This window comes from Mycobacterium sp. Soil_C_30, assembly GCF_057656995.1.
This window is the reverse complement of the sequence record NZ_JBDGJH010000016.1, coordinates 113,424-158,837: the sequence shown is the minus strand read 5'-3', so window position 1 is coordinate 158,837 and position 45,414 is coordinate 113,424. Positions and strand designations below refer to the sequence as shown.

The 45,414-nt window shown below is 67.7% G+C and carries 45 protein-coding genes and 1 tRNA gene (1 of these 46 cut by a window edge); 29 read left to right on the top strand and 17 right to left on the bottom strand.

Going from position 1 to position 45,414, the window contains the following annotated elements; genetic code table 11:
* Positions 1 to 217: 217 nt before the first annotated feature.
* Positions 218 to 1,300, top strand: coding sequence for a spore photoproduct lyase family protein (locus AC3A6P_RS25540; RefSeq protein ID WP_487694769.1), 1,083 nt, complete (start codon positions 218 to 220; stop codon positions 1,298 to 1,300).
* Here AC3A6P_RS25540 and AC3A6P_RS25535 read toward each other — a convergent pair.
* Positions 1,284 to 1,958, bottom strand: coding sequence for a dienelactone hydrolase family protein (locus AC3A6P_RS25535; protein WP_487694767.1), 675 nt, complete (start codon positions 1,956 to 1,958; stop codon positions 1,284 to 1,286). The two genes, AC3A6P_RS25540 and AC3A6P_RS25535, sit on opposite strands and share 17 nt — an antisense overlap.
* 126 nt (positions 1,959 to 2,084) lie before the next feature.
* Between AC3A6P_RS25535 and AC3A6P_RS25530 the strand changes: the two genes are divergently transcribed.
* Positions 2,085 to 2,978, top strand: a complete 894-nt coding sequence (locus AC3A6P_RS25530) for a DMT family transporter (RefSeq protein WP_487694766.1) — start codon at positions 2,085 to 2,087, stop codon at positions 2,976 to 2,978.
* A gap of 2 nt (positions 2,979 to 2,980) precedes the next feature.
* Here AC3A6P_RS25530 and AC3A6P_RS25525 read toward each other — a convergent pair whose 3' ends face one another.
* Both AC3A6P_RS25525 and AC3A6P_RS25520 read right to left on the bottom strand, forming a co-directional pair.
* Positions 2,981 to 3,403 carry a PPOX class F420-dependent oxidoreductase gene (locus tag AC3A6P_RS25525; RefSeq protein WP_487694765.1) on the bottom strand — a complete coding sequence of 141 codons (423 nt, stop codon included), beginning with the start codon at positions 3,401 to 3,403 and terminating at the stop codon, positions 2,981 to 2,983.
* A gap of 54 nt (positions 3,404 to 3,457) precedes the next feature.
* Positions 3,458 to 4,108, bottom strand: coding sequence for a L,D-transpeptidase family protein (locus AC3A6P_RS25520; RefSeq protein ID WP_487694763.1), 651 nt, complete (start codon positions 4,106 to 4,108; stop codon positions 3,458 to 3,460).
* 360 nt (positions 4,109 to 4,468) lie between these two features.
* On the opposite strand from AC3A6P_RS25520, the gene AC3A6P_RS25515 reads away from it, so the two are divergent.
* Positions 4,469 to 5,095, top strand: coding sequence for a maleylpyruvate isomerase family mycothiol-dependent enzyme (locus AC3A6P_RS25515; protein WP_487694762.1), 627 nt, complete (start codon positions 4,469 to 4,471; stop codon positions 5,093 to 5,095).
* Here AC3A6P_RS25515 and aceA read toward each other — a convergent pair.
* Positions 5,092 to 7,377 (bottom strand): isocitrate lyase ICL2, encoded by a 2,286-nt coding sequence (aceA, locus tag AC3A6P_RS25510; protein WP_487694761.1) that lies wholly within the window; start codon positions 7,375 to 7,377, stop codon positions 5,092 to 5,094. The genes AC3A6P_RS25515 and aceA overlap by 4 nt on opposite strands.
* Positions 7,378 to 7,613: 236 nt before the next feature.
* Between aceA and AC3A6P_RS25505 the strand changes: the two genes are divergently transcribed.
* From AC3A6P_RS25505 to AC3A6P_RS25465, 9 genes are all read left to right on the top strand, one after another.
* A complete protein-coding gene (locus tag AC3A6P_RS25505) occupies positions 7,614 to 8,375 on the top strand; it encodes an MlaE family ABC transporter permease (protein WP_487694777.1) in 762 nt (253 codons plus the stop codon).
* Positions 8,372 to 9,178, top strand: a complete 807-nt coding sequence (locus tag AC3A6P_RS25500; RefSeq protein WP_487694759.1) for an ABC transporter permease — start codon at positions 8,372 to 8,374, stop codon at positions 9,176 to 9,178. Before AC3A6P_RS25505 ends, AC3A6P_RS25500 begins: the two co-directional genes overlap by 4 nt.
* 3 nt (positions 9,179 to 9,181) lie before the next feature.
* Positions 9,182 to 10,408, top strand: a complete 1,227-nt coding sequence (locus AC3A6P_RS25495; RefSeq protein ID WP_487694758.1) for an MCE family protein — start codon at positions 9,182 to 9,184, stop codon at positions 10,406 to 10,408.
* A 2-nt stretch (positions 10,409 to 10,410) separates the two neighbouring features.
* Positions 10,411 to 11,439, top strand: coding sequence for an MCE family protein (locus AC3A6P_RS25490; protein ID WP_487694756.1), 1,029 nt, complete (start codon positions 10,411 to 10,413; stop codon positions 11,437 to 11,439).
* Entirely contained in the window at positions 11,436 to 12,482 is a 1,047-nt protein-coding gene (locus AC3A6P_RS25485; RefSeq protein ID WP_487694755.1) for an MCE family protein, read from the top strand. Before AC3A6P_RS25490 ends, AC3A6P_RS25485 begins: the two co-directional genes overlap by 4 nt.
* Positions 12,479 to 13,672, top strand: a complete 1,194-nt coding sequence (locus tag AC3A6P_RS25480; protein ID WP_487694753.1) for an MCE family protein — start codon at positions 12,479 to 12,481, stop codon at positions 13,670 to 13,672. The genes AC3A6P_RS25485 and AC3A6P_RS25480 overlap by 4 nt, the downstream gene beginning before the upstream one ends.
* Positions 13,669 to 14,787 (top strand): MCE family protein, encoded by a 1,119-nt coding sequence (locus AC3A6P_RS25475; RefSeq protein WP_487694752.1) that lies wholly within the window; start codon positions 13,669 to 13,671, stop codon positions 14,785 to 14,787. The genes AC3A6P_RS25480 and AC3A6P_RS25475 overlap by 4 nt, the downstream gene beginning before the upstream one ends.
* A 1-nt stretch (position 14,788) precedes the next feature.
* Positions 14,789 to 16,183, top strand: coding sequence for an MCE family protein (locus tag AC3A6P_RS25470; RefSeq protein ID WP_487694751.1), 1,395 nt, complete (start codon positions 14,789 to 14,791; stop codon positions 16,181 to 16,183).
* 88 nt (positions 16,184 to 16,271) lie between these two features.
* Positions 16,272 to 16,760 carry a hypothetical protein gene (locus tag AC3A6P_RS25465; RefSeq protein ID WP_487694750.1) on the top strand — a complete coding sequence of 163 codons (489 nt, stop codon included), beginning with the start codon at positions 16,272 to 16,274 and terminating at the stop codon, positions 16,758 to 16,760.
* Here AC3A6P_RS25465 and AC3A6P_RS25460 read toward each other — a convergent pair.
* Positions 16,728 to 17,846 (bottom strand): LLM class flavin-dependent oxidoreductase, encoded by a 1,119-nt coding sequence (locus tag AC3A6P_RS25460; RefSeq protein WP_487694748.1) that lies wholly within the window; start codon positions 17,844 to 17,846, stop codon positions 16,728 to 16,730. The genes AC3A6P_RS25465 and AC3A6P_RS25460 overlap by 33 nt on opposite strands.
* Entirely contained in the window at positions 17,843 to 18,217 is a 375-nt protein-coding gene (locus tag AC3A6P_RS25455; protein WP_487694747.1) for a hypothetical protein, read from the bottom strand. The genes AC3A6P_RS25460 and AC3A6P_RS25455 overlap by 4 nt, the downstream gene beginning before the upstream one ends.
* Positions 18,218 to 18,757: 540 nt before the next feature.
* Here AC3A6P_RS25455 and AC3A6P_RS25450 point away from each other — a divergent pair.
* The 6 genes from AC3A6P_RS25450 (at position 18,758) to AC3A6P_RS25425 (ending at position 24,991) form a co-directional block, all read left to right on the top strand.
* Entirely contained in the window at positions 18,758 to 19,759 is a 1,002-nt protein-coding gene (locus tag AC3A6P_RS25450) for a methionine ABC transporter ATP-binding protein (RefSeq protein ID WP_487694745.1), read from the top strand.
* Positions 19,756 to 20,442: a methionine ABC transporter permease gene (locus AC3A6P_RS25445; RefSeq protein WP_487694744.1), complete on the top strand. Its 687-nt coding sequence runs from the start codon at positions 19,756 to 19,758 to the stop codon at positions 20,440 to 20,442. Before AC3A6P_RS25450 ends, AC3A6P_RS25445 begins: the two co-directional genes overlap by 4 nt.
* Positions 20,443 to 20,449: 7 nt before the next feature.
* Entirely contained in the window at positions 20,450 to 21,355 is a 906-nt protein-coding gene (locus tag AC3A6P_RS25440) for a MetQ/NlpA family ABC transporter substrate-binding protein (RefSeq protein ID WP_487694742.1), read from the top strand.
* Positions 21,356 to 21,393: 38 nt separating this feature from the next.
* Positions 21,394 to 22,749, top strand: coding sequence for an NtaA/DmoA family FMN-dependent monooxygenase (locus AC3A6P_RS25435; protein WP_487694776.1), 1,356 nt, complete (start codon positions 21,394 to 21,396; stop codon positions 22,747 to 22,749).
* A gap of 38 nt (positions 22,750 to 22,787) precedes the next feature.
* Positions 22,788 to 23,522, top strand: coding sequence for a DUF899 family protein (locus tag AC3A6P_RS25430; protein WP_487694741.1), 735 nt, complete (start codon positions 22,788 to 22,790; stop codon positions 23,520 to 23,522).
* Positions 23,523 to 23,755: 233 nt separating this feature from the next.
* Positions 23,756 to 24,991: an acyltransferase family protein gene (locus AC3A6P_RS25425; protein WP_487694740.1), complete on the top strand. Its 1,236-nt coding sequence runs from the start codon at positions 23,756 to 23,758 to the stop codon at positions 24,989 to 24,991.
* Positions 24,992 to 25,028: 37 nt separating this feature from the next.
* Here AC3A6P_RS25425 and AC3A6P_RS25420 read toward each other — a convergent pair whose 3' ends face one another.
* On the bottom strand, positions 25,029 to 25,163 hold the full coding sequence (locus AC3A6P_RS25420) for a hypothetical protein (RefSeq protein ID WP_487694738.1): 135 nt from the start codon (positions 25,161 to 25,163) through the stop codon (positions 25,029 to 25,031).
* 38 nt (positions 25,164 to 25,201) lie between these two features.
* Positions 25,202 to 25,534, bottom strand: a complete 333-nt coding sequence (locus AC3A6P_RS25415) for a DUF3253 domain-containing protein (RefSeq protein ID WP_487694736.1) — start codon at positions 25,532 to 25,534, stop codon at positions 25,202 to 25,204.
* 119 nt (positions 25,535 to 25,653) lie between these two features.
* Between AC3A6P_RS25415 and fdh the strand changes: the two genes are divergently transcribed.
* From fdh to nrfD, 3 genes are read left to right on the top strand one after another with little or no spacing between them, the layout of a single operon-like run.
* A complete protein-coding gene (fdh, locus tag AC3A6P_RS25410; RefSeq protein ID WP_487694735.1) occupies positions 25,654 to 28,974 on the top strand; it encodes a formate dehydrogenase in 3,321 nt (1,106 codons plus the stop codon).
* Positions 28,974 to 29,954: a 4Fe-4S dicluster domain-containing protein gene (locus AC3A6P_RS25405; protein ID WP_487694734.1), complete on the top strand. Its 981-nt coding sequence runs from the start codon at positions 28,974 to 28,976 to the stop codon at positions 29,952 to 29,954. The genes fdh and AC3A6P_RS25405 overlap by 1 nt, the downstream gene beginning before the upstream one ends.
* Complete coding sequence (gene nrfD / locus AC3A6P_RS25400) at positions 29,951 to 31,024, top strand: NrfD/PsrC family molybdoenzyme membrane anchor subunit (protein WP_487694733.1); 1,074 nt, start codon at positions 29,951 to 29,953, stop codon at positions 31,022 to 31,024. The genes AC3A6P_RS25405 and nrfD overlap by 4 nt, the downstream gene beginning before the upstream one ends.
* Positions 31,025 to 31,235: 211 nt before the next feature.
* Here nrfD and selD read toward each other — a convergent pair whose 3' ends face one another.
* Positions 31,236 to 32,207 carry a selenide, water dikinase SelD gene (gene selD, locus AC3A6P_RS25395; protein WP_487694731.1) on the bottom strand — a complete coding sequence of 324 codons (972 nt, stop codon included), beginning with the start codon at positions 32,205 to 32,207 and terminating at the stop codon, positions 31,236 to 31,238.
* A 39-nt stretch (positions 32,208 to 32,246) separates the two neighbouring features.
* On the opposite strand from selD, the gene AC3A6P_RS25390 reads away from it, so the two are divergent.
* The 4 genes from AC3A6P_RS25390 (at position 32,247) to AC3A6P_RS25375 (ending at position 35,825) form a co-directional block, all read left to right on the top strand.
* A tRNA-Sec gene (locus tag AC3A6P_RS25390) sits at positions 32,247 to 32,342 on the top strand.
* Positions 32,343 to 32,371: 29 nt separating this feature from the next.
* Complete coding sequence (gene selA / locus AC3A6P_RS25385) at positions 32,372 to 33,673, top strand: L-seryl-tRNA(Sec) selenium transferase (protein ID WP_487694729.1); 1,302 nt, start codon at positions 32,372 to 32,374, stop codon at positions 33,671 to 33,673.
* On the top strand, positions 33,670 to 35,466 hold the full coding sequence (selB, locus tag AC3A6P_RS25380; protein WP_487694728.1) for a selenocysteine-specific translation elongation factor: 1,797 nt from the start codon (positions 33,670 to 33,672) through the stop codon (positions 35,464 to 35,466). Before selA ends, selB begins: the two co-directional genes overlap by 4 nt.
* Positions 35,467 to 35,537: 71 nt before the next feature.
* Positions 35,538 to 35,825, top strand: a complete 288-nt coding sequence (locus AC3A6P_RS25375; RefSeq protein WP_487694727.1) for a hypothetical protein — start codon at positions 35,538 to 35,540, stop codon at positions 35,823 to 35,825.
* On the opposite strand, the gene AC3A6P_RS25370 is transcribed toward AC3A6P_RS25375, so the two are convergent.
* Positions 35,817 to 36,728: a LysR family transcriptional regulator gene (locus tag AC3A6P_RS25370; RefSeq protein WP_487694726.1), complete on the bottom strand. Its 912-nt coding sequence runs from the start codon at positions 36,726 to 36,728 to the stop codon at positions 35,817 to 35,819. The two genes, AC3A6P_RS25375 and AC3A6P_RS25370, sit on opposite strands and share 9 nt — an antisense overlap.
* Before the next feature lie 120 nt (positions 36,729 to 36,848).
* Here AC3A6P_RS25370 and AC3A6P_RS25365 point away from each other — a divergent pair, with 120 nt between their 5' ends.
* Positions 36,849 to 37,670 (top strand): SDR family oxidoreductase, encoded by an 822-nt coding sequence (locus tag AC3A6P_RS25365; protein WP_487694724.1) that lies wholly within the window; start codon positions 36,849 to 36,851, stop codon positions 37,668 to 37,670.
* Here AC3A6P_RS25365 and AC3A6P_RS25360 read toward each other — a convergent pair.
* Both AC3A6P_RS25360 and AC3A6P_RS25355 read right to left on the bottom strand, forming a co-directional pair.
* Positions 37,667 to 38,443: a DUF6498-containing protein gene (locus AC3A6P_RS25360; RefSeq protein ID WP_487694723.1), complete on the bottom strand. Its 777-nt coding sequence runs from the start codon at positions 38,441 to 38,443 to the stop codon at positions 37,667 to 37,669. The genes AC3A6P_RS25365 and AC3A6P_RS25360 overlap by 4 nt on opposite strands.
* A 16-nt stretch (positions 38,444 to 38,459) precedes the next feature.
* Positions 38,460 to 38,825: an RNA-binding S4 domain-containing protein gene (locus tag AC3A6P_RS25355; RefSeq protein WP_487694722.1), complete on the bottom strand. Its 366-nt coding sequence runs from the start codon at positions 38,823 to 38,825 to the stop codon at positions 38,460 to 38,462.
* Between the two features lie 106 nt (positions 38,826 to 38,931).
* On the opposite strand from AC3A6P_RS25355, the gene AC3A6P_RS25350 reads away from it, so the two are divergent.
* Positions 38,932 to 39,201 carry a hypothetical protein gene (locus AC3A6P_RS25350; protein ID WP_487694721.1) on the top strand — a complete coding sequence of 90 codons (270 nt, stop codon included), beginning with the start codon at positions 38,932 to 38,934 and terminating at the stop codon, positions 39,199 to 39,201.
* 53 nt (positions 39,202 to 39,254) lie between these two features.
* On the opposite strand, the gene AC3A6P_RS25345 is transcribed toward AC3A6P_RS25350, so the two are convergent.
* The gene (locus AC3A6P_RS25345) at positions 39,255 to 40,616 is read right to left on the bottom strand and encodes an NAD(P)/FAD-dependent oxidoreductase (protein WP_487694719.1); all 1,362 of its coding nucleotides are present in this window, start codon (positions 40,614 to 40,616) and stop codon (positions 39,255 to 39,257) included.
* 41 nt (positions 40,617 to 40,657) lie between these two features.
* Entirely contained in the window at positions 40,658 to 41,530 is an 873-nt protein-coding gene (locus AC3A6P_RS25340) for an EamA family transporter (RefSeq protein WP_487694718.1), read from the bottom strand.
* Between the two features lie 383 nt (positions 41,531 to 41,913).
* Between AC3A6P_RS25340 and AC3A6P_RS25335 the strand changes: the two genes are divergently transcribed.
* On the top strand, positions 41,914 to 42,507 hold the full coding sequence (locus AC3A6P_RS25335) for a hypothetical protein (protein ID WP_487694716.1): 594 nt from the start codon (positions 41,914 to 41,916) through the stop codon (positions 42,505 to 42,507).
* An 85-nt stretch (positions 42,508 to 42,592) separates the two neighbouring features.
* Here AC3A6P_RS25335 and AC3A6P_RS25330 read toward each other — a convergent pair whose 3' ends face one another.
* On the bottom strand, positions 42,593 to 43,279 hold the full coding sequence (locus AC3A6P_RS25330) for a haloacid dehalogenase type II (RefSeq protein ID WP_487694715.1): 687 nt from the start codon (positions 43,277 to 43,279) through the stop codon (positions 42,593 to 42,595).
* Between the two features lie 3 nt (positions 43,280 to 43,282).
* On the bottom strand, positions 43,283 to 43,909 hold the full coding sequence (locus tag AC3A6P_RS25325) for an FKBP-type peptidyl-prolyl cis-trans isomerase (protein WP_487694714.1): 627 nt from the start codon (positions 43,907 to 43,909) through the stop codon (positions 43,283 to 43,285).
* 137 nt (positions 43,910 to 44,046) lie between these two features.
* Between AC3A6P_RS25325 and AC3A6P_RS25320 the strand changes: the two genes are divergently transcribed.
* Positions 44,047 to 44,883, top strand: a complete 837-nt coding sequence (locus AC3A6P_RS25320; protein WP_487694713.1) for an alpha/beta fold hydrolase — start codon at positions 44,047 to 44,049, stop codon at positions 44,881 to 44,883.
* Here AC3A6P_RS25320 and AC3A6P_RS25315 read toward each other — a convergent pair.
* Positions 44,880 to 45,414: the 3' portion of a cellulase family glycosylhydrolase gene (locus AC3A6P_RS25315; protein ID WP_487694712.1), read on the bottom strand. 1,991 nt of this gene lie beyond the right edge of the window; 535 of the gene's 2,526 nt are visible here — the last part of the coding sequence; the start codon falls outside the window, past its right edge; it ends in the stop codon at positions 44,880 to 44,882. The genes AC3A6P_RS25320 and AC3A6P_RS25315 overlap by 4 nt on opposite strands.

Below are 45,414 nucleotides of genomic sequence, written 5' to 3'. Positions count from 1 at the left end.
CACATCAAAACCGAACGCGCCTACAACGCCACCCAACGCGCCCTCGAACAAGAACACGGACGAAGCAGACCACCGCCCGCGGGCTGGTGAAAGCCTCTGTCGAGCAATCTCGTTGCCAGACATGGGTTCTTCAAGCATGCGTCAAGGGACGATGTGTGAAAGTTCACCGCACCCTTGTTCGGGGAACGCCAAGCGGGATCCGGCCGTTGAACAGGTCATGGCCCGCACCCCAATCGATCTGGCGGACCGGTTGCTCGACATCAAGCGCATCTACCACGAGCCGGATATCGCGAGGTTCCCCCGCGCTCGGCAGGTACTCGATCGCTTTCCGGATGCGGAACTCATCGAGGTGCCGTCACACCAGTCGATCCCCGGCCTCTACGGCAACGAAGGCAATGTCGAAGACTGGGTGCGAATCAAACGCGAAGTGCTGGTGCTCGGTGAAAAGAAGAGCCTGTCGGCCCGGCGCAATGAACGCTCCAGCGACTGGATCGCGCCGTCGACGGCCAACGGGTGCGCGATGGCGTGCTCGTACTGCTACGTCCCGCGGCGCAAGGGGTACGCCAATCCCATCACCGTTTTCGCCAACATCGAGCAGATCACCGGCTACCTCGAGCGGCACGCCAAGAGGCAGGGCGACAAACCGCAACCCAACCAGTGTGACCCGCGGGACTGGGTGTACGACATCGGCGAGAACAGTGACTGCTCGGTCGACGCGATGGTGTCCGACAACGTGCGTGACCTCGTCGAGCTCTTTGCGAAGCTGCCGAATGCCAAGGCCAGTTTTGCCACCAAGCTGGTGAATCGGAACCTGCTCGACTACGAGCCCCGCGGCGGCACCCGCATCCGGTTCAGCCTGATGCCGGGTGACACCTCACGGCTCGTCGACATCCGTACCTCGAAGATCGCCGATCGGATCGCCGCCCTCGATGACTTCGTCGACGCGGGTTTCGAAGTGCACCTCAATTTCAGCCCGGTCATCGTCCACGAGAACTGGCGCGCGGACTGGGCGGTGCTGCTGGACCAGATCGCCGACGGCACCAATGACCGCACCAAACAACAGCTCGCGGCCGAGGTCATCTTCTTGACTCACAACCAGGGCCTGCACGACGTGAACCTCGGCTGGCACCCCACGGGTGAGGATTTGCTGTGGCGCCCTGATCTGCAGCAACTGAAGCGAAGCCAGAACGGTCAGTGGAATGTCCGCTACAAGACCTCATGGAAGGGCCGGTGGGTCCAGGAGCTCACCGACCTGATCGCCGAGAAGCTGCCGTCGTGCCGGATCAGATATGCGTTCTGACCACTCCGGCGATCCGGGCCGCTACATCGGCGGCGACCGCCAGCGCCTTCGGATCGGCGGCGGGCAGGTAGCGATCACCGGTGGGGTCGTACCGGGCACCGGCAATCGCGGCGTGGTCGGTGTCGAGTTCCACCATTTCGACCGGCCACCCGGCTTCTGTGAGCACGGCGGCGAATCCCTGACTGGCCGCGGCGGGGATCACGTCGTCCCCGGATCCATGCAGGAGGAGGAACGCGCCGTCGTCGTGGGCGGGAAGGTCGCGGTCCAGCACCCGCCCCGAGATCGGGTCGGCGGCGGTGAAGGCGCCACCCAGGCACACCGTGTGCGAGACGGCCATCCCGTGACGGGCGGCCTCGAGGGTCAAGCCGGCCGCGGCGGCGCCACCGAGAGACCAGCCGACAAGAGTGAACGCCCCGCCGACGCTGCGCTCACGCGCGAACGCCGCCGAGGCCAGCAAGTCGTTGCGGCCGCCGTCGGCGGCGTGGGAATTCCAATCCGGCACCACTACGGCGACCCCGTGGCCCGCGAGCAGGTCAGCCAGCGGAGCGACCGCGGCGCGGGCGTCGGTCTGCATGCCGTGCCAGAGCAAGGTGGTCGGGTCGGAGGCAGTGCCGTACAGGTCGGCGGAACGGCCGGGGGCGTACTCGGTGGTTTCCACGCCGACAGGATGCCCATGACGGCCCGCGCTACGCGTGTGCGTCGAAGGTTGAGCGGGTACCGATTACGGTTGAGCCTCCGGCACTAACCCGCCCTGCCGGTCAGTGCCGGAAAGGATGACAACACGTTGGTCACGCACAGTCTGACCGTGGTGGCGGCGCTCCTGGCCGCGGTGTTCATGGCGATCGGCATCGTCGTGCGCCAGCGGGCCACCATCGACGTTCCGCCCGAGGCGGGCGTCAGCCCGGTGATGTTGCAGACGCTGGTGCGCCGACCGCTGTGGTGGGCCGGAACCGGCGCCGCCGTGATCGGCTACGGATTCCAGGCGGCCGCGCTGACGCACGGCTCGCTCATCCTGGTGCAGCCGCTACTGGTCTCCGCGTTGCTGTTCGCACTGCCGCTCAGCGCCCGCCTCGCGCAGCGCAGCGTGTCGGCCAGTGAGTGGCTGTGGGCGATCCTGCTCACCATCGCGCTGACGATCTTCGTGCTGCTCGCCCGCACCGAGCCGGGCGAATACGCGGTCCCGACCAAGACCCTGCTGATGCTCTGTGTCAGCACGACGGTGTTCGTGGTGGCGCTGGTGGCGCTGGCGGTGCGTGTGTCGGGTACCCCGCGAGCGGTGCTGCTGGCGGTGGTCGTCGGAGTCCTGTTCGGTGTCATGGCAGTCCTGACCAAGATCGTCATGCACGCCGCCACCCATGCCGGGGTCGTCGCGATTCTCACCTCACCCGAGCTCTATCTGCTCATCGCGGTGGCGGTCATCGGGACGGTGCTGCAACAGTCGGCGTTTCACGCCGGTGCCCTGCAGACGTCCGTGCCCACCATGCTGGTACTCGAACCCGTCGTCGCCGTGGCGCTCGGCGCCGTCATGCTTTCCGAGGACATGTCGGTGAGCACGCTGGAAGCGGTGGCGCTGGTGTTCACGGCCCTGGCCATGCTGGCCGCGACCATCGCACTCGGCCGCGACGAAGGGGCCTACGAAGAGCGGTTGGAGGCGGCCGCGGGGGAGCGCAAAACTTGACGTCAGTGCGCGACGTTGAAGCTCTTGACGACTTTGGTCGGTGTCACGCGCACGATCAGTTCACCCGGCACACCATTGCGTTTCCCGAACTCCGCGGCGCGGTCTTCACCCATGTACCGTCCGCCGATCCGGGTGGCGACGGTCAGCAGCGCACCCGGGTCCTCGTCGAGTTCGGCAGTTCCCTGAACCTGCACGAACGAGAACGGCGGGTGTGGATCGTCTGCTGTCAACACCACCCTCGGGTCGCGCTGCAGCGCTTTGCCTTTGGCCGAGGATTTGGCGGTGTTGAACACCAGCTGGTCGCCGTCGACCACGAACCAGACGGGCGCCACCAGCGGGCGCCCGTCGGAGGCCAGGTAGCCCAGCATGCCGGTCCGAGTGCCGGCGGACAGGAACTCGACCACCTCCGGTGAGAGTTGCGACATCCTGCGAACTCTACGTCGGCGCCGCGGCGTTGGCACCACGGCGATCGGTGGTGTTCAGGCCGGCGCACCGGCTCCGACGTCGATGGTGATCCGCGGCGATGCGGCCGGATCGAGCCAGGTCATCAGCCTGGTCATCTCGGCGCGGCCGATCGCCACACAACCCCAGGTGGGGTGGCCGTTGGTGATGTGCAGGAAGATCCCCGCCTGCCGGCCCGGCACCCGTTGCGGATTGTGTTCGATCACCACCGCGTAGTCGTAGATGGGCCCGGACTTGTACAGGTTCTCGGCGTCGTTGGACGGGCGCTTCGTCGAACGCACGTGGGTGTTGTAGGTCGGTGATCCCGGTTGCTCGTCCCACCAGTCGGAGTCATCGGTCTGGAAATACGACAGCCGGGTGCCGGGATTCGGCAGACGGCCAAAGGCCTGGCCCAGTGGGAATGTGCCGGCGGGGGTGCGGAAGACGCTGTCGGCCGGGGTGCCGACGCCGAGCTCGCCGACATCAGCGTGGGTAGGGCCGAGCACGACGCTCCACCGGTCACCGATGCGCTCGTACGCGGTGAGGGTTCCTGTCGTCGAACGAGCTTCGGGCACGCTCACGACGATGCGCTGCGCCGCCGGACCTGGCTCAGCCCCCGCCACACCGTGCGGCGTCAAACCCCCAAGGATCCACACCAGCAGACACAGAATGGCGAACAGTCTTCGCACGGCTCGAAGTCTAGGACCATCAGGACGTCCATCCGGCCTTTTGCGGCCAAGATTCCACAATCTGACCGCCGGAGCGCAGGAGGACGCGCGAATAGTGTTGTTCTGCCGCCACGGCGACGGTGTCTGAGTACACTCGGCGAGCTTCGGGCTCGGGTCCTTGTACGAGGACATCCTCCTCTGCGCCATCGGAAGCGTCGCCGGGGTTGTACTCCCGCCCCACCACGACTTCCCAACCCGATGATCCTTCTGGCCCGCTCATGGGCACTCCTTTCTCGAGTCGCTCGTGCAGCGAGTACCCGAATCATCGCCACTCAGCCCCGGGGCCGATGAGTTGTGTTGGTAGCCATGGTCTGTCTCACCATGGGCTCCGAATCCTGGCCGGTGGTGCATGCCGAGCGCGCGCGACTGGTCGCCGATCTGATGGACCTGCCCGCCCACCGATGGTCGACGCCGTCGCTGTGCCCGGGCTGGACGGTCCACGACGTCCTGGCCCACATCGTGGACACCGCGAAGACGTCACGGTCGAGATTCGTCCTCCGGATGATCTCGGCGCGTTTCGACTTCGACCGTGACAACGCCAAAGGTGTTGCACGGGAACGCCGGAGCAACCCGGCGGACACAGTGGCGACGCTGCGTGCGGTCGCCCATCTCACTCTGACTCCGCCGGCGCCGTGGGCCACCCGGCTGGTGGAGGCGATCGTCCACGGCGAGGACATCCGCCGTCCCCTCGGGCTCACCGGGGTCTACCCGGACACCGCGATCGTCGCAGCGCTGCAGTACCAAGCCAAGACGGCCGTCGGCTTCGGCGGCGGACGCGAGCGGGTCGAATCCCTTCGCCTGGTCGCCACCGACGCCGACGTCGAGATCGGAAACGGTGCCGCAGTCGAGGGACGGGCGATCGATCTGCTGCTCGCTGTGTCGGGCCGCCCGGTGGAACCCGGTCGTTTCACCGGCGACGGAGCGGCCCGGTTCGTGAGCCGCGTCTAGTCGTCCTTGCGAATCAACCGCGACAGCGCTTCACGATCCGGAGCCAGCAACTCATCGATACGCGGCTGGTTCACGTCGGCGACGATGATCTCGCCGACCTCCTGGTAGACGTCGCTGAAGATCCCGTGCGACTTCATCTTCTCGGTCTGATAGATGTTGTCCTCGGTCGGGGTGACGTAGTAGACGATCTCCGGCTTGAAGCGGTGGATCAGCCACAGGTGGATCAGGTCCATCAGCCGCTTCTTGCGCAGCTTCTCGGCGAAGGTGTTCTGGTCACGCACCGTGAGGATGCTGCGGCCGTGCCGGTCCTTGATGGGATCGACCACCACATTGGCCAGCGGGTCTTCGCCCTCGCCGTAGATGCCGAGGTCGAGCACATCGGACCCGGCCCGGCGCGGCCGCAGCTGCACCGTCAGCTTCTCGCCCAGCTGGTAATGCTCGCTCCACATCGCCAGCCATTCCTCGAGTAGCTTCTTCGGCACCTCGGTCTGGACCAGATGCTGATGCTGGGTCGAACCCTTACCCATTGCCTTGGTGGTCGCGGTGCGCCCGGACGACGCCGCCAGCGCGGCATCGCTGCGCGGGCCTCCGACCAAGGTCTGCGGGGTGCGGTACGGCGATTCGACCAGACGCATCTTGCGTTGCAGGCGCGCCAGCGCCAGCATGCCTTCCTGCCGCAACGACGTGGCGAACTCCTCACATGCCACGCCGTCCACTTGGTGGCCGCCGTAGGTGATGAAGTTGAATACGAAGCCCATCTTGCCGAGTTCTTCTGGGAAGTCTCGCATTTCGTCGTCGGTCATGCCGGTGGTGTCCCAGTTGAACGACGGTGAGAGGTTATAGGCCAGCATCTGCTCCGGGTACACCGCGTGGATGGCCTCGGCGAACTCCCGGGCATCGGCCAGGTCGGCGGTCTTGGTCTCCATCCAGAGGATGTCGGCGAAGGGCGCGGCGGCCAGCGACTTGGCGATGGCGTACGGGATGCCGCCGCGCACCTGGAAGTACCCCTCGGGCGTCTTGGCGCGCTCGCAGTCCCAGGCGACGTCGGCGCCGAGCTCCTTGGCCTTCTCCCGGGCGGTGTACAGCGGCGCGTGAACGGCGAACTTCCGCCACTCCGCCGCCTTCATCTCGGTCGATTCGCCTTCCCGTTCCCGGAATTCGAGCAGTTCGGCCACCGCCTCCCCGTAGGTCTGCAGCCCCGAATCCACCTGCCAAGCGTCGATGAACTTGGACTCCACGTCGTCGTACACCGCATCGATCGAGGACGCTCGGCCGTCCAGCCAGGCCGCAGCCGCCTCGTCGATCACGCCGAGCAGACCTTGGCGGTCCAGCCAGGCCTCGGCGGCGTCGTACTCGCCGTCGGGCAGCGCGTAGAGCAGGTGCCCGTTGAGGTCGGAGACCCCGCGCTGGTGGAAGCGGCGCATCATCGCCAGGAAGCACGACTTGTAGGACGGGATCTTCAGATTCGTCGCCCCGAGCAGGAACGGCTGATCGCGCTCGTCGGCCCGGCTGTCGATCAGGTTCGCGGCCTCGGCGTCGGTGCGCGCGACGATGATGCCGGGCACCCCCATGACGTCGAGCTGGAAGCGGGCCGTGTTGAGCCGCTTGAGCTGTTCATCCGAGGGGACCAGGACCTTGCCGCCCTGGTGGCCGCATTTCTTGGTTCCCGGCCGCTGGTCCTCGATGTGGTACCCGGGCACCCCGGATTCGACGAAACGCCGAATCAGGTTGCGGACGTGGGGATCACCGCCATGGCCGGTGTCGGCGTCGGCGATGATGAACGGCCGGTAGTCGTAGGCCGGGGTGGCGGCCCTCTGCTCCTCGGTCATCTGCAGGCGCAGGTACTGCTGGTTGCGGTCGGCGGTCAGCAACGCGCGCACCAGTCCGGCCGCCTCGTCGGGGACCTGGCTCAGCGGGTAGCTGGCCAGATCGGGGCCGGGATCCTCGCTGATCGAGCCCTTGGCCGACGTCGCCCAGCCACCGAGGTAGATGCCCTCGATACCCATCCGCTTCATCACCACGGCCTGGCCGGGGGAGTACGGCCCGAAGCTGGTGATGCTCTTCTTCTGCGCGAACAATTCCCGCAGCCGGGTGTAGAAGGCGGCGGCGGCCTCACGGGCCACCGGGTAGTCGGTGACGATGGTGCCGCGCTGCTCCACCACCTGACGCGCGCTGTACAGCCGGATGATGCCCTCGAACCGCGGATCGTCGAAGTAGCGCTGGGTGGCGGCCACTTCCTGATCGAACGGGGTCTGAGATGTTGCGTCGGCATCGATTGCCATGGGGCTCACGCTCCTCGTCGAGCTCGCTTGTGCCTGTTCGCCGGAGCCGAGTGTAGTCCTGGTCACCACCCGGCCACCCGGCATTTCACCGCATCGCCCCACGGTGACCGGCGCCACGTTGTCCGGCGCGAGCGACCACCGTCACCCGAGGATCGCGAAACCTGCACGGGCCCCGTGCATTTGGGAAGGACGTAGCCCCCCGCGGGCGCCGGCGAGGCGCTACTGTCTCGCGGGTGATGCCGCCGAGTCTCGCCACACCCGCCACCGCGGTGGGGGGCTTCTTCGCGATGTCACTGGACACCGTCGTGACGATGTTCCGTGCGCCGTTCGCCTGGCGGGAGTTCGTGCTGCAGACCCACTTCGTGGCCCGGGTGTCCATCGTGCCGACGATCATGCTGGCCATCCCGTTCACCGTCCTGGCGGTTTTCATCCTCAACATCCTGCTCATCGAGTTCGGTGCCGCCGACTATTCCGGCACCGGCGCCGCACTGGGTGCCATCACCCAGATCGGGCCGGTGGTAACGGTTCTCGTGGTCGCGGGCGCCGGTGCCACCGCCATGTGCGCTGACCTGGGGGCACGGACCATCCGCGAGGAACTGGACGCCATGCGGGTGCTGGGCATCGATCCGATCCAGGCGCTGGTGGTCCCGCGGGTACTGGCCGCGACGCTGGTGTCGGTCCTGCTGAACTCGATCGTCGCCGTCGTCGGCATCACCGGCGGGTTCATCTTCTCGGTGTTCGTCCAGAACGTCACCCCCGGGGCGTTCGTCGCGGGCATGATGCTGCTGACCGGGTTACCCGAGATCGTCATCTCCTTGATCAAGGCCGCACTGTTCGGCGTCACCGCCGGGCTGATCGCCTGCTACAAGGGGATCTCCGTCGGGGGCGGGCCGGCCGGAGTCGGCAACGCCGTCAACGAGACCGTCGTCTTCGCGTTCATGGCGCTCTACCTCATCAACGTCGTGGTGACCGCCGTCGGCGTCAAGGCCACCCTGTGAGCGCTGTACTGCGGGGCCTCGATCAACTCGGCGAACAGACCGCCTTCTACGCCCGCTCGATGCGTTCCACCGGCGAGGCGCTGGCCCACTACCGCGGCGAGATCCTGCGCCTGGTCGCCCAGATGAGCCTGGGCACCGGCGCCCTGGCCATGATCGGCGGCACCATCGTCATCGTCGGCTTTCTCGCATTGTCGGCCGGCGCCCTGATCGCGGTGCAGGGCTACAGCCTGCTGACCGGCATCGGTGTCGAAGCCCTCACCGGGTTCACCTCCGCCTACCTCAACGTCCGGCTGATCGCCCCACTGACGGCGGGTATCGGCCTGGCCGCCACCATCGGCGCCGGCGCCACCGCGCAACTGGGAGCGATGCGGATCTCCGAGGAGATCGACGCCCTGGAAGTCATGGGAATCCGGTCCATCTCGTACCTGGTGTCGACCCGACTCGTCGCCGGCGTGCTCGTGGTCGTCCCGCTGTACTGCATCGGTGTGCTGATGTCCTTCATCGCCGCCAGGGTGGGCACCACCCTGGTCTACGGCCAGTCCACCGGCGTGTATGACCACTACTTCGACACCTTCCTCAACCCGACCGACCTGCTGTGGTCACTGGGCATGGCGGTGATGATGGCGGTGGTGGTCATGGTGATCCACACCTTCTACGGCTACACCGCCACCGGTGGGCCCGCCGGAGTCGGTGAGGCCGTGGGCCGCGCGGTGCGTGCCTCGTTGATCGGCGTCGTCTTCATCACCCTGGTGGTGTCACTGTCGGTGTACGGGCAGTCCGGCAACTTCCACCTGTCCGGATAGCGGATGCATCCTCGTCTGTGGGCGTCGGCCCTCATCACCAGTTTCGTCGTGCTCATCGCGCTCACCGCCGCGATGTTCAGCGGTTCCCTGCGCCCCAGCGTGCCCGTCACACTGACCAGTGACCGGTCCGGGCTGGTGATGGAACCCGGTGGCAAGGTCCGGTTGCGCGGCGTCGAGGTCGGCCGGGTGGTGGACGTGGACGGTAGCCGGTCGTCGGCCACGCTGGCACTGGAGCTCGATCCGGAGCAGATCGAGTACATCCCCGCCAACGTCGAAGCCGAGATCAAGGCCACCACCGCCTTCGGCGGCAAGTTCGTCGATCTGGTGATACCGAACGACCCGAGTGCCACGGCTATCGCCGCGGGTGCGGTGCTGCGCTCACGCAACGTGACCACCGAAGCCAACACGGTCTTCGACAACCTCGTCCAACTGCTCCACCAGGTCGATCCCGCCAAGCTCAACGCCATCATATCCGCGCTCTCAGACGGGTTCCGCGGTCACGGAGAGCCCATCGGCGAGGCCATCACCGCCTCCAATCAGGTTCTCGCCGAGCTCAATCCACGAGCGGAGGTGGTCCGCCGGGATCTGATGGCCCTGGGCCGGGCGAGTGACGCGTACGGCGCGGCCGCCCCGGACATCCTGCGGACGCTGGAGGCCTTCAGTGTCACCAGCACCACCATCACCGCCAACGCCACCGCCCTCGACGCCCTGCTGGTCGGGGTCACCGGGCTGTCGCGGGCCGGGATCGACCTCCTCGCGCCCAACCAGGAAAACCTGGTTCGGTCCATCACGGTGCTGGAGCCCACCACCGACCTGCTGCACAAGTACGACCCGATCTACACGTGCACCCTGCTCGGGGCGGTCGAACAGCTCAGCGGTATCGGCGACGGCTACCGCGTGACGGGCGGCAACGGCCGCACCGCGATGCTCGACGCCGGCCTGCTCCTCGGTGACGACCAGTATCGCTATCCCGACCACCTACCGATCGTCGCCGCCAAGGGGGGCCCCGACGGCAGACCGGGCTGCGGATCGCTGCCCTTGGTCACCGAGCAGTACCCCGTCCGCCAACTCGTCACCAACACCGGGTGGGGGACCGGCCAGGACATCCGGACCAACCCGGGTATCGGATTCCCCGGCTGGGCCAACTACTTCCCTGTGACGCGTCCGGTGCCGGAACCGCCCGTGGTGCGTGACCCCGCGCCGGCCGGACCCGCGCCAGGACCGCGGTAGAGATGAACAACAACCTCGGTAAAGCGGCGCGGTGGCTCGCCGTCTTCGTATCCGTTTGTCTGGCAGGCCTGTTCGCCCTCATCGCGGCGTTCGGCGAGCTGCGCTTCGACCCGTCACACTCCTACAACGCCGAATTCCACAACGTCTCCGGGCTGGAGGACGGCAACTTCGTGCGCATCGCCGGCGTCGAGGTCGGCAAGGTCACCGGCATCAGCCTGCGTCGCGACGGGACGGCGGTGGTGACCTTCACCGCCGACGACACCGTGGTGTTGACCCACGGAACACGCGCTGTCGTGCGGTATTCCGATCTGGTCGGCGGCCGCTATCTGGCACTGGAAGAGGGCGCGGGCGACACCGGTCGGCTGCACCCGGGCCAGACCATCCCCGTCGCCCAGACCGCACCTGCGCTGGACCTGGACGCGCTGATCGGCGGCTTCCGACCGCTGTTCCGGGCGCTGGACCCCGATCAGGTCAATGCCCTGACCGGCGAACTGATCCAGGCGTTCCAGGGCCACGGTGCCACGGTGTCCTCCCTGCTGCGGCATACCGCCGAGTTCTCGCACCGACTCGCCGACCGCGACGCGCTGATCGGACAGGTGATCACCAATCTCGACACCGTGCTGGGCAGCCTGACCGCGCAGAGCACACAGTTCGACAAGGCGGTCACCACCCTGTCACATCTGGTCGCCGGACTGGCCGGGCGCAGCACCGACATCGCCGATTCGATCGCGAACACCGACGCCGCCGCGGCCACCGTGACCGACCTGCTGGCGCGCGCCCGAGAGCCGTTGCAGCGCAACATCACCGAGACCGACCGAGTCGCGGGCATCGCCGTCGCCGACCACGAGTATCTGGAGAATTTCCTGGACACGCTGCCCGACGCCTACCGCATGCTCGGCCGGCAGGGTCTCTACGGCGATTTCTTCACCTTCTACCTCTGTGATCTGTCACTGAAGGTCAACGGCCAAGGCGGCCAACCGACCTACATCAAACTGGCGGGCCAGGACACCGGGCGGTGCGCACCCAAATGACACCCTTCTCCGAACGCAACCCGGTCCTGGTCGGCGCCGCCGGTGTCGCCGTCACCGCGGCCGTCGCGCTCACCGCACTGAACTACGACCGGATCCCGCTGCTCTCCGGGTCCGAGACGTATTCGGCGTACTTCGGTGAGATCGGCGGCCTGGTGGTCGACGCGCCGGTGCAGGTGTCCGGGCTCGAGGTCGGCAAAGTCTCCGCGATGCGTCTCGATCACGGAAAAGTGCTGGTGCACTTCGACATCGACGATTCCGTATTCGTCGGTGACCGTTCCGAGGCTGCGATCAAGACCAACACCGTGCTCGGTGCCAGGGTTCTCGACATCACCACCCGGGGTGAACAGCCGCTGGCTGAGACCATTCCGCAGGACCGCACCACCTCACCGTATGACTTGCCCGACGCGCTGGCCGAACTCACCGACACCGTCGACGGGATCGACACCGCGTCGGTGTCCGACTCGCTGGACACGCTGGCGCAGACCTTCCAGAACACCCCGGCCGAACTGAGATTCGCACTCGATGGGGTGTCCCGGCTCTCCGAGAGCCTGGCCCGGCGCGACGACCGCCTGCGAACGCTGCTGGCCAATGCGAACCACGCCACCAGCGTCCTGGCGAAGCGGACCGACGATGTGGTGCGGCTGATCGGGGACTCCCAGTCGCTGCTGCTCGCGTTGCGGGCCCAGAGCGACGCGCTGGACACCATCGCGGGAAACATCACCACCCTGGCGGCCCAACTGAAGGCGTTCATCGCCGAGAACCGGGAGCAGTTCCACCCGGCGCTGGAGAAACTGAACGGCGTGCTGGCGATCGTCGACAGCAGGCGCGACAAAGTGCAGGATTCCATCAGGCGGCTCAACAGCTACACGATGTCGCTCACCGAGTCGGTGTCCTCGGGCCCGTTCTTCAAGTCCTATGTCGCCAATCTGCTTCCGGGACAGTTCGTCCAACCGTTCATCGATGCCGCGTTCGCCGAACGTGGGCTCGACCCGAATGTGCTGCTGCCGAGCCAGTCTTCCGAGCCGCAGGTTGGTCCCCGATGACGAAGCGAGCCACACTGGCGGCGCTGCTGGTGGCCTGTCTGGTCGCCGGCATCGTGGTGGTGTCCGGACCCGGAGCCGCCGACCGGACCGAGGTCGTCGCCTACTTCCCGTCCAGCACCGGGCTCTATGAAGGTGATGAGGTGCGGATCCTCGGAATGCCGGTGGGACGGATCGAGCGCATCGAACCGGAGTCGCAGCGCGTCAAGGTGACGTTCTGGGTGGGCCGGCAGTACCCGGTCCCCGCCGATGTCAACGCAGTGATCATCTCGCCGGCCCTGGTGAGCGCCAGGGCAATTCAACTGACCCCGGCCTATCTGGACGGGCCGCAACTGGCGACCGGCAGTGTCATCCCGGAGAACCGCACCGCGGTCCCCGTCGAATGGGATGACCTGCGAGCCCAGTTGCAGAAGCTCACCGAATCGCTGCAACCCACCCAGCCCGGCGGTGTCAGCACGCTGGGGGCGTTCGTCAGCACCACCGCGGAGAATCTGCGCGGCCAGGGTCATATCGCCAGGGACGCCCTGATCAAGTTGTCGGAAACCCTGTCGGCGCTGGGTGACCACAGCGGCGACATCTTCGCCACGGTGCGCAACCTCGCGGCTCTGGTTTCGGCGTTGCAGGGCAGCACCGATCTCATGGCACACCTCAACGAGAACCTGGCGGCCGTCACCGCCACCCTGGCCGACGATCCCGACGAAATCGGGGCCGCCACCCGCGCCATCGACGACGTGGTCGGCGACGTTCGGTCTTTCGTCGCCCAGAACCGGGAAAACCTGGGTGTCACCGCGGATTCGCTGACCTCGGTGACCTCGGCGCTGACCGCCAGCCTCGGCGATATCAAGCAGACGTTGCACATCGCCCCCACCGCACTGTCGAATTTCATCAATATCTACCAGCCCGCCCAGGGTTCACTCAGCGGCGCGTTGGTGGTCAACAACTTCGCCAACCCGGTGTCGTTCATCTGCGGGGCCATCCAGGCCGCGTCCCGCAAAGGGGCCGAAGAATCGGCGAAGCTGTGCGCCCAGTACCTGGCGCCGATCATCAAGAACCGCCAGTACAACTTCCCGCCCATCGGGGTGAACCCGTTCGTCGGAACCCAGGCCCGGCCCAACGAGATCACCTACAGCGAGGACTGGCTGCGGCCGGAGCAGGGTCTGCCCGAAGTGATGATGCCGGGAGCCGGATCGTGAGACGGATACTCTGTGCCGCAGTGTTTCTGGCGGTGCTCACCGGCTGCGGCTCGTGGCGCGGGGTGAACTCGCTGCCGTTGCCGGGCACCGAGGGCCGCGGCGCGGGCACCTTCGAGATCCAGGTCGAACTGCCTGACGTGTCCAACATCCAGCCCAACTCGCGGGTGCGCGTCGGTGATGTCAACGTCGGCAACGTGACCGGGATCGAGCGGCGGGGCTGGCACGCACTGGTCACCATCGAGCTCAACGGCGACGTGGAACTGCCCGCCAACAGCATCGCGACGGTGGGGCAGACGAGCCTGCTCGGGTCACTGCACGTCGAACTCGCGCCGCCGGACGGCGTTGCCGCGACCGGCCGGCTCCGCGACGGGTCGCTGATCCCGCTGTCGTCCAGTGGCACCTATCCATCCACCGAGCAGACCCTGGCGGCCATCTCGACGCTGCTGAACAACGGCGGAGTAGGCAGGCTGCAGGATCTCACCGAGGCCCTGGGCACGGCGTTGGCCGGCCGAGGCGGCGAGTTGCACACGCTCATCACACAATTGGACACCTTCCTCGGTCATCTCGACGCGCAGAGCGAGGACATCACCGCTGCGATGGGAAGTCTCGACGGTCTGGTGGGGCAGGTTGCGGCCCAGCAGCCGGTGGTGGACCGCGCCTTGAGCACCATCCCCGACGCGTTGGCGGTGCTCGGCCGACAACGCGACCACCTCGCCGAAGCCCTGGACGAGTTCGGCCGGTTCAGCGCGGTCACCGCAGACTCGGTGAACCTGACCAAAGAAGCGCTGATCCGTGAGCTCGAGGATCTGGCTCCGGTGCTCAAATCACTGGCCGATGCGGGCCCGGCGATGACGCGCTCACTGAGTCATCTGGGCACCTTCCCGTGGCCCAAGGAGACCATCGGGAACTGGATCCGCGGCGACTACGGAAACCTCTCCCTGGCCATCGATCTCACGCTGAGCAGGTTGGACGCGTCACTGTTCACCGGCACCCGCTGGGAAGGGGACCTGACCGAGTTGGAACTGCAGTGGGGCCGCACGCTGGGGCAGAAGCCCAGCCCGTACACCGCGGGCAATCCGCTGACAGCGCCCTACCAAGCTGTGCAGGGTCCCTGAGATGCGACTGACCCGACGCACCCGGATACAGCTCGCGGTGCTGCTGGTGGTGGGGCTGACCGCCGCCGTGGTGATGGCCGTCAACTACGTCAAAGTGCCCGCGATGGTGGGCATCGGGCAATACGAGGTGGTGGTGCAACTGCCCGAAACCGCCGGGCTGTACCCGAGTGGGAACGTCACCTACCGCGGCGTGGGTGTCGGCCGCGTCGAGCAGGTCCGGCTGAACGCCACCGGTGTCGAAGCGGTGTTGGCGTTGCGCTCGGATGTCGACATTCCGTCGGATCTCGACGCCGAGGTGCACAGCCAGTCCGCGGTCGGCGAACAGTACGTGGCCCTGTTACCGCGCTCCGAAAGCGCGCCACCGCTGCGCGACGGTGACGTGATCCCGTTGGCCCGCACCACGATCCCCGCCGATCTCAACGAACTGCTGGAAGCCACCAACGCCGGTCTGCTGGCCATCCCCGGTGACGATCTGCGCACAGCCATCGACGAATCCGCCACTGCTGTAGGCGGATTGGGTCCGGAACTGAACCGACTGATCAGAGGTGCCACCACGCTGGCCGTCGACGCCCGCGACAACCTCGGCCCCCTGACCGCGCTGTTCGACCAGTCGGCTCCGGTACTGGACTCCCAGGGCGACACCGCTGCCGCGATCCAGGCCTGGTCGGCGCATGTCGCTGACGTCACGGCGCAGTTGCGGGGCAGTGATGCCGCCGTGGCCGGTGTGCTGCGGGGCGGCGGCCCGGCCGCTGAAGAGACACGGGCACTGCTGGATCGGGTGCGACCGACCGTGCCGATCCTGTTGGCCAACCTGGTGAGTGTCGGAGAGGTCGCCCTGGCCTATCAGGCGAGTCTCGAGCAGATCCTGGTGCTGTTCCCACAGGGCACCGCGATCTTCCAGCAACTCGGGGTGCCCTCCCACGGCACCGGCCTTCCTCCCGGCGGGTACCTCGATTTCAACCTGAACTTCAATCTGCCGCCGCCGTGCACCACCGGGTTCCTGCCGGCCCAGCAGCGCCGTGCACCCGCACTCGAGGATGCTCCCGACCGGCCTGCGGGTGACCTGTACTGCCGCATCCCACAGGACTCGATGTTCAATGTGCGTGGGGTGCGCAACATTCCGTGCCAGACGGTGCCGGGGAAACGGGCGCCGACGGTGGCGATGTGCGAAAGCGCCGAGACCTATGTTCCGTTGAACGACGGCATGAACTGGAAAGGTGATCCCAACGCCACGCTGCCCGGGCAGCCGGTACCGCAACTGCCCATCGCTGAATACGACCCCGGCACCGGTACCTACCTGGCGCCGGACGGCACGGTGCAGAGGCGCCCTGACCTGGCCGCGGGCGCATCCGCCGAGAAGTCCTGGGAGTCACTGCTGACACCGCCGGGCCGATAACCCCCGTGTTGCGATCGGCTAACGATCGGGTCGGGGTGCCGGGGTGCCACCTGGCGTGGGGAATGCCCGTGTGATGTCTTGGACAGCGATGGCTACCTCCCGCGTGTTACCGACAACCCTGGCGACCGCCGCGTGTTCGGCTGCCCTATGGGCTGGTGCCGGCCCGGCGCATGCGGCACCGCCGTTCGACGGCCAGGGCTACCTCGAGTCGACGGCTCGGTGCGCCTCGGTAGCCGACACGGTGGTGTTCGGGAGTACCGCGGGGTCGCGGGTGGCAATCTGCGAAACGGCAGACGGGCTGCAGTACCGCGGGGTTCGGGTCCGCGACGGTGCCCGGCTGATCCTGCCCGCCACCTCGCGCAGTGGCGCCTACGCCGCCACCCGTGACGGCATCACCTACACGGTGACCTCCACCGACCTGGTGATCAGCAGCGGATCGCGAACCATTCGCGAGGAGACGATGCTGGACTTCCACGGCACGGCAGCGCCGGCAGCGCCGTCAGGGGCGCAGACGACTCCGACGCCGGTCGATGACCGTCCGCCGCTACCCGCTGAGGTGGGCGGCAGCGGCAGCTGATCGCCGCTGCGCCAGCAGGGGGAGCACACCCTTGCCGACATGCTGGATCTCGTCGGACTGCGGATAACCCGACAGGATGAACTCGGTGATACCCAGGCGGCTGTACTCCTCGAACACCGCAGCCACCTCCTCGTAGCTGCCGGTGGCGGCCGTGCCGGCGCCGTCGCGCAGCAGGCTGGGCCCGGCCCACAGGCCCGGATGGACCTCGAGGCTGCGGGCGTCCACCAGATCGCCCGTGGTCAGTGCCGCCATCCGGCGCTGGCCCTCCGAACCGCTGGCCAGGTAGCGCTCGTGAGTGGCGCGCACCTGCTCGGCGGAGAGCCCGTCGATGAGCTCTTCGGCCCGCTGCCAGGCCTGCTCGTGGGTGGGCCGGGCCACGGTGTGCAGTCGCAGACCGAACCGCAGGGTGCGCCCATGGCGCGCGGCCGCGGCGCGGACCCGGCCGATCTTGTCGGCGACCTGCTCGGGCGGTTCACCCCAGGTCAGATAGACATCGGCGTGCTCGGCGGCCACCTCGATGGCCTCGGGGGAGGAGCCACCGAAGTAGATGGTGGGCACATGCTCGATGGGATAGGCCGTCCTGGCCTCGGCCACGTCGTAGAACTCACCGCGGAAAGAGAATTCGGGGTTGTTCCAGATCCCTCGCACCACGGTGAGGAACTCGCCGGTGCGGCGGTAGCGCGCCGACTTGTCGACCTGGTCGCCGTAGCGGTGCATCTCGGCGTCGTCGCCGCCCGTGACGATGTTGAGCGCCAACCGGTTTCCGGTGAACCGTTGGTAGGTGCTCACCTGGGCGGCGGCCAGACTCGGCGAGAGCACACCGGGGCGAAACGCCACCAGGTACTTCAACCGCCGGGTGTGCTGGGCCAGCGCCGCGGTCGCGATCCACGAGTCCTCGCAGTGAGATCCGGTGGGGGTGAGCACCGCTTCGAAGCCGAGGTCCTCGGCAGCGCGGCCCAGCGCGGTCAGGTTCTCCAGCGACGGCTCCAGATGTGACTGCGACCGCGACGCCGCGCTGCCACGGTTGTCGGCGATGGCAGTGGTGTCACCGTGGGTGGGCAGATACCAGTGGAACTTCAGACTCACGACGCAATCTCCGATCTCTTCACCAACTCGCGCACCCGCGGCATGATCTCCGCGGCGAAGCGCCGCATCTCATCCTCGAACGGCTGGAACGCCAACATGAAAGTCTCGATCCCACCGGTGTACCAGTCGACGATACGGGCGGCGACGGTGTCGTAGTCACCGACCAGCCCGGCCGCGGTACCGCCGTTGGGTCCGACGTGCGGACGTTCCCGCAGCCGCTGCCACATCACCGAGGCGGGGTCGGTGTCGCGGATGAACCGGTCGATGGTGTCCCCGTCGCCGGTCTTGTCGGCGGCGTTGAGTTCCCAGTAGTACTGCAGCAGCTCGGCGGCCTCGCGCTGTGTGGGCGCGGTGACCACGAATGCGGCCATCCCGAACCGCAATGGAGCCAATCCGTTTCGCGGCCGCAGCACTCCAGGCGTCGAGCTGGTCCAGCGACTCGTCGAGCGGGTTCATGGTGTGCTGGGCGATCAGCGTGGTGTCGAAGCCGAGCTGTTCGGCCAGCAGGATCCGATCGCGCACCCGCGGCCAGGACGCATCCACCGGGTCCTCGGGGTGCCCCAGGGCGGCCATGGTGCCGTGGACGTTGGCCCACACCCCGAATCTCGGGCTGCGTGCTTTCAACGGGTCACGTGCCATTCAATCCCGTTTCATTGCAGTTGGTTTCATGACCCCCGGGGGTGATCCTAGTCGGCCCGTGACCGGGAGGTGGCTGTGGCTCACCTCACCCCGGAGCGATTCGGGCACGTCAGCGGGGTATTGCGGCCGAGCCGGGGAGCCAACTTCAGATCAGCACGATTCCTATTCTTCTCGGCTCGTGCGCGGCTGCGTACGTTGAGCCGCTGTCTGACCGGACGACCGCTTCCCCCTCCCTTCGCCGTCCGGCATATCTGTGAAACAAGAGAGCTTCCATGATCGAGATCGAGAACCTGACCAAACGGTTCGGGGATCGCACCGTGCTTGACGACATCTCCCTGTCCGTCGGCAGCGGCGAGATCCTGGCCGTCGTCGGCCCCAGCGGTGCGGGCAAGAGCACCCTGTCGCGGTGTGTGAGCTTTCTGGAGCGCCCGACCAGCGGCACCGTCCGGGTGGACGGCAAGGACTTCACCCGGATCGAGGGCGCCGAGTTGCTTGCCGCGCGCCGCAGTGTCGGCGTGATCTTCCAGTCGGCGCCGCTGTTGCGGCGCCGGACGGTCGCGCAGAACGTGGCACTGCCGTTGGAGTACCTGCACGCCACCGACGCGTCCATTCAGAAGCGTGTCGCCGAACTGCTGGACCGGGTGGGCCTCACGGAGCGCAGCGAATACTTCCCGGCCCAACTCTCCGGCGGCCAGAAGCAGCGTGTCGGGATCGCCCGGGCACTGGCGCTGGGTCCGTCGAACCTGTTGTCCGATGAGGCGACCTCGGGCCTGGACCCCACGACGACCAAGCAGATCCTGGCGTTGCTGAGCCATCTGCGCGACGAGTACGGGCTGTCGATCATCCTGATCACCCACGAGATGGAAGTGGTTCGCGAGATCGCCGACTCGGTGGCCCGCATCGACGAAGGCCGCATCATCGAGAGCGGCTCGGTGGAGGACGTCATCCTCGATCCCACCTCGCTGCTGGCCCACGAACTGCTCCCGGACCGGCCCAGCGTGCCGTTGCAGGGCGGCGGCGAGGTGTGGGAGGTCTCGTACGCGTCCCGCGAGGTGCCGCTGGACTGGCTGACGTCGATCCAGACGGCGCCGGGGATCTCCGACGCCAAGGTGAGCGTGCTCAGCGCCAGCGTCGAATCGATCCGGGGGATCGCGGTCGGACGTGCAGTCCTGGCCATATCTCCTTCTGCACCAACAGGTTTCAAGGACTACCTGACCGACCGCGGTCTGCACGTCCGGGCCACCACCGCCCCGGTGGCGGAGGTGTTGGCGTGACGACTCTGCTCGCCGTCGAGGACTTCAACACCCCCTGGGCGAACGTCCCCAGCTTGTTGCTGCCCGCCTACGGCCAGACGTGGGTGATGGTCGGGGTCACCATGGTGCTGGTGGTGCTGATCGGCACACCGGTCGGGATCATCCTGCACAACACCTCCGAGCTGGGACTGTTCCCGGATCCACGGGTGTTCCGGGTGCTCAACACCATCGTCAACATCGGACGTTCGCTGCCGTTCCTGATCCTGATGGCCGCCATCATCCCGGTGACCCGGTTCATCGTCGGCACCACCATCGGCATACCCGCGGCGATCGTGCCCATGACCGTCGCCGGAGTGCCGTTCTTCGCCCGGCTGGTGCAGAACGCGCTGCGCGACGTGCGCTCCGATGTCACCGACATGGGCCGGGCCTCCGGCGGCTCGGCGGTCCAGGTCATCCGGTCAGTGCAACTGTCCGAGGCGCTGCCCGCTCTGGCCGGCGCTCTGACGGTGAACACGATCGCGATGATCGAATACTCGGCGATCGCCGGGTCCATCGGCGCAGGCGGTATCGGCAACCTCGCAATCACCTACGGCTACAACCGTTTCGACGACAACATCATGATCGCCACGGTGATCACGTTGATCGTGACCATCCAGGTCGTCCAATTCGTCGGTGACCGTGTGGTCGCCGCACTCACCCGTTAGGAAAATCATGACCAGTGACACCAGCACGTCGGGCGCCGGTGGCGTCGACCTCGAGATCAAGAAGAAGAACCGGTGGCCGTGGATCGCGGGCGCGGTGGTCGCCGTCGTCGCGATCGTCGGCGGCATCGTGTACGCCAACACGTCCAACTCGGACCAGCCGTTCGGCACCAACCTCAAGGTCGCGACGTGGAGCACCGACATCGCCGCCGAGAACCTGCTGCAATTCATCGCCGAGGACGTGGCTCCTGATCACGGCATCACCATCGAACCGGTCCAGATCGACAACCTGATCGAGATCAACCGCGCCGTCGACGCCGGCAACGTGGCGGGCAACTTCTTCGAACACCAGCCCTTCCTCAATGACGCCATCGCCGCCAACGGCTTCGAACTGACGCTGGCCGCACCGACGTTCACCTGGGACCAGGCCACCTATTCGAACAACTACCGCAGCTGGGATGAGCTGCCCAACGGCGCAAGTATCGCGCTGCGCGACGACCCCGCCGGCCAGGCCATCGCCCTGCTGGATCTCGCCGAGGCTGGCCAGATCACCCTCAAGCCGGGTAAGGACACCATCGAGGGTCTGCCGCAGCTCGGTGACATCGAGTCCAACCCGAAGAACTACGAATTCGTCCAGGTGCCCATCGGTCAGCTGGCCCGCAGCCTTGCCGATGTCGACGCGGTCACCGTCCACATCTCCGACGTGTACGCCGCGGGTCTGACCGAAGAGCAGATCCTGGCGCGGCATCCCGCACCGAAGGGCAGCGAGGGTGGGCTCGTGGTGAGCAACAAGCACCTCGACGAGCCGAACGTGCAGAAGCTCATCGAGACGTTCCAGGACCCGAAGATCGCCGAGTTCCTGGAGACCACCGACAACCCGCTGATCCGCGACACGCTGGGACCGATCGGCCAGTGACGGATTCCAAACGCCCGCTGTACTATTCGGCGTTCGTCATGAACACCGCGTCCCATGTGCTGCATGGGCTCTGGCGGGCACCGGAAGCGCAGAACCACAAGTTCAACGAGCTGCGGCACTGGACGTCGCTGGCCACCGCCGTGGACAAGGCCGGTTACGACCTGCTGTTCTTCGCCGATGTCTTCGGTCTGCGTCAGACGTGGAACGGCAACTGGCGCAAGGCCGTCGAGGCGGGCATCCAGATCCCGGTGAACGACCCCTCGGTGCTGGCCTCGGCGCTGGCCGCGGCCACCGAGAACCTGGGCATCGTGTTCACCAGTTCGATCATCCAGGACCACCCGTTCGACTTCGCGCGCCGGATGTCGTCGCTGGATCACTACACCGACGGCCGCCTCGGCTGGAACATCGTGACGAGCTTCAACGAGAACATGTTCCGCAGTTTCGGCCATGAGGGCACGCTCGCGCACGACGAAAGATACGAGTGGGCCTACGAATACGTCGAGGTCGCCTACAAGCTCTGGGAAGGATCGTGGGACGACGACGGCCTGGTGCAGGACAAAGAGCGTGGTGTGCACTCGGACCCGTCGAAGATCCACAAGATCAACCACGTCGGCAAGCGCTACAAGGTCGAAGGCCCGCACTTCTCCTCACCGTCGCCGCAGCGCACCCCGGTGCTGTTCCAGGCCGGTTCGTCGCCCGCGGGGCAGCTGTTCTCGGCCCGCAACGCCGAGGGCGTCTACATCAGCAGCCCCAACCCCGAAGCCGCGCACACCTTCACCACCGAGACCCGGGCCCTGGCTGTGCAGAACGGCCGCGACCCCGACGACATCACCTTCGCCCAGGGTCTGTCGTTCGTCATCGGTGACACTCACGCCGAGGCGGTACGGCGCAACGACGAGATCAAGCGGTACCTCGATCTGGAGGGCATCGCGCTGCATGCCCTCGGCGATGCCGGTATCGATGCGGGCAGTCACCCGCTCGACACGCCGCTGAGCGAGTTGGGGGAGTTCACCGGGGTGAAGAGTTACGCCCGCTGGGCCGCCGAGTCCTCGGGCAACGACGAGCCCACCATCCGCGACCTCGCCTGGGTGATGGAGGGCGCCAACCGCGTGGTCGGCACCGCGGATGAGATCGCGGATTACCTCGAGGAGTGGCGCGAGGCCGGCGTCAACGGCATCAACGTCTACCACGCCACCGTCCCGGGCTCCTTCCAGGAAGTCGCGGACCGGTTGTTCCCGACGCTGCGTGAGCGCGGCCTGATCGCCACCGAGAAGTCCGGCACCTTGCGTCACAAGCTGCTGGGCCGCGGTGACCGGTTGCCGGATTCGCATCCGGCCGCGGAATACCGCGGCGCCTTCACCGACAACGATCTGCTGAACGGGGTCGGCAACTAGACCGGTGACTTTCGGTGTGCCCATCGGTCTGTGTCTGTATGGGAAACATCGACACACACCGCCCACTGCCCGCCGTCGTCGACCGGGCCGCCTGGCAGGCCGAGCTGGATCAGCTGCTGGAGCGCGAGAAGGCCCATACCCGCGAGGGTGACGCCATCGCGGCGGCCCGGCGCCGGCTCCCGATGGTCGAAGTCGACGCGAACATCACCCTGGTGGGCGCCGACGGCCCGGTGTCGCTGCACCAGGTCTTCCAAGGCCGTAGCCAACTGCTGGTGTATCTGCACATGTGGCACGACGGCAAGCCCGCCGCGCAGCAGTGCGAGGGCTGCACCTTCTTCACCGGGCATGCCACCGAACTGTCCTATCTCCACAGCCGCGACGTCACCTACGCGACGTTCTGCCAGGGCCCGTACGACGAGAGCGCCCGGTATCGCGACTTCATGGGGTGGCAGATGCCGTGGTACTCGCTGCGGGGCGAGTCGGCCGCGACGCTGCTGGGCGGTCGTCACTTCGGTGCGTACGCGGCCTATCTGCGTGACGGTGAGCGGGTGTTCGAAACGTATTGGAACACCGGCCGGGGCACCGAGGCCGGCGGTACCAGCTATCACCTGCTCGACCTGACTGTCTATGGCCGCCAGGAAACCTGGGAGGACTCACCTGCCGGGTGGCCGCGGTCCATCGAGACAGCCGGCCAGCAGTTCCGCACCGACGGCCGCCCCACTGCGCAGTGGTCGCGATTGGCGGCCGGTCGCTCCGACCAGCTGAGCGGCTGACCGACACCCCCGGGCGCGCGGCGGGCCGGCCGGTTGTCGTCATACCGCTCCTGAACAGCGGTGATGTCCGCCACAAACGCCGCTCGCAGCACCCTCACAGGCGTTGGCTCACCGCCAGAGCCCGGCCGCGCTGGTAACCTCCAAACACTGTCGGGTGTTGTTGCGCAGAGCGTGCCACCCCGTCGTTCACCAGTACGGAACGTAATCGGCAGAGTCCCTCACGAAAGAGTCTTGTGCGCACCGGAGAGATCAAAGCCCTATCCGGCCTGCGCATCGTGGCTGCCCTGTGGGTGGTGCTGTTCCACTTCCGGCCGCTGCTCGAGCAGGCCGCGCCCGGCTTCCGCTCGGCGTTGGCGCCGATCCTCAACAGCGGCGCCCAGGGCGTCGACCTGTTCTTCATCCTCAGCGGCTTCGTGCTCACCTGGAGTTACCTGGACAAGATGGGCCCACGGTGGTCCACCAAGTCCACGCTGCGATTCTTGTGGCTGCGGTTGGCACGGGTCTGGCCGATCTACCTGGTGACCATGCACCTGGCGGCACTGTGGATCATCTTCACGCTGTACGTCGGCCACATTCCCTCCGAAGCTGCCGGCGAGCTCACCGCGGGCAACTACCTGCGGCAGTTCTTCCTCCTCCAGCTCTGGTTCGAACCGTTCTTCGACGGCACCAGCTGGAACGGGCCCGCCTGGTCCATCAGCGCCGAGTGGCTGGCCTATCTGCTGTTCGGGGCCGTGGTTCTGGTGATCTACCGGATCGGGCACGTGACCCGTGGACGGGGCTTGCTGGTCCTGGCCGTCGTCGCCTCGCTGCCACCGACGCTGTTGCTGCTGGCGAGCGGATTCTTCTACACCCCGTGGAGCTGGCTACCGCGCATCGTCATGCAGTTCATCGCCGGCGCGCTGGCCTGCGCCGCGGTGCGCAAACTGCGGCTCGGCGACCGGTCGCGGCGGGCCGCCGGGTGGTCGGCACTGCTGTTGACGGCGGGCATCATCGGCCTGCTCTACTGGTTCGACGCACATCCCAATCCAAGGATCTACGACGCTGCCGGACTGGTCGACGTGCTGTTCGTGCCGTTGGTGGTGGCCCTGGCGATCGGCGCGGGCAGCCTGCCCGCGTTTCTCGCACTGCGGCCCATGGTCTACCTCGGGCACATCTCCTTCAGCCTCTACATGGTCCACGAGATCATCCACACCGCCTGGAACTGGGCGGTCCTCCAGTTCGAGATCGTCCTGGTGCCCAGTGTGTGGGCCAAGGCGGTGGTCGCGGGGCTGGTGCTCGGCGCCCTGCTGGCGTCGGCGCTGCTGTATCACGTGGTCGAAGAACCCGCCCGACTCTGGATGCGACGGATGGTGGACGTACGTGACCTGCCGGTGGACCTGCGGTCGGAGAAGACCTCGGACCATCCGCACGGCACGCTGAAGTCGGTTCACGACGACGAGCCCGATACGGTCACGGCCCGCGCGGGCTGAGGTCCGTTCGGCTCGCCATGTTGGTCTAGGTGTTGGTCTAGGTGTCGGTGTCGGTGTCGGCGTCCGGCAGACCCTCGGGCGGAGGGGTCGCATAAGCGGGATTGGCGGGCGGGACCTCGGTCTCGCCGGTGCTCTCCTCGGACTGCCGGTCTGTCGGCTCTGGCGACGTCATGTTCGGTTCGATACCCAATGCCGCGCGCAGTAACCAGCTCAGCGCCGCGTGATGCGAATTCGGATGGGCCCGTGCCAGTCGGCGTCCGGGTTCACCACCTCGCCGCGCTGCGTGATCTCGACGTCGCCGGACCTGGCGAGATCCCGCGCGATCTCCCGCGCGTCGTCCATCACGGAGCGCCAATCATCACCCCCGACGGCGCGGGCGGCATCCGACGGGCAGGTACTGCTGTCGGGACCGCGGTGGACGGCCAGCGCCAGGATCGCGGCTTCGAGCCGCTCCCGGATCGGCCGGTCGCTCAGGGCGGTGCCGGCGGATTCGTCGCCGTCTTCGGCGGCTCTTCGCAGTTCGGCCTGTAACTGCTGACTCATGTCTCGAGTCAATGCGCGCGCTCGCCCGCCGTCAAGGACACCGATCGCCTTTCGACACGTCGCGAAATCCGGGCGCGACGCATGGGAGGTGAGCAGGTGCGCAGAGTAGCTTTGTGGGCATGGCAGCCCCGAAGTTCTTCCTCGAGTGGCCGGTACTGCGGCAACTGAAGTCCGGCGATCTGTTGGGACGGGGACCTGCGGTGACGTCCAAACGCACGCGTGCGGCCACTCCGCGTACGGCCACGGCGGACCGCGTGGTGCAGAGCGTGTGCCCGTACTGCGCCGTCGGCTGCGGACAGCGGGTGTACGTCAAGGACGAACGGGTGGTGCAGATCGAGGGTGATCCCGATTCGCCGATCTCGCGGGGACGGCTCTGCCCGAAAGGATCTGCCAGCGAGCAGCTGGTCAACTCGCCGGGACGGCAGATCCACATGCTCTACCGCGCGCCCGGTGCCACCGAGTGGCAGCGCATCGACCGCGACAAGGCCATCGACATGGTGGCCGACAGGTTCATCGAGTCCCGCCGTAACGCCTGGCAGGAAATCGACAAGAAGGGCAACCTGCTGCGCCGCACCATGGGGATCGCCGCACTCGGCGGGGCGACGCTGGACAACGAAGAGAACTACGTCATCAAGAAGTTGTTCACCGCCGCCGGCGCCGTTCAGATCGAGAACCAAGCCCGTATTTGACACTCCGCCACGGTTCCCGGTCTGGGAACCTCCTTCGGGCGCGGCGGCGCCACCCAGTCACTGCAGGACATGGCCAACGCGGACTGCATCATCATCCAGGGCTCCAACATGGCCGAGTGCCATCCGGTGGGCTTCCAGTGGGTGGAGGAAGCGCGCTCGCGCGGTGCCCGGATCATCCATGTCGATCCACGGTTCACCCGCACATCGGCGGTGTCGGACAAGCACATTCCGATCCGCGCCGGCTCGGACGTGGTGCTGTTGGGTGCGTTGATCAACCATGTGCTGACCAACGACCTGTGGTTCAAGGAGTACGTGGTCGCCTACACCAACGCCGCGACCCTGATCAACGAGGACTTCAAGGACACCGAGGATCTCGGCGGTCTGTTCTCCGGCTTCGACCCGGAGACCGGGCAGTACGACATGTCGTCGTGGGCCTACCAGGAGGAGGGTCACGACGACGGGGACGGCACCATCGAACAGCCCGGCGGGGGGCATGAATCCGGCGCGAACGCCTCCGAGCGGGCGGCGGGTGACGCCCATGGCAACGCCGGACCCGCGCTGGAACACGCCCGCGTCAAACGCGATGAGACCCTTCAGGATCCGCACACGGTGTTCCAGATCCTCAAACGGCATTACTCCCGCTACACCCCGGAGATGGTGCGCGACGTGTGCGGTATCACGGTGCAGGACTTCCACTACCTGGCGGACTCGATCGTCGAGAACTCCGGCCGTGAGCGCACCACCTGCTTCGCGTACGCGGTGGGCTGGACCCAGCACACCCTCGGCGCCCAATTCATCCGCACCGCAACCATTCTGCAGTTGTTGATGGGCAATGTCGGCCGCCCCGGCAGCGGCATCATGGCGTTGCGCGGGCACGCCAGCATCCAGGGTTCCACCGACATCCCGACGCTGTTCAACCTGCTGCCGGGCTATCTCCCGATGCCGAAAGCCGGCACGCACAACACGTTCGCCGACTACATCGAACAAGTGGGTTCCAAGAAGCAGAAGGGTTTCTGGGCCAACGCCGACGCCTACACCGTCAGCCTGCTCAAGGCGTGGTGGGGTGAGGCCGCCCGCGAGGACAACGACTGGGCCTACGACTATCTGCCGCGCCTGACCGGCCCACACGGCACGTACCAGACCGTCATGGCCATGCTCGACGACGAGGTGGAGGGGTACTTCCTGTTGGGGCAGAACCCCGCGGTCGGTTCTTCGCACGGCCGGATGCAACGCCTCGGCATGTCACACCTGAAATGGCTTGTGGTGCGCGATCTCAACATGATCGAGTCCGCCACCTGGTGGAAGGACGGCCCCGAGATCGCTTCGGGTGAACTCAAGACCGAGGACATTCAGACCGAGGTGTTCTTCTTTCCGGCGGCCACCCACGTCGAGAAAGCGGGCACGTTCACCCAGACCCAGCGCATGCTGCAGTGGCGGCACAAGGCCGTCAATCCGCCGGGTGACTGCCAGAGCGAGTTGGAGTTCTTCATCGAACTGGGCCACCGTATCCGGGCGCGGCTGGCCGGCTCTACCGACCAGCGGGACCGTCCGCTGCTCGACCTCACCTGGGACTATCCCGTCGACGAGCACGGTGAACCCGACGGTGAGGCGGTATTGGCGGAGATCAACGGCCGGCACCTGACCGGGGACGACGCGGGCAAGCTGGTCGCCGGCTTTCCCGAGTTGCGGGCCGACGGGTCTACCGCTGCCGGCTGCTGGATCTACTCCGGGGTGTTCCAAGACGGTGTCAACCAGTCCGCCCGGCGGGTACCGCAGGGTGGGCCGACGCGTGCTCAGCGGGAATGGGGCTGGGTATGGCCGGCCGACCGCCGCATCCTCTACAACCGTGCCTCCGCCGACCCGGACGGAAAACCGTGGAGCGAGCGCAAGCGTTACATCTGGTGGGATGAGGAAATGGGCCGTTGGGTGGGTGATGACGTGCCCGACTTCCCGCTGGACCGGGCCCCGAGCGCACGTCCCGACCCGGATCTGGGTGGCTCGGCGGCGCTTTCGGGGGATGACCCGTTCATCATGCAGGCCGACGGCAAGGGTTGGCTGTTCGCGCCCAAGGGCATGATCGACGGGCCGCTCCCGACGCACTACGAGCCACAGGAGTCGCCGGTGGCCAACGCGTTGTACCCGCAGCAACAGAGCCCGTCGCGAATCATGTTCCCGCGCAAGGACAATCTCAGCGCACCGAGCGCCGGGGAACCGGGGGTGGAGGTCTACCCGTACGTCTTCACCACCTACCGTCTCACCGAACACCACACGGCCGGTGGGATGAGCCGGTGGTTGCCGTATCTGGCTGAGCTGCAACCGGAGATGTTCTGCGAAGTGTCACCGGAACTGGCAGCCGAGCGCGGGCTCGAGCCGTACGGGTGGGCCACCATCGTGTCGCCCCGCGCGGCCATCGAGGCCCGGGTGTTGGTCACCGAGCGGATGACACCGCTTCTCATCGGCGGCCACACCGTGCACCAGATCGGTCTGCCGTATCACTGGGGTGTCGGCGGCGACGCGGTGGTCAGTGGTGATGCCGCCAATGACCTGCTGGGCCTGACGCTGGATCCCAATGTGCAGATCCAGGAATCCAAAGCCGGCTCCTGCGATATCCAGCCCGGCCGCCGCCCGCAGGGTGAGGCGATGCTGAGGTTGATCGAGGAGTATCAGTCGCGGGCGGGTATCACCACGGAAACCGGCAATACCCGGCTCACCGAACCGACGACGATCACCGACCCGACGAGGGAGGGCTGATGGGCCAGCTGGCCGGACCTACCGATCCCACCGGTGACGCGCGGTGGCCGGATCCCAAGCCGCGCAAGGGATTTTTCACCGACACGTCGATCTGCATCGGCTGCAAGGCCTGCGAGGTGGCGTGCAAGGAGTGGAACCGCAACCCGCTCGACGGTGACCTCGAGATCCTGGGCTCGTCCTACGACAACACCGGCCAGCTCGGGGCCAGCACCTGGCGGCATGTGGCGTTCATCGAGCAGACACGCGACCGGATCGACGAGGCACGCGAATCGGGCCGGCAGCTGATCGGCCTGGGCATGCCCGCCGTGGGTGCGCCGGCGGAGACGAAGATCCCCGACACCCCTGAGTTCCGTTGGCTGATGGCCTCCGACGTGTGCAAGCATTGCACGCACGCCGGGTGTCTGGATGTCTGCCCGACGGGGGCGCTGTTTCGCACCGAGTTCGGCACCGTGGTGGTGCAGGACGATGTGTGCAACGGCTGTGGTACCTGCGTGGCGGGCTGTCCGTTCGGTGTGGTGGAGCGGCGCAAGGACGGCACGTACACCCCACCGGCGCAGCGCTCCGATGCGCAACGACCGAATGCCGCAGAGAAGGAACCGGTGAGGGGCGTCGCGCAGAAATGCACGCTCTGTTACGACCGGCTGATCGAGGACCAGACCCCGGCCTGCGCACAGACCTGCCCCACCACATCCATCAAGTTCGGCGACCACGACGACCTGGTGGCCCAGGCCCGGGAACGGGTGGCGCTGCTGCATGCCCGCGGGCAGACCGAGGCGCGGCTCTACGGCGCCAACGAGAACGACGGAGTGGGCGGCATCGGTTCGATCTTCCTGCTGCTCGACGAACCCGAGGTGTACGGTCTGCCGCCGGACCCGCGGGTGCCCACCGCGGATCTGGTGTCGATGTTCAAACGGGCGGCCGTCGCCGGTGCGGGCATGTTCGCCGCAGCGGCGTTCGCGTTCTGGAAGGGTGGCTCGTGAGCACCTCGGAGTTCGACAGCCTGCGGCCACCGGAGCCCGCGCGCGGCAGACGCCGCAGGAGACGCCAAGGCAAAGGCGGCCGCCGCGACGAGTCGGTGATGGTGCCCGAGGTCGAATTCACCTCGTACTACGGGCGTCCCGTGGTCAAGCCGGCACCGTGGGGACACGAAGTGGCCGCCTACCTGTTCCTCGGCGGCGTCGCTGCCGGTTCCGGGCTGTTGGGGGCCGGCGCCCAACTGACGGGCCGGCCGACGCTGCGGCGCAACGCCCGGTTGTCGGCGCTGGCGGCGGTGACGCTCAGCGCCGGTGCACTGGTTGCCGACCTGGGCCGTCCCGAACGGTTCGTCAACATGCTGCGCACCATCAAGCTGACCTCACCGATGAGTGTCGGCTCGTGGATCCTGGCCACCTTCAGCGCCGGCGCGGGCGTGGCGGCGGTAGCCGAGATCGACCGGATGACGGGGGAGCGGCTACCGCTGGGGCCGCTGCGCGGTGTGCTGCAGGCGGTGGAAGGTCCCGCCGGTCTGGGGGCGGCCGCGCTCGCCCCACCGCTGGGGGTCTACACGGCGGTGCTGCTGGCCGACACTGCCACTCCCACCTGGAACGCCGGGCACCGCCACCTGCCGTTCGTGTTCGTCAGCTCGGCAAGTCTGGCCGCGTCGGGTCTGGCGATGATCACCACGCCGGTCTCGGAAACCGGACCCGCCCGCCGCCTTGCCGTCCTGGGTGTGGTCGGCGACCTGGTGGCGATGAAGGTGATGGAACGCAACATGGACCCCGTGACCGCCGAACCGCTGCACCACGGCGCACCCGGCCGAATGTTGAAATGGAGCGAAAGACTGGTTGTCGCAGGCGGACTGGGCACACTCTTCGGCGGCCGCAACCGTGCCGTCGCAGCAGCATCGGGGCTGGCGTTGATGACCGCCTCGGCGCTCACCCGCTTCGGAGTGTTCGAGGCCGGTCTCGAATCGGCCCGGGATCCGCGCTACACCATCGAACCGCAGAAGCGCAGGCTCGCAGCCCGCCGCGCCGCCGGCCAGACCGGCGACTCCATCACCACCGCCACCTGATCAGCGCACCTCATCACGCAGCTATGGCCAGACGCACCTGACGGTCGTCGTCGGCTGGCAGCAGAGGGCAGGTCAGCGCCCTCAGCTGTGTCGGGTACTTCCGTTGCGCCGAAACCCTCGGGACCGACGCAGCCCACGGTTGCCGCCGTCTCCGCTGGACGGCGACATCGTGACCCTCAGCTGCGCCCCGGCATAGCACCGGTGAACCTACTCACCGCACCTCGATACCCGAACCCGCCACGATCTGCCCGATCACCGGATGACCCGGCAGTTCACCGACCACCAGCAGCCCGCCCGAGGTCTGCGCGTCGGCCAGCACCAGCAGATCGTCCTCGGACACCTCCGCGCCGGTCGTCAGGTGCGGTCGCACCCAGTCGAGGTTGCGCCGGGTCCCGCCCGAGACATACCCGTCGCGCAGCGCCACCCGTGCCGCGTCGAGAACCGGCACCGCGGCGCGGTCGATCACCGCTCCCACACCCGAGGCCCGGCACAACTTGTACAGGTGTCCCAGTAATCCGAAACCCGTGACGTCGGTCGCGGCGCGCACCCCGCCGGCCACGGCCAGTTCGGCGGCCTCCCGGTTCAGCGCGGTCATCGAGGCGATGGCCTCCTCGAACACCTCGCCGGTCTGCTTGTGGCGGTTGTTCAGCAGGCCGACACCCAACGGTTTGGTCAGGGTCAACGGCAGACCCACCTCCGCGGCGTCATTGCGCAGCAGACGCGACGGGTCGGCCACGCCGGTGACCGCCATGCCGTACTTCGGCTCGGGATCGTCGATCGAGTGCCCGCCGATCACCGGGCAACCCGCCTCCGAGGCCACCGCAAGGCCGCCCCGCAGCACCTCGGTCATCAGCTCCATCGGCAACAGGTCCCGCGGCCACCCCACCAGGTTGATCGCGACCACCGGCCGACCACCCATGGCGTACACATCGGAAAGCGCATTGGCCGCGGCGATGCGACCCCAGTCGTAGGCGTCGTCGACCACCGGGGTGAAAAAATCCGCCGTCGACAGCACCGCGATGTCGCCGACCAGAACCGCAGCCGCGTCGTCGCCGTCGTCGAGCCCCACCAGTACGTTGTCCCCGGATTGCCCGGTCAGGCCGCGTACCGCCTCCTCGAGTTCACCGGGAGGGATCTTGCAGGCACAACCCCCGCCGTGCGCGTAGCCAGTAAGCCGAGTCACCCTGAAAGTCTAGAAGCCGGGCCGACTACGTTTGAGCACGGAGGCGTCAGGGTTCCTGGTGGTCCCCCCGGTCTTCAAAACCGGTGAGATCGAGTATCTCGGTCTGGCGGGTTCGATTCCCGTCCGCCTCCGCCAGAAGCCGCAGCACTGCCCGGAGGAGGGATGTGAGCGAGCCCGACCCGCGCCGGCGGATCCCGCGCACCGACCAACTGCTGGCCCTGCCCGCCGTACGCGCGGCCCGAACAACGTTGGGTGAACAGGCCGTTCGCGCCCTCGTGCGGGACACCCAGGAGCGGGCGCGCCGGGGCGATCTCGCGCCGGACCAGGTGACGGCCGCCGTGACGGCGGCGGTCGCCGATCATCGGGTCACCAGCCTGCGTCCGGTCCTCAACGCCACCGGGGTGGTGGTGCACACCAATCTCGGGCGGGCCCCCTTGGCGCCGGCGGCAGTCCAGGCGCTGATCACCGCAAGCGGGTATGTCGACGTCGAATTGGACCTGGCCAGCGGCGCCAGATCCAAACGCGGCGTCGCAGCCCGGCAAGCCCTGCTGGACGCCTGCCCGGCCGCCGACGACGCGCTGATCGTCAACAACGGTGCGGCCGCGCTGGTGCTGGCCACCACGGCGCTGGCGTCCGGCCGTGAGGTGGTGATCAGCCGCGGCGAATTGATCGAGATCGGCGCGGGGTTCCGACTACCCGACCTGATCGCCTCCACCGGAGCGCGACTGCGCGAAGTCGGGACGACGAACCGCACTCACCTGCGTGACTATCTCGACGCGTTGGGGCCCGACACCGGATGTGTCCTGAAGGTGCATCCGAGCAATTTCCGGGTCGATGGGTTCACCGCCGCCGCGGAACTGCCCGAACTCAAGGAAATCACTGCGGCGCAGGGTATTCCACTGGTGGCCGACCTGGGTAGCGGGCTGCTGGCGCCTGACCCGTCGCTGCCCGACGAACCCGACGCTCTCACCTCGTTGAGCGCCGGTGCCGATCTGGTGACCGCCAGCGGCGACAAACTGCTCGGCGGGCCGCAGGCCGGCATCGTGCTCGGCCGCGCCGACGTGGTGGCGCGGATGGCCAAACACCCACTGGCGCGGGCGGTGCGGGCCGACAAACTCACCTTGGCGGCCGTCGAGGCGACCGTGACAGCGGGAACATCTCCGGTGACTGCTGCACTGCACGCCGACCCGGAGGCGCTGCGCGCGCGTGCGCAGGCGCTCGCCGACGCTGTGGGCGCCACCGTGGTAGCGCACGACGGCCGGGTGGGCGGCGGGGGAGCACCCGGTGTGCCGCTGCACGGATGGGCGGTTCGGCTACCCGAGGCCGCCGCGGCGGCGCTGCGGGCGGGGGATCCGGCGGTGCTGCCCCGCGTGCACGACGGGGCGTGCCTGATCGACCTGCGGTGTATCCCCGAGGCCGACGACGGCCGGTTGCTGGTCGCCGTACGGTCAGCGCTCGAGAAGTGAGCGGGTTCGTCGTGGCCACCGCTGGTCACGTCGACCACGGGAAGAGCACGCTGATCCGTGCCTTGACCGGAATCGAGCCCGACCGGTGGGAGGAGGAACGTCGCCGCGGCCTCACCATCGATCTCGGCTTTGCTTGGACGGTAACACCTTCCGGACATGACGTGGCCTTTGTCGATGTGCCTGGTCATCAACGATTCCTCGGCAACACGCTCGCCGGTCTCGGTCCGGCACCGGTGGTGTGTTTTGTGGTGGCCGCCGACGAGGGCTGGCAGGTGCAATCCGGTGACCATCGTGACGCCATTGCCGCACTCGACATCCGCCACGGTTTGGTGGTGATCACCAAAGCCGACCGGGCCCCCGATCGGGTGGCCGAGGTGCTGGCCCGGGTGCACGCCGAACTCGCCGACACCGGCCTGAACGACGCACCCGCGGTTGTGGTCTCGGCGAAGACCGGCACCGGCCTCGACGATCTGCGGGCGGCTCTCGACGGGGTGCTGGCGCAAGTGCCTGAGCCGGACCCCACGGCGCGGGTCCGGTTGTGGGTGGACCGGTCCTTCACCATCGCCGGCGCAGGTACCGTCGTCACCGGAACACTCACGGCCGGAACACTTTCCCGCGGCGACACACTGCAACTGCTCGGGCGCAACGACATCCGCACCGTCACCGTCCGCGGGGTGCAGAGCCGGGGCGTCCCCTGTTCTGAACTCGGCCCGACGAATCGAGTTGCACTGAATCTCCGTGGCGTGCCCCACGAGGTCATCCGGCGGGGCGACACCCTCTTAACCCCTGATTCATGGTTGCGCACAGGGGTTCTCGACGTTCGGCGCACCACGGGCGATGTCCTGTCCGAGGCGCCCGGGCACGTGGTGCTGCATGTGGGATCTGCGGCCGTCCCGGCCAGGATGCGTGTGTTCGACGACAACCACGCCCGCCTCACGCTCGACGAGGCGTTGCCGTTGGTGGCCGGTGATCGTGTGGTGCTGCGCGACCCCGGCAGCCGCCGTGTGGTGGGTGGAGCGCAGGTTCTCGACGCCGACCCGCCGGTCTTGCAGCGACGCGGTGACAGCGCGCGTCGTGCGGTGTCGTTGTCGCGGTTGGACAGCACCGGCGACATCGCAACCGAAATCGCCCGGCGCGGTGCGGCGCATTCGAGCCTGTTGCGCCGGCTCGGTGTACTCACCGAGCACACCGGCGTGCCAGAGCAGGTTGTGGTGCTCGGCGATTGGTGGGTGCACGCAACGGCTCTGACCGCCTGGCAGCAGCAGCTTCACGCCGCGGTGCAGCAGCTGGCGCAGCGAGACCCGTTGTCCGGGGGACTGTCGCGGGGGGCGGCCGGGGATCTGCTGGCTCTCCCAGACATCTCCCTGCTGAATACCGTGATCAGCGGCGCCGGCCTCGAACAACACAACGGCCGGATCCGGTTGCCGGGCGCCGACGACCACCTGGGCCCGGCCGAGTCTGCCATCGCCGAGCTGGAAGCCCGGTTGCGTCAGGCGCCGTTTCACGCCCCGGAAGCCTACGATCTGGCCGCGTTGCAGCTCGGGGCGCGTGAGCTGGCCGCCGCGGAACGGGCCGGGCGGGTGCTGCGGTTACGCGACGGTGTGGTGTTGCTGCCGACGGCTCCGGCGTTGGCCATGCGTGCGCTGGCCGCCCTGCCTCAGCCGTTCACCACCAGTCAGGCCCGCCAGGCGCTCGACACCACCCGGCGCGTCGCGATCCCGCTGCTGGAACATCTGGACGGACGCGGCTGGACTCGCCGACTCGATGCAGGTCACCGCCAAGTCGTGCGCTGAGGAGTCTCCCTGCGCCGGGATGGGTACACCGGGGAGACCCCGAACACAGGCCCAGGAGGACACCGGTGTCCATGACCCACACCGAGGACGGGCGCTACATCGTCGTCGACGGCCGGCGCTGGCGTGCAACGGATCCGGCCATACCCGAAGCCAGGCGCGCCGAGCTGACCCGCATCCTGATGGCCTGGCGCCGAGAGGTGCGCCGAACCAAGGGCACCGAGGAAGAGCCCTCCTCGAGGGCCGGCGTGCAGGCGGCGAAAGTGGCGCTCGGCGAACGTGGTGACCCACCGTGGTGGGAGCAGTCCGAGGAACAACGGAGAGCGCGGTGGGAGGCCGAGGTCGCTGCGCCGTCAGTCTGATTCGCCGGTGATTCCGCTTGCGGCGCTTCGTAACGCCGCCACCACCGCCAGCGCTGCCTCGGGGGCATCGGTGGGGGTGAGCGCCAGGGTGCGGCGACCGAGCCACTGTGGATCCTCGACACGGACGGTGGTCACACCGTCCGGCACCGACGGAGCGGCCATCTCCGGAAGCAGACACACGCCCAGGCCCGCGGCCACCAGGCCCAGCCGCGCCGGCCAGGCCCGCACCCGGTAGCGGATCACCGGCTCGCGAAGGGTCGGCCATGCGGCGAACTGGGGATCACCCGTCGACCCGGTCCCGGCGATCCACGGTTCGCCGGCCAGTTCACCCACCGCCACCTCGCGTGATCCGGCCAGCCGGTGGTCGTCCGGCACCGCGACGCACAGATCACCGGCATACACCCGGTGGGTGGCCAGCCCCTCGAGGTCATAGTCGGGAAGTCCGGCGCCAACCCCGATGACGGCGATGTCGAGTCGACCGGTGCGGAGATCACGCAGCAGCGTGGGGGTGGACGCTTCCGCGAGACCGACTGTGAGCCCGGGATGCTCGGTCGCCAGCCGCGCCACCGTGCGGGGGAGCAGGACCGACATCGCGGCGGGAAACGCGCCGACGGCCACCCGCCCGGCGAGCCGGTCGCCGAGGCCGCCCAGTTGGTGCCGCAGGGTGTCGACGGCACCCAGGATGCGTGCCGCGTGTTCCACCAGGACGGCGCCGGCCGGGGTCACGCTGACCCCGCGCACCTCACGCACGAACAGTTGGTGACCCGCGGCGTCTTCCATCGCGGCCACGTGCCGCGAGATCGCGGGCTGGGAGTACCCGAGTGCGCGCGCCGCGGAGCTGAACGATCCGAGTGATGCGACTTCGCGGCACACCCGCAGACCCTCCAGGTTCAGCTCGGCCATCAGCTCACAGTACCCATGCGTATTCGTTATGGCTAACACTCGCAACCGTCATACCGCGAATGGATTGTTGGCGGTGCCGGGCTGGTTGTGTTGGTCGAGAACACCGACAGGAGGAGTGACATGAGCAGGACCTGGTTCATCACCGGTGCATCCCGCGGGATGGGGCGTGAACTCGTCGAGCAGGTGCTCGAACGCGGCGATACGGTGGCCGCGACGCTTCGGCGCCCGGAGCAACTCGACGACCTGGCGGCACGATTCGGTGATCGGCTGTGGCGACGGCCCTTGGATGTCACCGACACCACCGCGGTGCGCCACGTCGTCGACGAGGCCTTCAGGGCACTCGGCCGGATCGATGTCGTGGTGTCCAACGCGGGGTACGGCGTGTTCGGCGTCGCAGAAGACCTCAGCGACAACCAGATCGATCAGATGATTGCCACCAACCTCACCGGCTCCATCCAACTCGCGCGTGCCGTGGTGCCGCATCTGCGGGCACAGGGCGGCGGCCGCCTGATGCAGATGTCCAGCATGGGTGGGCACATCACGTTTCCGGCATTCTCGCTCTACCACGTGACCAAGTGGGGTATCGAAGGGTTCTACGACTCGCTGGCCGTCGAGGTCGAGCCGTTCGGAATCCGCACCACCCTCATCGAACCGGGCGTCGTGCGCACCGGGTTCTTCGATGCGGCCACCCGGGTTCCGGTCAGCGAACCCTATCGGGGCGGCCCGGCCGACCGGCCTCCCACCGCGCCCGAGGACATGACCGACGACCCGAAAAAGACTGTGGCAGCCATCATTCGCGCCACTGAGGACGATGACCCGCCGCGACGGCTGGTGCTCGGTTCCGACGCGTGGTCACTGGTCACCGAGGCGGTGTCGAACCGGCTCATCGAGCTCGCCGCCCAGCGCGACAACGCCGCCACCGCCGATTTCGACACCACCTAGCTTCGGCGGGCCACCCATGGCTCTTCGTTGCGCTCCCGCCGGGCGCGCTCGTCGGCACGGTCTTTGGCCCAGAAGTCCTCGAACTTCTTGCCCGGGTGCACATTCGGCACGCGGTTCATGATGTTGCTCAGCCACTTCGGGGCCACCGCCGGTTCCCATTGGGGTACCACGCCGCTGAGCGCGGCGAGGCTCTTCAGGACCACGAACACCCCGAAGAACGCCGAGGAGGTGTTGGTGACCGCGATCCCGATGAAGCCGATGATCAGCGTCAGGTGCACCACCATGACGCGGCTGAGGGCCTGGTTGGCCACCTGCTCCAGCTGCCAGAACGTCCACTGCCGCAAGGTCAGCAGGTCTACGGCGAAGTCGAACGCGAGCAGGAGCGCCACAGTCAGGCAACCGAAGCCCACACTGCGCCACTCGATCGCGGCGAGCTGCCCGTAACCGTTGTGGTTCAACAGGAACAGGATGGCACCCAGGAACACACCGTGGACCGCGGTGAACGCAAAGCTGACCAGGGCGAAACCCGACACGAACGACGCAACCTGCCCACTGCGGCCGCCCGAACTCGGCCCCTGATATCTGAAATGGCCGCGGCGCGGTGACCAGCGTTGGTGGACAAGGATCCTGGCCGAGATGAACACACATGCCGCCAGGGTTTCGAACCAGTACACCGCCAGCGTGGTGGCGCCCGACCAGTCCTGCACGAACCAGCCCACGACGGGCACCGCGATGACACCCAGCAGGGCCAGGACGTGGGCGAGACGTGTCACGCCGTCATCGTCGCACTCAGATCTGGCCGGCGCGCCATTTGTCCAGCAGCCGCCGGTCACGTTTCGTGGGCCGGCCCGCGCCCCGGTCGCGGACCGCGACCGGAACATAGGGCGTCGGGGGAGGCGCAGGTGTGCGATCCAGATAGCAGGTCACGGCGACGGGAGGGCCGACCCGCTTCTGAATCACCTGCACCACCTCGACGATCCGGGTGGTGTCACCCAGACGGGCGCGGACGGTGTCGCCGGGGGACACCATCGTCGAGGGTTTGGCGGGCCGGTCGTTGACGCGGACGTGCCCGCCGCGGCAGGCCTCGGCGGCGTCCGGCCGGGTCTTGGTCAGGCGCACCGCCCACAACCAGCGGTCCACACGGGTCGACTCCATACCGTCCATCATTGCTGACAGGTGTTTACCGACGCTGCGATCCGGTTAGTAGAACCCTGTCGTAGCGAATGCGGGTCGTCGCAGACCCGGGATTGGAGTGGTCCCCGTGAAATGGAAGCAGGTCTTTGCCGGAGCAGCGGTGCTGGGCGGGCTGACCGCGGGAGCGATGGGCGTCGGCGCTGCCACTGCAACGGCGGAGCCGGGCTGGACGCCGCCGCCGGTGCCGCCGGCCGGGCCGAGCACTGGTACCCCACCGGCGTGGGCGCCGCCGAAGCCGGTTGACCCGCTGTGGGCGCAGGGCAATCCGCAGGTGTGGGACGAGGGCTGGCAGCATTGGGGCGTCTGGGTCAACGGCGTGTTCGTCCCGACGTACTGATCCGTTTCGAGCCCAAAGGCCACCGCAGACTCCGGTCTGCGGTGGCCTTTGGGTCAGGCGGATTCCTGCTCGTCGCGTCGCTGAATCATGTGCGGGTGCATCAACTTCAGCCAGTCGTAGGGATGCTCGGGTGAGGTGGTGCTGCCCAGGGTGAAAGTCCGGTCGCTGCGACGGGACCGCGAGATCGAGGACAGCCACGACGCCACTGTGCTGATCCGGTTCTGCACCCCGGTCAGGAACGCTATGTGGATGAAACCCCAAGCCACCCAGCCCAGGAAGCCTGCCACCTTGATCGGGCCGACCTGCAGGATCGCGTGTCCGCGGCTGATGTAGGCCGCCGAACCCAGGTCCCGGTAGCGGTACCGTTTGCGAGATTTACCGTCCAGATCGCCTCGGATGCAGGCGGCCGCATGCAGACCGCCCTGCATCGCGTTCTCGGCAACTCCCGGAAGGTGGTCCCGGCCCACGAGATCGCCGATGACGAACACCTCGGGATGACCGGGCACCGTGAGGTCGGCCTCCACCGCGATGCGCCCCGCGCGGTCGGTGGAGGCGCCCAGCGCCTGGGCGGCCCGGCGGGCGAAGGGCACGGCTTCCACACCGGCGGTCCACAGCACGGTCCGCGCCGCGTAATCCTGCGAAGCGCCACCGCTTTTCGATGTCACGGTGATGCCGTCGGGGCGGACATCCGTGACGTGCACCCCGAGGTGCAGTTCGACGCCGAGGTCTTCCAGGATGCGCGTCGCCTTGTCGGTCAGCGCCGGGGCGAAAGTTCCCAGCACCCGTTCGCCGCCATCGAAGAGCATCACCCGGGCGTCCTCGGGTTCGATGCTGTGGAACTCCTGGGCCAGCGTGCGGGTGGCCAACTCCCGAATCTGTCCCGCCAGTTCCACCCCGGTGGGTCCGCCCCCGGCTACGGCGAAGGTCAGCCAGGCGTCCCGGTCGGGACCGGGCGGAAGCGTCTCGGCCATCTCGAAGGCGCCGAACAACCGGCGGCGGACGCTGACGGCGTCGTCGAGAGTTTTCATTCCGGGCGCCCACTGCGCGAAATCCTCGTGCCCGAAGTACGCCTGCCGCATGCCGACGGCGATGACCAGGACGTCGTAGTCGACGGTGAAAGTGCTGCCGTCGGGCCGGCGCACCGTGACCCGACGTGCGTCCGGGTCCAGGTCGCAGGCTTCGCCCAGCAGAGTGGTGACATTGTGATGGTGCGCCAGCTCCTGGCGCAGCGACCGGCTGATCTGACCGATGCTCAGGGTGCCCGTGGCGCACTGGTACAGCAATGGCTGAAAGACATGGCACGCCGCGCGGTCCAGGAGCGTGACGTCGACGTCGGCGCCGCCCAACCTGCGGGCGCAGAACAGCCCACCGAATCCGCCGCCGATGATCAACACCCGTGTCCGATCCTGTGTCATGCCTCCGGTCTACCCGGTTCCGCGCGTCAGCTGGGGGAGGCTCAGCTGACGTTGAGTGTCACGATGCCGGCCATCGCGGCTGCGGCGCCCACAGCGCGGCCGGCACCCAACCGTTCCCCGAAGACCAGGCGCCCGATGAAAGCGGCGAACACGATGCCGATCTCGCGGGTGGCCGCGATGATCCCGGTGTTACCGGCCGCCTGGCCCTGGGCCCAGATGACGGCACCGTAGGCCAGCAACGAGACCACTCCGCTGGCTGCACCGATGCCGAGATACGGGCGGCAGTCAGCGGCGAGTTGTCTCGGACCGCGGATGGCCGCCACTGCGAGCAGGGTCAGGGGTCCCTGCAGAGCGAACATCCAGATCACGTAGTCGATGGCGTCGGGCACATGCTGGACGCCGATCCCGTCGATGACGGTGTAGGTGGCGATCAGGACGCCGGTGGCCACCGCGGCGGTGGTGGCCCCGCCTGACCGCGCAGCACCGCGACCGCCGGCGGCCACCAGCACGATCCCGCCGCACAGTAATGCCAGTCCGAGCCAACTGTGCGGCTGCAGATGTTGCTGTAGGGCGAGGGCGCCCACCGCGACCACCAGCAGCGGCGCGACGGCGCGGGCCAGCGGATAGGTCTGCCCGAAATCACCGAGTCGGTAGCTGCGCAGCAGGCAGAATCCGTACCCCACATGGACCACCCCCGACGCGATGATCCATGGCCAGGCGGCCGCGGGGGGCGTGGTGCACACGAAAGTCAACGGAACGGTCACCACGGTATAGGCGAGGGCCAGCAAGGCCAGCCCGGCGCGGCGATCGGGAATGTAGTGCGCCACCGCGTTCCATCCCGCGTGCAACAACCCGGCGAGGATCACCACACCCAGCACGGGGATCGTAATAGGCGCTGCGGCAACGACGTTCACGGGGCTCCTTGCGGTTGTGCCCAACCGGAGCCGGGCAGCATCTACTCGAGAGCCCCTCTAGGTTTTTGTCCCATGGGTGTGGGCGGTGAACCTCACGGCAGACCGCCTGGCGACGCTCGGACCAGACCGGCGCAAGCCGCGGAACCCTAGACGCACAGACTGGTATAGACCATAACTTTCACGCAGGCGGGACGCAACAGCCCGCCGCAGCGTTCTGAACCTGAGCAGGCATTTCGTCATGCCCTCGCGGCTCGGACGACGCCCGGCCCCCGGCAATGTGCTGACGCCAACCAGGCAACGGGATAGCCTGTCCAGGAAAAGTCGGGTCCTGGGAGCTTTCAGGACGCCTTGCCGGCGCCGGCAGAGAGGGACACCCGGGATTCATGACGGAACACAACCGCGCGACGCCACGCGCCCGTGCTGCACGGGCCGCAACCGCGAGCGTGCTCTTGGCCGGTGGCGCGCTGCTGATGGCAGGTCAGGCCGCCGCCGAACCCATCGAGCCCATTCCGGCGCCGCCCGGTCAGCCCGTCGCGGGTGCTCCGCCGGCACCGGTTCTGCCGCCGCCACCTCCACCGGGCCCGCCGCCGGTGCCGCAGATGGCGAACCCGGTCTACGGACAGGGCAATTCGGGGAGCCCGTTCGGGTATCTCGGTGACATCTGGCGCGCGGCGCGCAGCGGTGATCCCGTCGGGGCGCTCGCGGGTGGCCCCGCCGGCGCGCCTGCGCCACCGCCGCCGGGCGCGGGCCCGGCGCCGGCGCTGCCACCGGGATTCGTGTCGATCAACGCCCCGGAATCCACCACGTCCCCGGGGGAGCGCTCCTCGGCTGAGGCGCAACCCGGCGGGCCTCCTCTGCCCGAGGGCTATCACCCCCTCAGCGGTCCTCCGCCTCCGGGGTGGTACGACGGGCCTGCGGGCGACCCGGCCGCACCGATCTTCCCGGCTCCGCCTGCACCGGCTCCGCCGGCACCGTGACGTCCATGAGGGCAGCAACCCAGGTTGCTGCCCTCGCTGGCCGACCCTGACAGCCCTGGCCGCCGAGCCGTCAACCCGCTGCTGCTCAGTCGTGCGCGAGCAACTGGGCCAGCTCCCGGAGGTCGCCGGCCGAGACGTCCGCATGCGGGTCGGCACGAGAACCGGTGGCGGGACCGAACTCCAGCGGCCGGTCGACGAACGCGGTCCTGAGCCCTGCTGCGCGGGCACCGGCGAGATCGGAGGGATGCGCGGCCACCAACATCACCTCCGACGGGTCCGAGTCGAGCAGGCGGGCAGCCGTCAGATACGCCTTGGCAGCCGGTTTGTACGCGTTCGCCAGCTCCGCCGACAACACACAGTCGAATCGCAGATCGCCGTGCCGGGCAAGATCGACCAGCAGTGCGATGTGCCCGTTCGACAACGGCGCCGTGACGTGGTTGCGGCGGAGGTCCTCGAGGCCGGCCTTCACATCCGGCCACGGATCGAGCTGGTGCCAGGCCCGCACCAGGGTGTGGCGGATCTCCGGAGATGCGGTGATGCCGCGCTCGGCCAGCAGGTCATCGAGGGTCACCAGATGCAGTTCGTCGAACGTGCCCCACGCCCGCGCTCCGTCGTTGACCTCGCTCAGGATCGGCTGGTACCGCGCACGCCACGCATCGGCCAGCTCATCGGGGTCGCCGGGGAGCCCCGCCGCGCGGAACGCCCGGGAGACGCCGCCGCGCCAGTCGACGAGCGTTCCGAAGACGTCGAAGACGAGCGCGCGAATCGGCATGGCTCAGCCTGACGCGCCGAGGATCTTGATGGCGAAGACCAGGGTGTCGCCGGGCTCGATACCTGCGGCGGGCTGACCCTGCGGATAACCGTCGGCGGGCACCATCGCCACCGCGACGGTGGATCCGACCTGCTGTCCGGCGATGGCCTTCTGGAAGCCCGGAACCACGCCGTCGAGCGGGAAGTCCACCGGAGCCCCCCGCTCGTAGCTGCTGTCGAACACCGTTCCGTCACGTCCGTTGACGCCCATGTAGCACACCGAGACCGTCGCGGTGTCGGCCACGACGGGCCCGTCCCCGGGCTGCAACGTATGCACCTGGGTCTCCGCCACGCTGAACGGGGCTTCCACATTGACCAGCGGTGCCGCCGTGTCGGTGGAACCGCTGACCGCGACACTGCCGGTGGTTCCCGGCAACGTCCATTCGGGCGAGCCCGTGTTCTCCGGCGCCGCTGTCGGGCAGCCGCTGGAGGCGGGAGCCGGCGCGGTGACCTCGGAGGTCACCATCTCGGCCACGGACGGGGAGCTGGCCGACGTGGAGTCGCTGTCAGAGCCGCATGCGGTGAGGGTCAGGACAAGCGATGCGGCACACGCCGCCAGTGCGAGAGAAGTCGGCACACGGGAGGAGTTCACGCTTGTCACGCTACAGAGGCCGCATGACGCCGCCGGTGGGGGGCGAAGGACTCTGCAGGTGAAATGCGGCGATGAATTCGGTGGGCGGCCGCGGTCTCAACTGACTCTGGCGGTGGAAGGAAGAACATCAGATGGTCATGACAGCTTCGCGTGGCGGATATGTGCCGATCAACGGACTGAACCTCTACTACGAGGTGTACGGCGACCTCGACGCGCGTCGCCCGCCGTTGCTGTTGATTCCGGGTGCTTTCATGGCCGTCGAGTCGATGGCCGCGTGGGCGTACGCGTTCGCGCGCGAACGCAGCGTGATCGTTTTCGACCAACAGGGGCACGGCCGCACCCCGGACACCCCGCGCCTCATGTCGTATGAGCAGTTCGCCGACGACGCCGCTGCGCTGCTGCAAGCTTTGCACGTGGAACGTGCCGATGTGATGGGCTACTCCCAAGGCGGCGGAGTGGCGATTCAGCTCGCGATCCGGCACCAGGTGCTGGTGAACAAGTTGGTCACCATGGCGGCGACTTATCGCAAAGAGGGTTGGTACCAGGAGGTTTTCGACTCCATCGCGACCCTGACCGCCGAGGCGTTCGCCGGCACACCGGTCGAGGCAGCGTTCCTCGACCACACACCGGACGCGACGGCCTTTACTGCCTATCTCGAGAAGATGAAGCGCCTCAACATCGACGACCAGGACATCAGCGATGCGCAGATGCGGTCGATCACCGCGCCCACCATGGTGATCGTCGGCGACGCCGACGGTGTGCGCCTTGAGCACGCAGTGCAGATGTTCACGCTGCGTGGTGGCGGAGACAAAAACGCCGCGGCCACGGGAATGTTGGAGAAGGCTCCGCCGGCGCGATTGGTGGTGCTGCCCGCGATGTCGCACATCGGCCTGTCCGGGGAGTCGGCGCTGCTGGTGCCGATGGTCACCGCCTTCCTCGACGACGTGCCGCCTGCGACGCCGGACCTCTTCTAGAGGCCCGGTTGTCCGGGGGTCACCACCACCTCGATGGTGGTGGCGCCGGGCATCGACTCGATGACCAGGCGAGGTGCGTCGGGTGCTGATACGACGCGTCCGCCGGTGACGCTGACGTGATAGCCGTTCGGGTACGCCGCTGCGGGTGCCGAGATGACGGTCGGGGCACCGGCGCCGAAGCTGCCCGAGCCGTCGACCGCCGTGGTGGAGTAGCTGAACCGGAGGGTGCCGTCGGCGGTCGACCAGACCATCGGAGTGCCCGAGATCAGCTGGGGATAGGGCGCGGTCAGGATGGCCATGTTGCCGCTGTTGACGTTCACGCCGACCGGTGGTGAGGCGGGATCGTAGACCAGCGCCTCCACGTCGGGAGACCCGGTGATATCACCCTTGCCGGTGTAGGCCCACACTGCCCAGCTCATGAAGTACCGGTCCGCGGCGCTCATCTGATCAGTGAGCTGTGAGGTGTCGCTGGTGGCGCCGAACTCGTTCATGACCGCCGGGATGTCGTGGCGCACAGAGTAATTCCGGGCC

Coding starts and splice junctions, on each gene's coding strand:
- AC3A6P_RS25375 (WP_487694727.1), top strand. CDS start 35,538: ATGACCCACACCGAGGACGGGCGCTACATCGTCGTCGACGGCCGGCGC.
- AC3A6P_RS25415 (WP_487694736.1), bottom strand. CDS start 25,534: ATGAGTCAGCAGTTACAGGCCGAACTGCGAAGAGCCGCCGAAGACGGC.
- AC3A6P_RS25355 (WP_487694722.1), bottom strand. CDS start 38,825: ATGGAGTCGACCCGTGTGGACCGCTGGTTGTGGGCGGTGCGCCTGACC.
- AC3A6P_RS25420 (WP_487694738.1), bottom strand. CDS start 25,163: ATGACGTCGCCAGAGCCGACAGACCGGCAGTCCGAGGAGAGCACCGGC.
- AC3A6P_RS25540 (WP_487694769.1), top strand. CDS start 218: ATGGCCCGCACCCCAATCGATCTGGCGGACCGGTTGCTCGACATCAAG.
- AC3A6P_RS25335 (WP_487694716.1), top strand. CDS start 41,914: ATGACGGAACACAACCGCGCGACGCCACGCGCCCGTGCTGCACGGGCC.
- AC3A6P_RS25490 (WP_487694756.1), top strand. CDS start 10,411: ATGAACAACAACCTCGGTAAAGCGGCGCGGTGGCTCGCCGTCTTCGTA.
- AC3A6P_RS25470 (WP_487694751.1), top strand. CDS start 14,789: ATGCGACTGACCCGACGCACCCGGATACAGCTCGCGGTGCTGCTGGTG.
- AC3A6P_RS25435 (WP_487694776.1), top strand. CDS start 21,394: ATGAACACCGCGTCCCATGTGCTGCATGGGCTCTGGCGGGCACCGGAA.
- AC3A6P_RS25320 (WP_487694713.1), top strand. CDS start 44,047: ATGACAGCTTCGCGTGGCGGATATGTGCCGATCAACGGACTGAACCTC.
- AC3A6P_RS25505 (WP_487694777.1), top strand. CDS start 7,614: ATGCCGCCGAGTCTCGCCACACCCGCCACCGCGGTGGGGGGCTTCTTC.
- AC3A6P_RS25515 (WP_487694762.1), top strand. CDS start 4,469: ATGGGCTCCGAATCCTGGCCGGTGGTGCATGCCGAGCGCGCGCGACTG.
- AC3A6P_RS25345 (WP_487694719.1), bottom strand. CDS start 40,616: ATGACACAGGATCGGACACGGGTGTTGATCATCGGCGGCGGATTCGGT.
- AC3A6P_RS25480 (WP_487694753.1), top strand. CDS start 12,479: ATGACGAAGCGAGCCACACTGGCGGCGCTGCTGGTGGCCTGTCTGGTC.
- AC3A6P_RS25330 (WP_487694715.1), bottom strand. CDS start 43,279: ATGCCGATTCGCGCGCTCGTCTTCGACGTCTTCGGAACGCTCGTCGAC.
- aceA (WP_487694761.1), bottom strand. CDS start 7,377: ATGGCAATCGATGCCGACGCAACATCTCAGACCCCGTTCGATCAGGAA.
- AC3A6P_RS25365 (WP_487694724.1), top strand. CDS start 36,849: ATGAGCAGGACCTGGTTCATCACCGGTGCATCCCGCGGGATGGGGCGT.
- AC3A6P_RS25370 (WP_487694726.1), bottom strand. CDS start 36,728: ATGGCCGAGCTGAACCTGGAGGGTCTGCGGGTGTGCCGCGAAGTCGCA.
- AC3A6P_RS25525 (WP_487694765.1), bottom strand. CDS start 3,403: ATGTCGCAACTCTCACCGGAGGTGGTCGAGTTCCTGTCCGCCGGCACT.
- AC3A6P_RS25485 (WP_487694755.1), top strand. CDS start 11,436: ATGACACCCTTCTCCGAACGCAACCCGGTCCTGGTCGGCGCCGCCGGT.
- AC3A6P_RS25430 (WP_487694741.1), top strand. CDS start 22,788: ATGGGAAACATCGACACACACCGCCCACTGCCCGCCGTCGTCGACCGG.
- AC3A6P_RS25405 (WP_487694734.1), top strand. CDS start 28,974: ATGGGCCAGCTGGCCGGACCTACCGATCCCACCGGTGACGCGCGGTGG.
- AC3A6P_RS25495 (WP_487694758.1), top strand. CDS start 9,182: ATGCATCCTCGTCTGTGGGCGTCGGCCCTCATCACCAGTTTCGTCGTG.
- AC3A6P_RS25450 (WP_487694745.1), top strand. CDS start 18,758: ATGATCGAGATCGAGAACCTGACCAAACGGTTCGGGGATCGCACCGTG.
- AC3A6P_RS25440 (WP_487694742.1), top strand. CDS start 20,450: ATGACCAGTGACACCAGCACGTCGGGCGCCGGTGGCGTCGACCTCGAG.
- AC3A6P_RS25465 (WP_487694750.1), top strand. CDS start 16,272: ATGGCTACCTCCCGCGTGTTACCGACAACCCTGGCGACCGCCGCGTGT.
- AC3A6P_RS25455 (WP_487694747.1), bottom strand. CDS start 18,217: ATGGCCGCATTCGTGGTCACCGCGCCCACACAGCGCGAGGCCGCCGAG.